The sequence below is a fragment of the Acidobacteriota bacterium genome, assembly GCA_016712445.1.
Taxonomy (GTDB): Bacteria; Pseudomonadota; Alphaproteobacteria; order Caulobacterales; family Hyphomonadaceae; genus Hyphomonas.
The window spans coordinates 111,996-167,211 of sequence record JADJRB010000003.1 but is presented as its reverse complement, the minus strand read 5'-3'; the positions used below and the strand labels follow the sequence as shown (position 1 = coordinate 167,211).

61 protein-coding genes (2 of these 61 only partly in view) are annotated in these 55,216 nt (G+C 65.7%); 46 read left to right on the top strand and 15 right to left on the bottom strand.

Features of this window, described 5'->3' with window-relative positions; translation table 11 throughout:
• Both IPK75_17100 and IPK75_17095 read left to right on the top strand, forming a co-directional pair.
• Positions 1–1,678 carry the 3' portion of a hypothetical protein gene (locus IPK75_17100; protein MBK8200067.1) on the top strand. It extends 287 nt beyond the left edge of the window, so only the last 1,678 of its 1,965 coding nucleotides appear in the window; its start codon lies beyond the left edge, outside the window; its stop codon occupies positions 1,676–1,678.
• Between the two features lie 56 nt (positions 1,679–1,734).
• Entirely contained in the window at positions 1,735–2,310 is a 576-nt protein-coding gene (locus tag IPK75_17095) for a hypothetical protein (protein MBK8200066.1), read from the top strand.
• Between the two features lie 3 nt (positions 2,311–2,313).
• Here the strand turns inward: IPK75_17095 and IPK75_17090 are convergent, their stop codons facing one another.
• From IPK75_17090 to IPK75_17080, 3 genes are read right to left on the bottom strand one after another with little or no spacing between them, the layout of a single operon-like run.
• On the bottom strand, positions 2,314–2,877 hold the full coding sequence (locus tag IPK75_17090; GenBank protein ID MBK8200065.1) for an AAA family ATPase: 564 nt from the start codon (positions 2,875–2,877) through the stop codon (positions 2,314–2,316).
• A gap of 20 nt (positions 2,878–2,897) precedes the next feature.
• A complete protein-coding gene (locus tag IPK75_17085; protein MBK8200064.1) occupies positions 2,898–3,422 on the bottom strand; it encodes a hypothetical protein in 525 nt (174 codons plus the stop codon).
• Positions 3,419–4,303: an AAA family ATPase gene (locus tag IPK75_17080; GenBank protein MBK8200063.1), complete on the bottom strand. Its 885-nt coding sequence runs from the start codon at positions 4,301–4,303 to the stop codon at positions 3,419–3,421. The genes IPK75_17085 and IPK75_17080 overlap by 4 nt, the downstream gene beginning before the upstream one ends.
• Positions 4,304–4,533: 230 nt before the next feature.
• On the opposite strand from IPK75_17080, the gene IPK75_17075 reads away from it, so the two are divergent.
• The 24 genes from IPK75_17075 (at position 4,534) to IPK75_16960 (ending at position 24,126) form a co-directional block, all read left to right on the top strand.
• Positions 4,534–5,661 (top strand): phage portal protein, encoded by a 1,128-nt coding sequence (locus IPK75_17075; protein ID MBK8200062.1) that lies wholly within the window; start codon positions 4,534–4,536, stop codon positions 5,659–5,661.
• Positions 5,658–5,891 (top strand): hypothetical protein, encoded by a 234-nt coding sequence (locus tag IPK75_17070; GenBank protein ID MBK8200061.1) that lies wholly within the window; start codon positions 5,658–5,660, stop codon positions 5,889–5,891. The genes IPK75_17075 and IPK75_17070 overlap by 4 nt, the downstream gene beginning before the upstream one ends.
• A complete protein-coding gene (locus IPK75_17065) occupies positions 5,881–6,297 on the top strand; it encodes an HK97 family phage prohead protease (protein ID MBK8200060.1) in 417 nt (138 codons plus the stop codon). Before IPK75_17070 ends, IPK75_17065 begins: the two co-directional genes overlap by 11 nt.
• Positions 6,298–6,320: 23 nt before the next feature.
• Positions 6,321–7,487: a phage major capsid protein gene (locus tag IPK75_17060; protein ID MBK8200059.1), complete on the top strand. Its 1,167-nt coding sequence runs from the start codon at positions 6,321–6,323 to the stop codon at positions 7,485–7,487.
• A 33-nt stretch (positions 7,488–7,520) separates the two neighbouring features.
• Complete coding sequence (locus IPK75_17055; protein MBK8200058.1) at positions 7,521–7,724, top strand: hypothetical protein; 204 nt, start codon at positions 7,521–7,523, stop codon at positions 7,722–7,724.
• A 70-nt stretch (positions 7,725–7,794) separates the two neighbouring features.
• The gene (locus IPK75_17050; GenBank protein MBK8200057.1) at positions 7,795–8,349 is read left to right on the top strand and encodes a hypothetical protein; all 555 of its coding nucleotides are present in this window, start codon (positions 7,795–7,797) and stop codon (positions 8,347–8,349) included.
• Positions 8,346–8,750 (top strand): DUF3168 domain-containing protein, encoded by a 405-nt coding sequence (locus IPK75_17045; protein ID MBK8200056.1) that lies wholly within the window; start codon positions 8,346–8,348, stop codon positions 8,748–8,750. Before IPK75_17050 ends, IPK75_17045 begins: the two co-directional genes overlap by 4 nt.
• Positions 8,750–9,163, top strand: coding sequence for a phage major tail protein, TP901-1 family (locus IPK75_17040; protein MBK8200055.1), 414 nt, complete (start codon positions 8,750–8,752; stop codon positions 9,161–9,163). Before IPK75_17045 ends, IPK75_17040 begins: the two co-directional genes overlap by 1 nt.
• Positions 9,160–9,453, top strand: a complete 294-nt coding sequence (locus tag IPK75_17035) for a gene transfer agent family protein (GenBank protein ID MBK8200054.1) — start codon at positions 9,160–9,162, stop codon at positions 9,451–9,453. The genes IPK75_17040 and IPK75_17035 overlap by 4 nt, the downstream gene beginning before the upstream one ends.
• Positions 9,453–9,632: a phage tail assembly chaperone gene (locus tag IPK75_17030; protein ID MBK8200053.1), complete on the top strand. Its 180-nt coding sequence runs from the start codon at positions 9,453–9,455 to the stop codon at positions 9,630–9,632. Before IPK75_17035 ends, IPK75_17030 begins: the two co-directional genes overlap by 1 nt.
• Positions 9,629–9,997: a hypothetical protein gene (locus IPK75_17025; protein ID MBK8200052.1), complete on the top strand. Its 369-nt coding sequence runs from the start codon at positions 9,629–9,631 to the stop codon at positions 9,995–9,997. The genes IPK75_17030 and IPK75_17025 overlap by 4 nt, the downstream gene beginning before the upstream one ends.
• A 2-nt stretch (positions 9,998–9,999) precedes the next feature.
• Positions 10,000–10,611, top strand: a complete 612-nt coding sequence (locus tag IPK75_17020; GenBank protein MBK8200051.1) for a DUF2460 domain-containing protein — start codon at positions 10,000–10,002, stop codon at positions 10,609–10,611.
• 4 nt (positions 10,612–10,615) lie between these two features.
• Entirely contained in the window at positions 10,616–11,263 is a 648-nt protein-coding gene (locus IPK75_17015) for a DUF2163 domain-containing protein (protein ID MBK8200050.1), read from the top strand.
• On the top strand, positions 11,260–11,691 hold the full coding sequence (locus tag IPK75_17010) for a C40 family peptidase (GenBank protein MBK8200049.1): 432 nt from the start codon (positions 11,260–11,262) through the stop codon (positions 11,689–11,691). Before IPK75_17015 ends, IPK75_17010 begins: the two co-directional genes overlap by 4 nt.
• A gap of 3 nt (positions 11,692–11,694) precedes the next feature.
• Complete coding sequence (locus IPK75_17005; GenBank protein ID MBK8200048.1) at positions 11,695–15,321, top strand: glycoside hydrolase/phage tail family protein; 3,627 nt, start codon at positions 11,695–11,697, stop codon at positions 15,319–15,321.
• 34 nt (positions 15,322–15,355) lie between these two features.
• A complete protein-coding gene (locus IPK75_17000) occupies positions 15,356–16,216 on the top strand; it encodes a J domain-containing protein (GenBank protein ID MBK8200047.1) in 861 nt (286 codons plus the stop codon).
• 107 nt (positions 16,217–16,323) lie between these two features.
• Positions 16,324–18,006 (top strand): hypothetical protein, encoded by a 1,683-nt coding sequence (locus IPK75_16995; GenBank protein ID MBK8200046.1) that lies wholly within the window; start codon positions 16,324–16,326, stop codon positions 18,004–18,006.
• Between the two features lie 69 nt (positions 18,007–18,075).
• Complete coding sequence (locus IPK75_16990) at positions 18,076–18,495, top strand: DUF1761 domain-containing protein (protein MBK8200045.1); 420 nt, start codon at positions 18,076–18,078, stop codon at positions 18,493–18,495.
• A gap of 64 nt (positions 18,496–18,559) precedes the next feature.
• Entirely contained in the window at positions 18,560–18,958 is a 399-nt protein-coding gene (locus IPK75_16985) for a PepSY domain-containing protein (GenBank protein MBK8200044.1), read from the top strand.
• A 35-nt stretch (positions 18,959–18,993) separates the two neighbouring features.
• A complete protein-coding gene (locus tag IPK75_16980; GenBank protein ID MBK8200043.1) occupies positions 18,994–19,677 on the top strand; it encodes a response regulator transcription factor in 684 nt (227 codons plus the stop codon).
• A 25-nt stretch (positions 19,678–19,702) separates the two neighbouring features.
• Positions 19,703–21,133, top strand: coding sequence for an ATP-binding protein (locus IPK75_16975; GenBank protein MBK8200042.1), 1,431 nt, complete (start codon positions 19,703–19,705; stop codon positions 21,131–21,133).
• Positions 21,130–21,744 carry a hypothetical protein gene (locus tag IPK75_16970; GenBank protein MBK8200041.1) on the top strand — a complete coding sequence of 205 codons (615 nt, stop codon included), beginning with the start codon at positions 21,130–21,132 and terminating at the stop codon, positions 21,742–21,744. Before IPK75_16975 ends, IPK75_16970 begins: the two co-directional genes overlap by 4 nt.
• 61 nt (positions 21,745–21,805) lie before the next feature.
• Positions 21,806–22,231, top strand: coding sequence for a cytochrome c maturation protein CcmE (locus IPK75_16965; GenBank protein MBK8200040.1), 426 nt, complete (start codon positions 21,806–21,808; stop codon positions 22,229–22,231).
• Positions 22,228–24,126 carry a heme lyase CcmF/NrfE family subunit gene (locus tag IPK75_16960; GenBank protein MBK8200039.1) on the top strand — a complete coding sequence of 633 codons (1,899 nt, stop codon included), beginning with the start codon at positions 22,228–22,230 and terminating at the stop codon, positions 24,124–24,126. Before IPK75_16965 ends, IPK75_16960 begins: the two co-directional genes overlap by 4 nt.
• Here the strand turns inward: IPK75_16960 and IPK75_16955 are convergent.
• The 5 genes from IPK75_16955 to IPK75_16935 all read right to left on the bottom strand — a co-directional run bounded on the left by IPK75_16955 (position 24,107) and on the right by IPK75_16935 (position 30,312).
• The gene (locus IPK75_16955) at positions 24,107–25,630 is read right to left on the bottom strand and encodes a HAMP domain-containing protein (GenBank protein ID MBK8200038.1); all 1,524 of its coding nucleotides are present in this window, start codon (positions 25,628–25,630) and stop codon (positions 24,107–24,109) included. The two genes, IPK75_16960 and IPK75_16955, sit on opposite strands and share 20 nt — an antisense overlap.
• Before the next feature lie 33 nt (positions 25,631–25,663).
• Complete coding sequence (locus IPK75_16950; protein MBK8200037.1) at positions 25,664–26,362, bottom strand: response regulator transcription factor; 699 nt, start codon at positions 26,360–26,362, stop codon at positions 25,664–25,666.
• A 22-nt stretch (positions 26,363–26,384) separates the two neighbouring features.
• Positions 26,385–27,929: a trypsin-like peptidase domain-containing protein gene (locus IPK75_16945; protein ID MBK8200036.1), complete on the bottom strand. Its 1,545-nt coding sequence runs from the start codon at positions 27,927–27,929 to the stop codon at positions 26,385–26,387.
• Between the two features lie 144 nt (positions 27,930–28,073).
• Positions 28,074–28,472 (bottom strand): cytochrome c-type biogenesis protein CcmH, encoded by a 399-nt coding sequence (locus IPK75_16940; protein ID MBK8200035.1) that lies wholly within the window; start codon positions 28,470–28,472, stop codon positions 28,074–28,076.
• A gap of 49 nt (positions 28,473–28,521) precedes the next feature.
• Entirely contained in the window at positions 28,522–30,312 is a 1,791-nt protein-coding gene (locus tag IPK75_16935; GenBank protein ID MBK8200034.1) for a M48 family metalloprotease, read from the bottom strand.
• 157 nt (positions 30,313–30,469) lie between these two features.
• Between IPK75_16935 and IPK75_16930 the strand changes: the two genes are divergently transcribed.
• The 5 genes from IPK75_16930 to IPK75_16910 all read left to right on the top strand — a co-directional run bounded on the left by IPK75_16930 (position 30,470) and on the right by IPK75_16910 (position 35,392).
• Complete coding sequence (locus IPK75_16930; GenBank protein MBK8200033.1) at positions 30,470–33,160, top strand: bifunctional [glutamine synthetase] adenylyltransferase/[glutamine synthetase]-adenylyl-L-tyrosine phosphorylase; 2,691 nt, start codon at positions 30,470–30,472, stop codon at positions 33,158–33,160.
• A gap of 46 nt (positions 33,161–33,206) precedes the next feature.
• Positions 33,207–33,788: a hypothetical protein gene (locus tag IPK75_16925; GenBank protein ID MBK8200032.1), complete on the top strand. Its 582-nt coding sequence runs from the start codon at positions 33,207–33,209 to the stop codon at positions 33,786–33,788.
• A gap of 97 nt (positions 33,789–33,885) precedes the next feature.
• Entirely contained in the window at positions 33,886–34,431 is a 546-nt protein-coding gene (locus IPK75_16920) for an RNA polymerase sigma factor (GenBank protein ID MBK8200031.1), read from the top strand.
• Complete coding sequence (locus IPK75_16915) at positions 34,428–34,862, top strand: hypothetical protein (protein ID MBK8200030.1); 435 nt, start codon at positions 34,428–34,430, stop codon at positions 34,860–34,862. Before IPK75_16920 ends, IPK75_16915 begins: the two co-directional genes overlap by 4 nt.
• The gene (locus IPK75_16910) at positions 34,859–35,392 is read left to right on the top strand and encodes a periplasmic heavy metal sensor (protein ID MBK8200029.1); all 534 of its coding nucleotides are present in this window, start codon (positions 34,859–34,861) and stop codon (positions 35,390–35,392) included. The genes IPK75_16915 and IPK75_16910 overlap by 4 nt, the downstream gene beginning before the upstream one ends.
• Here IPK75_16910 and IPK75_16905 read toward each other — a convergent pair.
• Entirely contained in the window at positions 35,389–35,790 is a 402-nt protein-coding gene (locus IPK75_16905) for a GFA family protein (GenBank protein MBK8200028.1), read from the bottom strand. The two genes, IPK75_16910 and IPK75_16905, sit on opposite strands and share 4 nt — an antisense overlap.
• Positions 35,787–37,238 (bottom strand): amidase, encoded by a 1,452-nt coding sequence (locus tag IPK75_16900; protein ID MBK8200027.1) that lies wholly within the window; start codon positions 37,236–37,238, stop codon positions 35,787–35,789. The genes IPK75_16905 and IPK75_16900 overlap by 4 nt, the downstream gene beginning before the upstream one ends.
• Before the next feature lie 243 nt (positions 37,239–37,481).
• On the opposite strand from IPK75_16900, the gene IPK75_16895 reads away from it, so the two are divergent.
• On the top strand, positions 37,482–38,855 hold the full coding sequence (locus IPK75_16895; GenBank protein ID MBK8200026.1) for a potassium transporter KtrB: 1,374 nt from the start codon (positions 37,482–37,484) through the stop codon (positions 38,853–38,855).
• Between the two features lie 21 nt (positions 38,856–38,876).
• Here IPK75_16895 and IPK75_16890 read toward each other — a convergent pair whose 3' ends face one another.
• Genes IPK75_16890 through IPK75_16870 form a run of 5 tightly spaced genes read right to left on the bottom strand, consistent with a single transcriptional unit; the run spans position 38,877 to position 44,198 of the window.
• Positions 38,877–39,245: a metallopeptidase family protein gene (locus IPK75_16890; GenBank protein MBK8200025.1), complete on the bottom strand. Its 369-nt coding sequence runs from the start codon at positions 39,243–39,245 to the stop codon at positions 38,877–38,879.
• 35 nt (positions 39,246–39,280) lie between these two features.
• Positions 39,281–39,601 (bottom strand): YbjQ family protein, encoded by a 321-nt coding sequence (locus IPK75_16885; GenBank protein ID MBK8200024.1) that lies wholly within the window; start codon positions 39,599–39,601, stop codon positions 39,281–39,283.
• A gap of 12 nt (positions 39,602–39,613) precedes the next feature.
• Positions 39,614–41,770, bottom strand: coding sequence for a methylmalonyl-CoA mutase (gene scpA, locus IPK75_16880; protein MBK8200023.1), 2,157 nt, complete (start codon positions 41,768–41,770; stop codon positions 39,614–39,616).
• Positions 41,767–42,270 carry a hypothetical protein gene (locus tag IPK75_16875; GenBank protein ID MBK8200022.1) on the bottom strand — a complete coding sequence of 168 codons (504 nt, stop codon included), beginning with the start codon at positions 42,268–42,270 and terminating at the stop codon, positions 41,767–41,769. The genes scpA and IPK75_16875 overlap by 4 nt, the downstream gene beginning before the upstream one ends.
• A 20-nt stretch (positions 42,271–42,290) precedes the next feature.
• Positions 42,291–44,198, bottom strand: coding sequence for a methylmalonyl-CoA mutase (locus tag IPK75_16870; GenBank protein MBK8200021.1), 1,908 nt, complete (start codon positions 44,196–44,198; stop codon positions 42,291–42,293).
• A 134-nt stretch (positions 44,199–44,332) separates the two neighbouring features.
• Between IPK75_16870 and IPK75_16865 the strand changes: the two genes are divergently transcribed.
• The 14 genes from IPK75_16865 to rfbF all read left to right on the top strand — a co-directional run.
• On the top strand, positions 44,333–44,635 hold the full coding sequence (locus IPK75_16865; GenBank protein ID MBK8200020.1) for a hypothetical protein: 303 nt from the start codon (positions 44,333–44,335) through the stop codon (positions 44,633–44,635).
• A gap of 102 nt (positions 44,636–44,737) precedes the next feature.
• Positions 44,738–45,067 carry a DUF883 family protein gene (locus IPK75_16860; GenBank protein MBK8200019.1) on the top strand — a complete coding sequence of 110 codons (330 nt, stop codon included), beginning with the start codon at positions 44,738–44,740 and terminating at the stop codon, positions 45,065–45,067.
• A 9-nt stretch (positions 45,068–45,076) separates the two neighbouring features.
• Entirely contained in the window at positions 45,077–45,487 is a 411-nt protein-coding gene (locus IPK75_16855; GenBank protein ID MBK8200018.1) for a hypothetical protein, read from the top strand.
• Positions 45,488–45,542: 55 nt separating this feature from the next.
• Positions 45,543–46,565, top strand: coding sequence for a peptidoglycan-binding protein (locus IPK75_16850; GenBank protein MBK8200017.1), 1,023 nt, complete (start codon positions 45,543–45,545; stop codon positions 46,563–46,565).
• 72 nt (positions 46,566–46,637) lie between these two features.
• Positions 46,638–47,201 (top strand): carboxymuconolactone decarboxylase family protein, encoded by a 564-nt coding sequence (locus tag IPK75_16845; GenBank protein MBK8200016.1) that lies wholly within the window; start codon positions 46,638–46,640, stop codon positions 47,199–47,201.
• A complete protein-coding gene (locus IPK75_16840) occupies positions 47,198–48,013 on the top strand; it encodes an SDR family oxidoreductase (protein MBK8200015.1) in 816 nt (271 codons plus the stop codon). The genes IPK75_16845 and IPK75_16840 overlap by 4 nt, the downstream gene beginning before the upstream one ends.
• Before the next feature lie 106 nt (positions 48,014–48,119).
• Entirely contained in the window at positions 48,120–49,115 is a 996-nt protein-coding gene (locus IPK75_16835) for a nitronate monooxygenase (GenBank protein MBK8200014.1), read from the top strand.
• 319 nt (positions 49,116–49,434) lie between these two features.
• Positions 49,435–49,854: a hypothetical protein gene (locus IPK75_16830; protein ID MBK8200013.1), complete on the top strand. Its 420-nt coding sequence runs from the start codon at positions 49,435–49,437 to the stop codon at positions 49,852–49,854.
• A complete protein-coding gene (locus tag IPK75_16825; protein MBK8200012.1) occupies positions 49,842–50,309 on the top strand; it encodes a hypothetical protein in 468 nt (155 codons plus the stop codon). Before IPK75_16830 ends, IPK75_16825 begins: the two co-directional genes overlap by 13 nt.
• 104 nt (positions 50,310–50,413) lie before the next feature.
• On the top strand, positions 50,414–51,775 hold the full coding sequence (locus IPK75_16820; GenBank protein ID MBK8200011.1) for an amidase: 1,362 nt from the start codon (positions 50,414–50,416) through the stop codon (positions 51,773–51,775).
• A 6-nt stretch (positions 51,776–51,781) separates the two neighbouring features.
• Positions 51,782–52,147 (top strand): nuclear transport factor 2 family protein, encoded by a 366-nt coding sequence (locus tag IPK75_16815; GenBank protein ID MBK8200010.1) that lies wholly within the window; start codon positions 51,782–51,784, stop codon positions 52,145–52,147.
• Positions 52,148–52,154: 7 nt separating this feature from the next.
• Positions 52,155–53,639, top strand: a complete 1,485-nt coding sequence (gene glpK, locus IPK75_16810) for a glycerol kinase GlpK (protein ID MBK8200009.1) — start codon at positions 52,155–52,157, stop codon at positions 53,637–53,639.
• A gap of 226 nt (positions 53,640–53,865) precedes the next feature.
• On the top strand, positions 53,866–54,843 hold the full coding sequence (locus tag IPK75_16805; GenBank protein MBK8200008.1) for a glycosyltransferase family 2 protein: 978 nt from the start codon (positions 53,866–53,868) through the stop codon (positions 54,841–54,843).
• Between the two features lie 17 nt (positions 54,844–54,860).
• Positions 54,861–55,216: the start of a glucose-1-phosphate cytidylyltransferase gene (gene rfbF, locus IPK75_16800; GenBank protein MBK8200007.1), read on the top strand. 412 nt of this gene lie beyond the right edge of the window; the window shows 356 of its 768 coding nt (coding positions 1–356); its start codon is at positions 54,861–54,863; its stop codon lies beyond the right edge, outside the window.

The following is a 55,216-nucleotide window of genomic DNA, read 5'->3' as shown; positions in this document are numbered from 1 at the left end:
CTTCGCCACGACGGTGATCATGGCGTATTCGGTCAGCGAGATGTTCCGGTCGGGCCGGAACTTCTGGCCGCGCATGTCGCTGGTGGCGACGTATGTGGTGACGCTGTTGATCTCGGTGAGCTTCGGCTTCGCTTTCTACTGGACGCAGCTGGAGGCGCGCTCGCAGGCGGTGGGCGATGCGGAGCGTTACCTGACTGTGTTCGACCGCGAGATCACGGTGGCGGATTCGCAGCTGGCGGGTACGCTGTCGACGCTGACCGCGCTCAACACGAACTTCAATGAACTCTCGGCGCAGGAGCGCGCGAGCGGCAACCAGTGCGGCGAGCTGTCGGGCGGCGGCGATGGGCCGCGTACGCGCCACCTCGCGTCGCGGGCAGGCGAGATCAATGCGCTGGTGTCGGTTCTGACGCCGCAGATTGCCAGTGTGCGGACAGAAGCCGAAACGGTGCGCAAGTCGATCGAGGATGTGCGCGCGATGGGCGCGAAGCCTGCGAGCGAAGTGACGCCGGAAGAACGCGAGCAGGTGTTCCGCGGCGCGGCGGCCTCGGCCAACAAGGCGGGCGCGACGCTGGAGGCGCTGGCGACGAGCCAGAGCGTGACCAACTATGTGGCGGATCTGCGCACCTGGGCGGGGGAGTATGCCAACCCGTCGCTGACGCGGGTGGAGTCCGGCAGCGGGGCGCGGTTCAAGTGTTACAACCCTTCGATTGCCAGCCAGATGAACGGCGTGGCGGCGGACCTGGCTGCGCTGCCGGTGCTGCCGATTTCGCAGCTGGACAGCTATGCCGGCGCAGCGGCGACGCGTGAGGCGCTGGACCGGTTCTGGTTCACGTTGACCGCGCCGGTGCGCGGGATTGTCGACGGTCCGCAGACGCAGACCGAGACCGAGCGCGAGGAAGCGGTGCGGCGCGAGGCGATTGCCGAGGCGCTGGGCAACCGGGCGGGCGAGGTGGCAGGCGCGGAGATGTCGAGTTCCGACGTGAAGGAGCTGGTGGAGGCGCAGGAAGGCCTGCGGCGCGACGATGCCTTGCCGCTGGGGCTCGCCATCGTGATCGACTCGCTGCTATTCCTGTCGGCGCTGTGGAGCCAGCCGACCGAGAAGTTCGCCGCGTTCGCGCGGATGATGCGCGACCTGCGCGGCGAGAAGGAGCGGCCGCTGGCGCTGGTGACCGGCGCGCATGACATTCAGGAGAACCCGGATTTCGCGTTCCTGCGGCCGTATGTGTTTACGCACTATGACGAGGTTTACCTTGCGCTGCCGGTGGCCGGGCCGCTGGCCAAGGAGCAGGCGACGCAGATCCTGAATACGCTGCGGATCGCCTGGCAGGCCGGCAAGATCATCAAGCGGGCGAGCGTGTCGTCATCGGCGATTCAGCGTCAGCTTGAAGCGGCGGGCAGCGACCTTTTAGAGCGAATGAAAACGCCGGATGCGGACAATGATGACCGCGCGGGCGACGACGAGGACGACCTGTTCGATCGCAAGCGCGAGACGAAGGCCGCGTCGCTCGTTCCTCCAAGGTGGCCGGTTTCCAACACGACCTTCGTGGCCTACCGGTTCCTGCCGGGGGCGTTCGAGCAGATGGTGCTGCAGGCGATGGTGCCGGACATGCCGGGGGCCGGGCAGGACGATGAAGACGAGGACACAGAGGCCGGCGAGGGGCCCTACCGCGAGGCCTGAAAGGGTCCGTTAACGAAATCTCCCGATGGTCGGCGGTGAATGCTGGCGGGCTTTGCATGAGGCTGAGGCTGCCGGCTGCGACCGAGGCAGACCCGATGACCCCGCCCAAGACCGCCTTCAGCGAAACAGCCCATTCGGTGCCGGACGTGATCGACCGGATCGGCCGGACGGTGGGCCATTCGCAGCACCCAGACGCGCTGAAAGTGCAGCTGATTGCGCGCAGCCCGGACACGAAAGTGGCCCGCGAGATGCTGGCGCGGTTGCCGGAATTCGAGGCGCGGGGCGTTGGTTTTGAAGCGATTTTCACGAAACTGACCGGCACGGATGTGGTCGGCGCGGTGGCGCGCGTGTACGGCGCAGACGCGGCGCGCGCGACTGTGCGCGTGGTCAACGTGCCCGAGCAGGGCGACATTACCGAGCAGGTGAATTTCGGCCGCGTTGCGGTCTGGACCGGCAAGAAACTGAAGGCCTGGAGCTCGGCCCCGTTCGAGGACGGACAGCTGGCGATGACGGGCGAAGGCAGCGAAGCGGCGAATCTGGCGAACCTGGCGTTCCGGGCCTTGTGGAGCGTGTCGGAGCCGCCGGCGAACGATGCGGGCCCGGCAGATACGCTGCGGATTGCCGGCCGCTGAGGCTCAGGCCGCGCCGGTCATCTCCACCAAGCGGTTCATTTCATCGCGGGAACGCAACGTCAGCACCGGGACACCGGCGCCGTAGCGGGCGAACGCCTGTTCGATGCGCGGCGTCTGGAGCGTTTCGAAGTTCCAGATGTAGTGCAGGAACTCGAGGTCGATTTTCTCCGGGCAGTCCGGCGCCATTTCGGGCCGTGTGCGGCCGGCATAGCGCAGCCAGCGGCCGACGGCGCCGCGCAGGGAGGTCCAGCGCGGCGGGCGCATCCAGATGACGAGATCGGTGCGCGGCAGGCGCCGATACATCGTGCCGGGGCTGGTGCCGTCCATGACCCAGCGGTCTTCCTGCACGAGCGCCTCGACGCGCGCGTAGGCTTCGTCTTTCGGCCGCTCGGTCCAGCCTGGGAGCCAGAACACGTCGCGGTCCATCGAGATGTGGCGGAGGTCGTAGCGGGCCGCAAGGGCGCGGGCGAGTGTGCTCTTGCCGCTGCCTGAGCAGCCGATCACGAGGATGCGGGACGCCGCCGAGAGCCGCGCCGGTGCATCTTGAAGGGCAATCGGCGTGACCATGGTCGAGCTGTGCTTCGGGCCTAGCCGGTGCGGAAGGACTTGCGGCCGAAATAGGGGTTCGGCGTGGTGGGCGGAGACGGCGGCTGGTCGTCGCCGGGCGTGGTGGTCACTGTTTCCGGGTTGTCCGTGGCCGGATCGGCGGCGGGCTCTGCGCCGGCGTCAGGTTCGGGTGCTTCGCCGGCCGGCTGCTCCGTAGCCGGAGCTTCGGCTTCGGGGGGCGGCGCAAGCACGGCGCGCACGAATGCAGCCGCAGCGCGGGCGGTGGAGACTTCGAGGTCCGGCACGTCCTTGTCGAGGCGGCGGGCGAGCTGGCGCGCGTGATGGTGCGACAGCGACTTCAGCTGCGACTCGAAGATGTCGTCGCCGCAAGCCGCGCGCAGCGCGAGCAGGCTTTCGCGTGTCTGGCCGGCGGACACCAGTACTTTCTTGACGATCAGGCTGGCGGCGGCGGCCCAATCCTTGTCGGCGACGCCGGACAGGTCCGGCGCCGCGGCGAGCAGCGCCGTGATCGCCTTGAAACCGGGTGCGCCGCCGCCGAAGCTCATGCAAGCTTCTCCCGGACTTCGCCGAGCAGCTGCTCAATGATGCCCAGAGCTTCGCCCGGCCATTTGGCCTGCAGGGTCGGATCCGGGCCGAGTTCGATCGGGTTCGTTGCGAAGCCGGATTTCAGCGGGATGACGGTCTTGAACATCGCAAACTCGGTTTCCTTCGCGCTGGCCGCATCGCGCATGGCGCCGAGGACGACCTGCTGGTGGGCCGTATTGTCGAAGCGCGTGGCGAGCACGACCGGAAGCGTCTCGATATCCCGGTTACGCAGATTCTTCATGATGTCACCTGTGAACAGGTCGAGACCGAGGGTCGACATGAAATCCGGAATGGTGGGAACGACGATCATGTGGCTGGCCGCGAGGACGGATTCGGTCATCACCGAGATGCCGGGCGGGCAGTCGAACAGGATGACGTCGTATTCCGACTTGAGGAGGTTCAGGTCATCGCGCAGGCGCTTGCCGACCTGGTTCTGAAGGGCCTCCATGGCGTAGCCCTTGGCGGTGAGTTCGAAGATCAGCTCCCGCTCGGTCTTGCGCAGGCGCGGTGAGGAGGGGATCAGGTCCAGCGGCAGGGGTTTGCCCTTGAAGGTGACGTCGCTGGCATTGGTGACGATGAATTCCGACAGCCGGCGCTGCTCGCCCGCGAAGAAGTTCTCGAGCAGCCAGTCCGAGATGGTGGCGTAGTCGTTGATCGCCTGAAAGAGGTGCTCGTCGCCGGCATGGCCGAAGATCAGCAGCGAGGCGTTCGCCTGGGTGTCGAGGTCGATCACCAGCGTGCGCATTCCGGCAGCGGCGAAGGCCTCGGCGAGGCTGACACAGGTGGTGGTCTTGCCGACCCCCCCCTTGGAGTTGGCAATTGAAATAACGCGGGCCGACATGGAGTTTCTCTCTTTCGGTCTAGTCCGATCTTGCCCTCGGGTGATGGCAGATTTGGTTGCGCAAGAAAACACTTATGCCGACAAAATATCGGCAGGCCGAAATAAAAAACTCCTAACGATTCAGGGCATCGCAAAATAGTCGCAGTAAATCAGGCCGTTCCAATCCGGCAGGGTATCCAGCGGGGTTAGCTTCACGGCCGTTGAGACAGCCGAAGCGAGCGAACCCCGAGATGAAATGGACCTGGCCTTTTGGAAATCCGCCGCGCGATGCGAAAGCCGCGTGGCCGGTGGCGCTACTGAGCGAGCCGCGCGCGGCCAGCTGGGGCGCACGGGATTCGGGGGCGCTGATCCGGGACGGCTACCTGCGCAATGCGGTGGCGTATCGCTGTGTACGGATGGTGGCGGAGGCGGCGGCTTCGATCCCGCTGAAGACCGCGCATGAGGGAGCGGGCGCGCTGCTGCGCCGGCCCGGCCCCGAGATGGCGCCGGCGGGATTCCTGGAGGCGGTGTTCTCGGAATTGCTGCTGAGCGGCAACGCCTTTGTCGAGGCGGTGCGCCTGCCGGGAGAGGACGCGGTTGCGGCCCTGTTCCCGCTGCGCAGCGGGGCGGTGCGACCGGTGACGGATGCGCGCGGCTGGGTGGAAGCCTGGGCCGTCCGAGGGCGGAAGGGCGAAGAGAGAATTGTGAGGCGCGATGCCGAGGGATGGAACCCGGTATTGCAGGTGAAGCTCTTTCATCCGGCCGATGATGTGATGGGCCTGCCGCCGCTGGCGGCGGCGCGCCGGGCGCTGGACCTGCACAATGCGAGCGCCGATTGGGCGAAGTCGCTGATCGACAACGCCGCGAAGCCCTCCGGCGCGCTGGTGTATGGCGGGGGCGGGCGGATGCCGCCGGACCAGTTCGACCGGCTGAAGGAAGAACTCGAGGCCAGCTTTTCAGGCGCGTCGAATGCCGGGCGGCCGCTGCTGCTGGAAGGCGGGCTGGAATGGCAGGCGCTGTCACTGTCGCCGGCGGAGATGGACTTCCAGGCTACACGCGCCGCGGCAGCGCGCGAGATTGCGCTGGCGATTGGCGTGCCGCCGATGCTGCTGGGGATTCCCGGAGACAATACGTATGCGAACTACCGGGAGGCGAACCTTGCTTTCTGGAGGATGACCGTGTTGCCGCTCGCGGGGCGAGTGGCAGAGGCGCTGTCGCGCTGGCTGGACGGTGCTTTCCAGACAGATGTGGACGTGGCGCTCGATCTTGACCGTGTGCCAGCGCTGGCGACCGAGCGCGAGGCGCTGTGGAGCCGGCTGGAGGACGCGACTTTCCTGACGCGCGAAGAGAAGCGCAGGCTGGCGGGGCTGGAGCCATGAGTTTCGACCGCAGGCTGACGATTGGCGTGGTGGTGGCGGTGCTGGTGCAGACGGCAGGTGTGCTGCTGTGGGCAGGCGCCGCGGCGGAGCGCGTGGCGACGCTGGAAGAACGGATGCGCGAACAGCGGCCGGTGGCCGAACGGCTGGCGCGGGTGGAGACCGAACTCGGCGCCATGCGAGCGCAGCTCGACCGGATCGAGCGAAAGCTGGAGGTGCGCGATGCGCGCTGAGCCAGTCTTGATCGAAGGATACGCGAGTGTGTTCGGACGGCCGGACATGAGCGGCGACGTGGTGCGGGCGGGTGCTTTTGCGCGCAGCCTGGCGCGGCGGCGCGAGGTGCCCCTGTTGCTCGCGCACCGCGAGACCGCGAGGGCCGGGCGATGGGTGCGCGCGGCAGAAGATGGATACGGCCTGTTCGTACGCGGACTGGTCGAGGGCGAGGCCGGCATCGGCCTCGTGAAGGGGGGCGCGCGGGGATTATCCATCGGATTTTTCCCGCGCGTCTGGACGCCGCGAGCGACGGGAGGCCGCGACCTGATCGAGGTCGACCTCGTGGAGATATCGCTGGTTAGCGAGCCGATGCAGCGCATGGCGCTGTTTCAGGTGATGGGAGCCGGCGCCGTGCGCGCGGCGTGAAACGGGTCAGTGAAGGAGACAGGATGACCAAGGAAACCAAGGCCGTGAAGGCCGATACGGCCGAGATGATGGCGGTATTCGAAAGCTACCGACAGGCGAATGATACGCGCCTCGCCGAAATCGAGAAGAAGGGCTCCAGCGATCCGTTGACGGATGAGCGGCTGGCGCGCATCGACCGGCGCCTTGAGGCGCTGAGCCTCAAGATGGCGCGGCCGGAGGCTTCGGCCGTCGCCGATGTGGAGACGGACGAACGCCGCGAAGCGTGGATGCGCTACCTGCGCACGGGCGACGAGAGCGGCGTGGCGCGGCTGGACGTGAAGTCGCTGAACACCGGCACGGGCAGCGAAGGCGGGCATGTTGCGCCGCCGGAGCTTGACCGGCTGATTGAGGCGCGGCTGCTGGCGGCGAGCCCAATGCGGCAGATCGCAACCGTGCGGCAGACGTCGGTGGGGATCTACAAGAAACCGGTCGGGCTTGGCGCGGCGGCGGCCTGGGTGGACGAGGAAGCAGAGCGGACGGAGACGGCCGTTACCGGGCTCGATCTCCTGACCTTCCCGGCGGGCGAGCTTTACGCCATGCCTGCGGCAACGCAGACGCTGCTTGAAGACGCGTATGCGGATATCGATGCCTGGCTTGCAGACGAGGTGGAAACGGCGTTCGCGGCACAGGAATCGGCGGCTTTCGTGACGGGCAATGGCACGGCGAAGCCGAGAGGCTTCCTGGACTATGAACTGGTGGCGGATGCCTCGCACGTGTGGGGAAAGGTCGGGTTCGTTGCGGGTGATTTCACGGCGGATGATGCGGCTGACCAGCTGATCGATCTTGTGTACGCGCCGAAGAGCCAGTTCCGCACCGGCGCACGGTTTGTGATGAACCGGCGCACCGTGTCGGCCGTCCGCAAGCTGAAGGATGCGGATGGACGCTATGTCTGGCAGCCCGGCGTGAGCGGGGAAGCGGCGACGCTGCTCGGCTATCCCGTTACCGAGATCGAGGACATGCCGGACATCGGGACAGGCAATGCGGCGATCGCGTTCGGCGATTTCCGCCGCTTCTACCTGATCACCGACCGGCAGGGCGCGCGTGTGCTGCGCGATCCGTTCTCGGCCAAACCCTACGTGCTGTTCTACACGACCAAACGTGTGGGCGGCGGCGTGCAGAACTTCGATGCCGTGAAGGTGATGAAGTTCTGATTTTCTCCCAGGAACCACAAAGGAAACAACGACATGATTGAGAGTGTGATCATCGCGATCATCAAGCAGGCGGCGGCGCTGACGCAGCCGCAGCAGGATGAGTTCACGACGAAGGTGGCCGAAGCGGTGGCGTCGCTGCTGCGCGGTACCGAGACGGGCATCGACAACGAACTCGTGCGGACGGTCGGCCTGCCGATCGGCGGCGACATCATCGTGAAGCTCCGGGACATGATCTGATCCCGGACGGACCGCCCCGGTGTTTCACCCACCGGGGCGGCCCAACCCCTCCCTGTAAGGACAATCCAGAATGACAGACCTGACGGTTATCACGCCGCCAGCGGAAGAGCCTTTGACGCTTGCGGCGGCGAAAGACTTCCTGCGCCTTGGCACCAATGCCGAAGATGCGCTGGTGGGCGAACTCATCAAGGCCGGGCGGGCGCAGGTCGAGGCATCGACCGGACTGGCGCTCGTGGAGCGCACGCTGAAACGGCGCTGGGCGGCCTGGCCGCATGGCCTGCTGCGGGGCGGCGTGAAGCTGCGGCCGGGGCCGGCGAAGGCGCTGGTGTCGGTGGTGCGTGTCGACGCAGAGGGGGGCGAGGAGCTGCTGACCGGGCGGTTCACGCTGCTTGGCGGCCGGCTGCGTTTGCGGCCGTTTGCGGGCCTGCCGGTGGTGCCGCTGGGCGGCGCAATCGAGGTGACGTTTGTGGCCGGGTATGGCGCGGCGGCAGATGTGCCGGAGGATCTGGTGCACGCCGTGAAGCTGTGGGGGCAGGCGGCCTACCTGGCGGGCGGCGACCGGCGAGGCGGCGTGCCGGACGAGCTAGCGGCGGTGCTGGCGGGGCGCCGGGAGGTGCGGTTGTGAGCGCGGAAGCGGGCGTGCACGCGGCGCTGATGACGGCGCTGCGGGCGGATGCCGGTGTCTCTGAAATTTTCGAGGGCCGCATCTATGATGACGAGAGCGAGGCGCCGGCCTTTCCGTTCGCGCGGATCGAGCGGCATGAATGCAGGCCGGTCGGCGCCTCAGGCGGCGAGGCAAGCGAGCATGTGGTGACGGTAGCGGTGTCGTCGCGCCATGGCGGGGTGCGCGAGGCGCGTGAAGCGCTGGCCGCGCTGCGGGCGGCGGTGGACGGGGCCGACTGGACCCTTCCGCAGGGCCGCGTCGTGCTGGCGCATGTGACTTACAGCGATGCGATGCGTCAGGCGGACCGCCGCGCCTTTCGCGGTGTGCTCCGGGTCCGGATCATTTCAGAGGAGGCAGCCTGATGGGCGCTCAACGCGGGCGGGACATCCTGCTCAAGATTTCAGACGGCGACGGCGGCTTCGTGACCGTGGCGGGCATACGCGCCAGCCGGATCGAGCTGCGTGCCGGGCAGGTGGATGCGACTGGCGCCGACAGCCCGGATGCCGGGCGCGAGTTGCTGGGCGGGGCGGGCACCAAGGCGGCCAGGGTGAGCGGGCGCGGCGTGTTCAGGGACGCGGCTTCGGATGCGCGCATGCGCAGCGCGTTCTTCGGCGGCGAAGCGCCGGTGTGGCAGATGATCCTGCCGGACTTCGGTGTGCTGGAGGGCAGTTTCGTCATCGCCGAGCTGAGCTGGAGCGGGGCGCACGACGGCGAAGCGGAGTTTGCCGTGACGCTGGAGAGCGCGGGTGCGCTCAGCTTCGAGGCGCTGTCATGAACGGCGCGCGGGGCGAAGTGGCGTTGCGGATGGACGGCGCCGATCGGCGGCTGTGCCTGACGCTCGGGGCGTTGGCCGAGATCGAGACTGCGCTCGGCTGTACACGGATCAGTGAGCTGGAGATCCGGCTGCGGGCGCTGAGCGCGGCGGACCTGTTGCTTGTGCTGGCAGCCTTGCTGCGCGGCGGTGGGGAGACGGAGGCGGCATCGAGGCTGGCGAACGCTGAGGTGAGCGCGGGGGAGGCTGCGCAGGCCGTGGCGCAGGCGTTCCGGCTGGGGCTGGCGGGCTGATGTTGCCATGGGGCGAAATGTTGCGCGCGGCGCTGGCGGCTGGGGTGGCACCCGGCGCGTTCTGGCGCCTCAGCGTGCGCGAATGGCGCTGGCTGGCGGGCGATAGCGCCGGCGCGGCCCGGCGCGACCTTGAAGGTTTGATGAGGCGGTACCCGGACAGGGAGGAGCAGGACGGATGACGGATATGGATGGTGGGTTGCAGGGCGCCGGACGCGCGCTGGCGGAGCTGGCGGATGGCCCCGGGCGGCAGGCGGCGGACGCGCTGGCGGATGCTTTCGGGCAGGCGGGCGAACGGATCAGCGTGTCGCTGGGCGAAGCCGCACGGTCGGGCGAGCTCGATTTCCGCAAGATGGCGGACGCCGTTCTGCGTGACATCGCGCGGGTAGCGGCGGAGGCGCTGATCCTGCGGAGCGCGCCGGGAAGTTCGGTATCAGCGAGCTTCAACTTTGCGCCGGGCACGGATGAACGCGGCGCGCTCGGCAACAGCGGCGCGATTGCTGCGCTGCTGGCCCGCATGGTTCAGGGCGGAGGCCGCTTCCTGTGAGTCTGGCGCAATTTCACGAAGTGAGCTTGCCGATGGCGCTGGCACTGTCGGCGAGCGGCGGACCGGAGCGGCGCGTCGAAGTTGTGCCGCTGGCAGGCGGCGGCGAGGCGCGCAATGCTGTCTGGGCGGGGTCTCGCCGGCGGTGGGAAATTGGCAGCGCGGCGACGCGGCTGGACGCGCTGCAGGCGATGACGGCGTTCTTCGAGGCGCGGGGCGGGCGGCTGCACGGGTTCCGGTTCCGGGACCGGCTGGATGATCGTTCCTGCGCGCCTGGCGCCGAGCCGGCCCCGCTTGACCAGGTGATCGGCGACGGCGATGGCGAAACGGTCTCGTTCGCGCTGGTGAAGGCTTATGGCGACTGGCGGCGGCGGATCTGGAAGCCGGTTGCGGGATCGGTGCGCGTGGCGGTGGATGGCGTTGAAGTGGCGGCCAGCACAGACCTCACGACCGGCATCGTGACGCTGGTCGATGCGCCGGAAGCGGGCGCCGTGGTGTCAGCCGGATACGTGTTCGATTGTCCCGTGCGCTTCGACACGGACCGGCTGGATGTGAACCTGGAAGGATTCGGCGCGGGCCGCGTGATCCGTGTACCTCTGATTGAGCTGATCGGGTGACCGGATGAAACCTGTCGATACAGATTTCGCTATTGATCTGGCGAGCGGCGTGACGACCACTTGCCTCTGCTGGACGCTGACCCGGCGGGATGGAACGGTTCTGGCCGTAACCGAGCATGACCAGCCACTGACGGTGGCAGGCCGCACGCATGAGCCTGGCGGTTCGCTGGACGGGGTGCGGTTTGCAGCGACCGTTTCGCTGGCGCCCGGTCAGGCGGAGGCGCGCGGCGCGCTGGTGCATGACGGGATCACGGAAGGCGATCTCGATGCGGGCTTGTGGGATGAGGCGAAGATTGACGTCTTGCGCGTGGACTGGATGACGCCGGCGCATCACGTGCATGTCTGGAGCGGGCAGCTGACGCGGCTGCGGCGGGGCACAGCCGGCTTCGAAGCGGAGCTCGTTTCGCTGAAGGCGGATCTGGAGCGGCCGGTGGGGCGCGTCTATGCGCGCCGGTGTGATGCGAGCCTTGGCGATGCGCGGTGCGGCGTCGATCTCACTGCCTTTCCGGGAGCGGTATGTGACCACAGGTTCGAGACCTGCCGGGATATGTTCGCGAACACGGGAAACTTCCGGGGATTCCCGCACCTTCCGGGTACGGAGGCGCTGGTTTCCGGACCACCTGCGACCGGCAACACCGGGGGGCGGCGATGATGCGGAGCGAGATTGTGCGTGCCGCCCGTGCCTGGATCGGCACGCCTTATTGCCATCAGGCAAGCCTGAAAGGCGCAGGCTGCGATTGTCTCGGGCTGGTGCGTGGCATCTGGCGCGAACTCGTCGGCGCGGAGCCGGAGCGGGCGCCGCCCTATACGCCGAATTGGGCGGAGGCGCTGGGCGAAGAGACGTTGCTGGACGCCGCCCGGCGGCATCTTGTGGAGATTGCGCCCGGCGGCGCTTCGGCGGGCGATGTGCTGGTGTTCCGTATGGGGATGGGGGTGCCGGCGAAACATTGCGGCGTGGCGAGCGGGGCAGGTGCGCTGGTCCACGCGTATTGGGGGCGGTGCGTGACCGAAACGCGGCTGTCGCCCTGGTGGGCGCGGCGCGTGGTGGCGGCCTTCGCATTTCCGGGATTGGAGGACTGAAGCATGGCCCAGATCATTCTTTCGCAGGCGGGCGCAGCGATCGGCCAGCGCCTGTTGCCTCAGGGCGTTGCATTGCTGGGTCGCACAATCACCGGCGCCGCCATCGGGCGGGCAGTGGGCTCGCTCGCCGGACAGGCGATCGATGGCTATTTCGCAGCGCCGGTCGAAGGGCCGCGCGTGAAAGCCCTGCACGTGATGGGCGCGGCGGAGGGAGAAGGGATTGCGTCCGTGTACGGCCGGATGCGCGTGGGCGGCCAGCTCATCTGGGCGTCGCGCTTCACCGAGCATCGCACGACACGAAGAACCGGCGGGAAGGGCGGCCAGCGGGTCGAGACCGCGCGCTATACGGTCAGCCTTGCGGTTGCGCTTGGCGAAGGACCGGTGCAACGGGTTTCGAGAGCGTGGGCCAATGGCGAGCCGTTCGATCTGTCGGGTGTGCAGTACCGGTTTTATCCGGGCACGGAGATGCAGGAAGCCGACCCCCTGATCGAGATGATCGAGGGCGACGCGCCGGCCTATCGCGGGGTCGCTTATCTCGTGTTCGAGGATTTGCCGCTCGACACGTTTGGAGACCGGATTCCGCAGCTGTCGTTCGAGGTCTTAAGATCGCCGGGCGAGGGCGAGACCGCCAACCTGGCGCAGTGTGTGACCGGCGTGAACATCATTCCGGCCACGGGCGAGTTCGTCTACGCGACGGAAATCGTGCGCGAGCTGGCCGCACCCGGCGAGGAGCGACCGCTCAATGTCCATACCGGGGAAGCGCGGGCGGACTTTCTCGTCTCGCTCGACCAGCTGCGTGAAGACCTGCCGCGTGCGGAGCATGTGGCATTGACGGCCGGCTGGTTCGCGTCGGGGCTGGAAGCGGGCACATGCGAGATCCGGCCGGGCGTGGAAACGCCGGCGCGTGTGACGCGGCCACACGACTGGTCCGTCGCCGGCGAAAGCCGAGCGGCGGCATATGTCGTGTCGCAGGATGAGCAAGGCCGTGTGAACTATGGCGGAACGCCGTCAGATCACAGCGTGCGCGATGCAATTGCGGAGCTGCGCACGCGTGGCTACCAGGTGACGCTGACGCCGTTCCTGCTTGTGGATGCGCCGGGTTTTCCGTGGCGGGGCCGGATCACGGTAGAGGCGAATAGGACCGCAGGCGCGCGGACAGAGATCGATGCCTTCATGCTAGGCGCCAACGGCTATCGCCGGTTCATCCTGCACTATGCACAGCTGGCCGCAGACGCGGGCGGCGTGGATGCTTTCCTTGTTGGCAGCGAAATGCGCGGCCTGACGCGCGTGAGGGACGAGGCGGGCGCCTTCCCGTTTGTAGAAGCTCTTTGTGCGTTGGCGGACGAGGTGAAGGCGATCCTTCCGGAAGCGGACGTTTCCTACGCGGCCGACTGGACTGAATACGGCACCTATGTGCCGGAAGACGCCAGCGGGGATGTGCTGTTCCCGCTGGACGCATTCTGGGCGCATGACGCTGTCGGATTTGTGGGGATCGACTGGTATCCACCGATGGGCGACTGGCGGGACGGTGAGAATCACCTCGACCGGGTGGCGGGATTCCAGGCGGCGGACGATGCGGACTATCTCGCCGCCCAGCTGCAGGGCGGAGAGGCGTATGACTGGTATTATGCCAGCGACGAACACCGCGCGGCGCAGGTGCGTACGCCGATCATCGACACGGCGCATGGCGAGGATTGGGTGTTTCGCGCCAAAGACCTCGCGGGATGGGCCGGCGCGCTTCACTATCCGCGGCCGGGCGGCGTGCGCGCGGCGGTGCCGACCGCGTGGGAGCCGGGCGTCAAGCCACTACGGTTCTCCGAGATCGGCTTCGCAGCGGTCGACAAGGCGGGAAATGCGCCGAACCTGTTCTTCGATCCGAAGAGCACGGAAAGCGGCTTGCCCCCTTTCTCCACCGGCGCGCGGGATGACGTCATGCAGGCGCGCCTCCTTGCGGCGGCGCTGGGGCATTTCGAGGCGGGGGGGCATGTCGAGTCGGCGCATGTGTGGGCATGGGACGCGCGGCCGTTTCCGGCCTGGCCGTTGCGCGCGGATGTCTGGGGCGACGGCGCAAACTGGGCGCGCGGGCACTGGCTGAACGGGCGGTCGGGGCTCGCGCCGCTCGCGGAAGTCGTCGCGGCGATCTGCGCAGCGGGCGGCGTGGAGGGCGCCGACACGCGTGCGCTCGACGGCCTGGTGGAGGGCTATGTGCTGGACGGTGTTTCGTCCGTGCGGGCGGCGCTGGAACCACTGCAGGCAGCGTTCAATTTTGAAGTCGTCGAACGGCCGGGCGGTCTGGCATTCCGCATGGCAGACGACGCTGTTGCGACTGGCGTGGCGAGCGGCCTGATCAGCGACGCGCCGCTGCGCACGCGCCAGTTGATGGACAAGTCGCCCGCACGCCTGCGGCTGACCTGCATTGATCCGGACAAGGATCATGAACCTATGGTGGCTGAGGCGCGCCGCAGCAATGGCGATGCGCGCCTCGTGGCCGACCTAGTCTTGCCGCTTGCGCTGTCGCAGACGCGCGCCGAGGCTGTCGCTGCGCAATTGCTGGCCCGCTCCGCGCGGACCGTTTCTGCAGAGATTGTTGGCGGTCCCGCGCTGGCGATGCTCGAGCCGGGGGACCTCCTGCGCCTCGATGATGAGACCGTCTGGAGGATCGAAGCAGCCGTGGATGCCGGAACGACGCGCACCTTCACGCTGGCCGAAGCGCTGCCGCTTCTGGCGCGGACACGGTCGGTGAGTCCAGGCGCAGCGCCTGGTCCGGCACCGGTCTTTCCCGAGCCGGATCTCGTCGTGATCGACGCGCCGGCGGGCACCGGGATCGCGGGCGATGGTCCGCTGGTGGCGGCGTTTTCCGATCCCTGGCCCGGCGCGTTGAATGTGCTGGCCGGGCCGGAATTGGATGACCTGCGCGCGCGCGCATGGATCGAGGTGCCGGCCATCATCGGGCGTCTACGCGCACCGGTCGGAGCGGGGGTGGAAGGTCGCTGGGACAAGGCCGGCGTGCTCGAGGTCACCGGACCGGTGGAGGCCTGGTCGAGCCTTCCGGCGGCGTCGGTGCTGGCGGGCGGCAATGCTGCCTTGCTGGAGACCGTGGAGGGCTGGGAGCTGGTTCAGTTCCGAGAGGCTGAGTTGACCGGGCCGGATTGCTGGCGGCTCACAGGGCTGCTCAGGGGACAGGGCGGCAGCGTCAATGCGGCGGCGGACGTCGGCGCGCGGCTGGTGCGGCTCGACACGGCGGTCGTGCGAGCGGACGTCTCGGCGCTGGAGCGAGGCGCAGAGCTGATATGGACCACGCCGGGGGCGGGGAGCAGCCAGACGGCCGTGTTCGAGGACCGGGCGCAGCTGCCATGGCGCCCGTGCCACCTGCGCGTAAAGGCGGGAATGGCGACATGGATTCGCCGGGGCAGCGATGTGGCCGACAGCTGGACCTTTCCGGAGGCGCTCAGTGACGGGCGGTTCGCGCTGGAGTTTGACTTCGGCAGCGGCTTTGAAGGACGTGTCGAAACGCCCTCTGCGGCCTGCGCCGTGCCGCCCGGTACACTGGCGCTGAGGGTTGCCGGACTCGCGCCGGATGGCCGCACAGGTCCATGGCTTTCAATCGGGCCCGGATCACCTTACCTGTAACCGCAGCAAGTGGAATCGCGGTGAGGAGCCCGTCGTGGCGCTCGATCCTTATTCAGTTCTGGGCGTGCCCAAGTCAGCCAGCGAAGCTGACATCAAGAAGGCTTACCGGACCAAGGTAAAAGCCTTGCACCCTGACCAGCACCCGAATGACGAAAAGAAGGCGGACGAATTCAAGCGCGTCTCGGCCGCCTATGACATCCTGGGCGATCCCGAGAAGAAGGCAAAGTTCGACCGCGGCGAGATAGACGGCGAGGGCAATCCGCGCGGCTTTGCAGGTGGCTACCCGGGCGGCGGGGGTGGCCGCTGGGAAAGCGGCGGCAGCCCGTTCGGCGCGCAGGGCGATCCATTCGAGGACATCCTGTCCGGCATGTTCGGCGGCGGCGCCCGCCGGCGCAATCCCGGACCGCAAAAGGGGCGCGACGTGCGATACCGCGTCGAGATTGCGTTCGAGGATGCCGTCACCGGCGCGCGGCGGCGCATGTCGATGGCCGATGGCAGCGCGCTGGACGTGAACATTCCCGCCGGGATTACCAGCGGCCAGGTCCTGCGCCTGAAGAGCCAGGGTCAGCCGTCGCCCTCGGGCGGCGCCCCGGGTGACGCCCTGCTGGAAGTCGACGTGCTGGCGAGCCCGGTGTGGACGCGCGACGGCAAAGACCTCCGCATGGCGCTCAGTGTCGACCTTCGCACGGCGGTGCTCGGCGGCACGGTCGAGGCGCGCACGCCGTCCGGGCCGGTTTCGTTGAAGGTCCCTGCCGGCACCAATACCGGCGCCCAGCTGCGGCTGAAGGGCAAGGGTGTGCAACTCACGCCGCCCGGCGATCTCTACGTGCGTGTGGAGATCGTGCTGAGCGATCCGAAGGATGACGGCCTTCGCAAATGGGCTGAGGGGCGCTGACGCTCGCCGGTATTCCTCCCCACTGGCGCGGAAACGTGATACGATAATGCCATCGGAATATTGAGGGCCGTCCGCCAACGGATCGCCCGCTGATGGGGACGCATCACATGAAAACCAGATACCTTTTTGCTGCCGCCAGCCTGATTGCGCTGTCCGGTTGCCAATCCATCCAGAACTGGACCGGCACGGCGCCTGAACCGTCGCTTGCCGAACGCGCCGGCGCGCCGCTGTTTGAAGGCATGGGCACTTTCCACCGCGAGATCACGACGGCGAACCCGGATGCGCAGAAGTATTTCGACCAGGGCATGGTGCTCGCGTTCGGGTTCAACCATGCCGAAAGCATCCGGTCATTCCGCGCGGCGCAGAAACTCGATCCCTCCTGCGCCATGTGCTTCTGGGGCGAGGCGCTCGCGACCGGACCGAACATCAACGTGACAAGCAAGGGCCGGGCCGTGATGTCTCCCGCCGACCGGGAAGCGGCCTACAAGGCGGTCAAGCGCGCGGCGGCGCTGAAAGCCAACGCCACGCCCGCCGAGCAGGCGCTGATCGAGGCGCTGGAGACACGCTACAGCGCTGATTTCGAGGCCGCCCGCGAGCCGCAGGACATCGCGTATGCAGAAGCTATGGGCGCCTATGTGGCGGCGCATCCACTGGATGACGATGCCGCGGCGATGTACGCCGAAGCCTGGATGAACACCATGCCGTGGGACTATTGGTCCGCAGACGGAGAACCGAAGCCTGAGACGGTGAAGGTGATCGATGCGCTGGAGACGATCCTCGCGCGTTCGCCGGATCATCCGTTGGCGTTGCATCTCTACCTGCATGCGGTCGAGGCTTCATCTGATGCAGGACGAGCCGAGGACGAGGCCGACCGGCTCTACACGCTGGTGCCGGGCTCCGGCCACCTCGTTCACATGCCGGCGCACATTTTCTGGCGGGTCGGCCGGTATGAGGACGCGGCGCAGGCCAATATCCAGGCGGCGAAGGTGGATGAAGCCTATATTGCGCAATGCAACGCGCAGGGTTTCTATCCGGCGCTCTACTATCCGCACAATGTCCACTTCCTCTGGGCGGCGGCGAGCATGTCGGGGCAGAGCGCGCTTGCGCTGGAAACGGCGCAGAAGCTGGCGGACAATGTGCGTATCGAACAGATCAAGGAATTTCCGACGATCGAGTTCTTCAAGACCGTGCCGATGCTGGCGCATGTGCAGTTCGGCAAGTGGAACGAAATCCTCGCGATGGACGCGCCGCCGGCTGACCTCGATTATTCCAACGCCATCTGGCATTACGCGCGCGGCGTGGCGTTCGCGCGGTCAGGCCAGCCCGATCTCGCGAAGGGCGAACAGGTCGAACTGGCGAAGGTGAAGGACACTGTCCAGATCCAGTTCATGGACACCAACGACTACCCCGCGAGCCTCCTGCTGAACATCGCCGACAAGCTCCTTCTCGGAGAGATCGCCTCGGCCGACGGGAAAGCAGACGAGTCCATCGCACTCTTCGGCGAAGCCGTCGCGCTGCAGGATTCACTGCCCTATACCGAGCCGCCTTTCTGGTATTACCCGACCCGGCAATCGCTCGGCGAGGCGCTGATGAGAGCGCAGAAGTACGAGGAGGCCGAAGCGGTCTACCGCAAGGACCTTGCCGACTATCCGCACAATGGCTGGTCGATGGCGGGATTGTCGCTGGCGCTTGAGGCGCAGGGCGAGACCGAGGAAGCGATGCACTTGCGCCATCACTTCGAGGAGGTATGGGCCTATGCCGATGTGGAGCTGAAGGCTTCGCGTCTCTAGGGAGCCGCCTCGACAGCCTTCCGCCGCAGGCGTAGCTTCCCTCCCTGAGGCAGGACCGGGGAGGGAAACATGCCGCCAACGGATATTGTGTACACGGCAGGTGACAACTGGCTGGCGGTGCTTGCGGCGGCAGCTGCCATTTACGCCGTCGGCTTCCTGATCTACGGAGCGCTGTTCTCAGGCCTGTGGCTGCGGCTGTCCGGATATTCCAGGGAGCAGCTGAAGCCGCACATGTGGAAGATGGCCATCTCGCCGGTCATGCCGATTCTCACGGCGATCGGGCTGGCACTGGTATTCAAGGCGGCACGGGTCGACAGCCTGATGGACGGGGTGCTCTGGGCCTTCCAGATCTGGTTCTTCATCGTGATGGCGACGCGGCTCTACTCGTTCGTCTACAGCCCTGAAAAGAAAGGGCTATTGATGATGGACGCGATCCACCTCCTGCTTGGCTACCTGGTGGCCGGCGCGATCCTCGGGGGCTGGCGCTAAGCTGACTGAACCTGAACTGCACCATTCACTTAACGTTCAGAGCCTTCCCAGCATATGGGGGCTCATGAAACGTACCCTTGTCCTCCTTGCAGCCATCAGCCTGATGCTCACGCCCGCCGCGTTCGCGGACGGCAAGGGTAAAGGCAGGGACCGCGACCAGCGAGCCGAACAGGCCGAGTGGACCGGCGGACCGGTCGCGCAGGTGCAGGATCCGGGCTGGGGCAACCAGTTCTCGCCGGGCCAGGCCCGCGACGCGGTCAAGGAAGGCCGCACGGTTCCGCTGAGCCGGATTTTCCAGAACCTGAAGCGCGAATATGGTGGTTACCAGCTTGGCGCAGACCTTTACTCGCAGGAAGCAGGCGGTGCAGTCTATGAAATTGACTGGCTGACGGAAGACGGTCGCAAGGTGCACGTGACCGTGGATGCACAGACCGGCGCGGTCATCGACCGTCGCGGCGGCTGACGCAGACCCCTGAACGATTGAAGAGGTAAGGTGAGATGAGAATCCTTGTTGTCGAAGACGATGCAGACCTGCGCCGCCAGCTGGCGGATGCGCTGTCACAGGCCGGCTATGCCGTCGACCTCGCCGCAGACGGCGAAGACGGCCAGTTCCTCGGCGAGACCGAACCCTATGACGCCGTGATCCTCGACCTCGGCCTGCCAAAGATTGACGGCGTGAGCGTGCTCAAGAGCTGGCGCAAGGAGGGCAAAGCTTTCCCGGTGCTGATCCTGACTGCCCGCGACCAGTGGAGCGAGAAGGTGGCGGGCTTTGATGCCGGGGCCGACGATTACCTCACCAAGCCCTTCATCACCGAGGAGCTGCTGGCCCGCCTGCGCGCCCTGCTGCGCCGGGCGACCGGCCACTCTGCGGCGACGCTGGAGTGCGGCAAGCTGATGGTCGATACCCGGGCCGCGCGGGCGACCGTGAACGGCGAGCCGATCAAGCTGACGGCGCACGAGTACCGCGTGCTTTCCTACCTGATGCACCATCAGGGCCGAGTCGTGCCGCGTACCGAGTTGGTCGAGCATATCTACGATCAGGACTTCGACCGCGACTCCAACACGATCGAAGTCTTCATCGGCCGTCTGCGCCGCAAGATCGGCCAGGACCGCATCCAGACCGAGAGCGGATTGGGATACCGCCTGATCGTGCCGCAGGACGAAGCGCGCGTTGCGGGCTGAGGCAAATGCAGGCTAGACCGCCTCCATGAGCGAGGCCGCTGAACCTGCCCGAAAGAGCCTGATCGACCGTTGGTCGAGCGTATCGCTCGCGCGGCGGATCACCATCGCAGCGGCGATATGGGGCGTTTTCGTGCTTATCGGCGGCGCGCTCGCCCTGTCGGCTGTCTACCGCGCGCAGACGCTTTCGCTGGTCGAGCAGGACCTGCAGGAAACGCTCATCACCCTTTCGCGCGAGCTGATCCGCGAAGATGCTTTCCTCGCCGACGGCCGGATCACCAATACTGACCGGGACTTCTTCCCGAGCGATGCGCGCTTCCAGACGCAGTATTCGGGACAATACTGGGCGGTGGTGGGGCTCAATCCCGACATGTCGATCGCCGGCGACTTCCGCTCGAAGAGCCTTTGGGATGAAGACGTGCCGGTTACGCCGGAGCTTGTTGCGCGCGCGGCGGCCGCGCCGGGCGTCACACAGTTCGGCAACTATGCCGGGCCGGCCGACCAGCGCTCGCGCGTGGCGGTGCAGGCGATCGTGATCGAGAACCGGCCGACGCCGTTGATCCTGCTCGCAGCTGCAGACCGAACACCCAGCGACAACGCCGCGCGGCAGTTCCGCAACCTGCTGTTCGGCACGATGATCGCCCTTTTCGGCGGCGTATTTGCGGCCATGGTGCTCGGTATCCGGTATTCCCTCAATCCGCTGACGCGCCTCCAGTCGGATATCGCGAAGGTGCGCGAGGGAGAGGCGCAAAAGCTCGTCGGCGACTATCCAGCAGAGGTTCGTCCGTTGACGGAAGAGCTCAACATGTTGATTGAGCACAACCGCGAAGTGGTCGAGCGTGCCCGCACACATGTCGGCAATCTCGCGCACGCGCTGAAAACGCCGCTCGCGGTGCTCAAGAACGAAGCGGCCGGTCAGACACAGCTGGACGATGTCGTGCGCCGCCAGGCGGAAGCCATGCAGACCAATGTCGAACACTATCTGAAGCGCGCACGCATGGCCGCGCGGGCGGAAACGATCGGTGCGCGCACGGACGTCCGGCCGGTGATCGACGGGCTTGCCCGGCTGCTCAACCGGTTGTTTGATGCCAAGGGGATCGATGTCACCGTGGAGGGCGGCGCGTCTGCGGTGTTCCGGGGCGAGAAGCAGGACTTCGAGGAGATGATCGGAAACCTGATGGAGAACGCCTGCAAATGGGCGGCAACCGAAGTCAAGGTGACGATCAGCGACCGGCCACAGGAACTGTCCATTGCGGTGGAGGATGATGGCAAGGGCTTGTCCAAGAGCGAACGCGCCGCTGCCTTGAAGCGCGGCGTGCGCCTCGACGAGACGACGCCCGGTACCGGGCTGGGTCTGTCGATTGTCAAGGAACTCGCCGAATTGCATAAGGGCCAGCTTGAACTCGGCGAGGCCGCATCGGGCGGCCTGCGCGCAACATTGCGGTTCCCGCGCCCATGATGGCTGGCATCCTCTCGCGTTCGAATACCATTGTCCTGGCGGTGTGCCTGGCGCTTGGTGTGGCGGGCTATGTCGTCGTGGGAAAGCCCGGCATGGAAGACGCGCCCATGGAGGCGCGGCAGGCGGCACTGGCGGCGAAAATCGCCAGCGATCCGGAATCGCTTACGCAGGCAGAGGTGCTGTCGCGGCTGGAACAAGCTGTCCGCGACCAGCCGGAAGCGCCGGAGCCGCACTTCTTCATCGGTGAGATGCTGCGCGCCCAGGGCCGTCCTGAGGACGCGCTTCGGGCCTACCAGTCCGCCTTGCGGCGCAATGAGGATTATGTGCCGGCCTTGCTGGCGCTCGCCGACGTGCTGGTTGAACTGAGCGGCGGCGCGGTCGGGGCGGATGCGACGCGCCTGTATGCACGAGCCTACCAGCTCGACGAAACGCAGGTGCGTGCGGGCATGTGGGCTGCCATGGGCGCGGCTCAGGCGGGCGACCAGGAAAAGGCGGAACAAGCCATGCGCTATATCTACGCACGGCTCCCGGAAGATGACCCCCGCCGCGAGCGATTCCGGGGCATGATCGAGGCAATCGGGCAGGGCGGCGAGGTCTCACCGCCGCAATAGGCGGCGCGCCGCTGCATCTGCCGCACTCCCCAAACCGGCCGGTGGGCCGTATACAAGCCGGATGCGCGCCCGGACCCGCCGACTCTACACCTTTCTCCTGACCGCTGCCTTTCTAGTGGCGTCGATGTCTTTGACCTTTTATGCGTGTCGCGCGAACGTAAACCTTTTCTACACGCCGCAGATCTTGGCTGAGAACGGCCTTCCCAAGGCTGGCCGGGTGGTCAAGGTGGGCGGTTGGGTCGAGCCCGGCACCCTGACCTATGAGGATGGCGGCGCGACGATGCAATTCACGGTCATCGACAACAGCCCGAACACGATCACCGTTCGCTTTACCGGTGTTGCGCCTGACCTTTTCCGTGAAGGGCAAGGGGTGGTGGCCACCGGCGCATTCAATCCCGACGGCAGCTTCACCGCACGTCAGTTGCTGGCGAAGCATGACGAGAATTACCAGCCGCGCGAATTGAAACCGCTCGAGGCGGGCGGATGATCGAGGCCGGCCATTTCGCCGCCTTCCTTGCGCTCGCCCTGTCGCTCGCACAGGGCGTCTTCGGCTTCAGGGGCGCTCGCCGTGCGGCGGGGCTCGCCGCGATTTCCGCGTTCGGCCTGATGGCCCTTTCATTCCTGACGATCATACACGCCTTCGTCACGTCTGACTTTTCAGTGGCACTGGTCGCCAACAATTCGCACACGCTGAAGCCGCTCGCCTACAAGATTGCTGGCGCATGGGGCAACCATGAGGGCTCAATGGCGCTCTGGTGCCTTGTCACGCTCGGCTTCGGGGCGGCTGCGGCGGCGCTGATGTCGACCGGCCGCGAGACGTTCGAAGCGCGCGCGCTGGGGATCCAGGGCCTGCTCGCGAGCGGCGCACTGGCCTACCTGCTGTTCGCGTCCTCGCCCTACCTTCGGCTTGACCCCGCGCCTTTCCAGGGCGCCGGCCTCAATCCGCTGCTGCAGGACCCGGCGCTCGCGATCCACCCGCCGATGCTCTATCTCGGATATGTCGGCTATTCGTTCGTCTTTGCGCTTGCCGCTGCCGGGCTGCTCGAAGGGCGTATCGACCGGATCTGGGCGAAGGAGGCTCGCATCTGGTCGCTGGCGGCGTTCGCACCTTTGACCATAGGCATCGCGCTTGGCTCCTACTGGGCCTATTACGAACTCGGCTGGGGTGGCTGGTGGTTCTGGGACCCGGTCGAGAATGCATCCCTCATGCCCTGGCTGATCGGGGCGGCGCTGCTCCACTCGGTAGTCGTGACGGAGAAACGCGAAGGCTTCGCCGCCTGGACTGCGTTGCTTGCCGTCCTGGCATTCCTCTTCTCCATCCTCGGCGCCTTCCTCGTCCGGTCCGGTGTGCTGACATCGGTGCACGCCTTTGCGGTGGACCCCGAGCGCGGGACGCTGCTGCTGACAGGATTGCTGGTCTATGGCGGGTTCGCCCTCGGCCTGTTCGCGTGGCGGGCGCCAAAGCTCGAAGGCGGCAAGGCCTGGACCCTGATCAGCCGCGAAGGCGCGCTGATGGCCAACAACGTCGTGCTGATTGTGGCAGCGTTGACCGTGCTGCTCGGCACGCTGTTCCCGTTGATCGCGGAATCGTTCGGGCGCACCGTCTCGGTGGGAGAGCCCTATTTCAATCTCACCTTCGTGCCCATCCTTGTGCTCATCCTGATCCTTCTCCCGGTCGTGCAGGCCTGGGCGTGGGGCAAGGCAGATGTGAAGGGCTGGCTGCGCTGGGCAGGCGGCGGCGCTGCGCTGGTGCTGGCATTCGTGCTGCTCGGTGTTGGCCCGCTGGATATTCCCGCCGGGGCCGCGTTCGGACTGGCGATTGGCGCATGGCTGGTATTCGGCGCGGTCTGGGAACTGAAGCGCCGCGCGATCGCGCCGGGCCGTGTGTTCAAGCTGCCGCGCCGTGTCTGGTCGATGACCCTGGCGCATATCGGCCTCGGGCTGTTCGTGATCGGCGCGGTCGTCGAGACCACGGGACGCTACGAGGCGACACTTGCCCTGCCAGCCGGCGGCTCGGGCACCGTTGCCGGCTGGACCATAACGCTCGACGACGTACGCTCGGTCGAAGGACCAAACTGGTATGCAGACCGCGCTGTACTGAACGCCCGCAAAGGCAGCGCAAGTGCCATCCTCGAGCCGATGAAGCGCTACTATCCCGCAGCAAGAATGCCGACGACCGAAACGGCGATCCACAAGACTGGCACAGGCGACCTCTACGCCGCGCTGGGAGATGCGCGCGAAGTGGATGGCGAGCCGCGCTGGGTGTTCCGCGTTTACTTCAACCCGCTGATCGACTTCATCTATCTGGGCGTCGTGCTGATCGGTTTTGGCGCGCTGCTCGGCCTATGGCCGGTGCGCCGGGTCAGGCCCGCGGAAGCCTGAGCGTTGCTTTGAGACCGGGCGTCTCTTTCGGGCCTGTGCCGTCGGCAAGTACCAGTTCGCCGCCGTGAAGATCGGCCACCGACTGCACCAGCGACAGGCCTAACCCCGATCCCGGCTGGGTGCGCGCCGAGTCCATGCGGTGGAACCGCTCGATCACCTTGCTCCGTTCGCCGTCCGGAATGCCAGGGCCGGTGTCCAGAACGGTCAGGTCGATCATGGCCTCCGGGCCGCGTGTCACGCTGAGCGAGATCGAGCCGCCAGCCGGCGTGTATTTGATGGCGTTGTCGATCAGGTTTGAAATTGCCTGTCCGATCAGCTCGCGGTCACCCAGTACCAGCTGGTTGCGCGTGATCTGGCTCCTGAAGGTGAGGCCGGCTTCCTCGCAGGCGGGGTCGAACAGCTCGGCGAGCTCCTCGGCCACTTCGCTGAGGTCCATGCGCACACGCAGACCTTCCGTACCCGCATCAAGGCGCGCGAGACGCAGGATGGCATTGAACGTGTCCAGCACGCGGTCGACTTCTTCCACGGTTTCGCCGAGCGTGTTGTTGGCGTCTTCTTCCGTCATCGGCTTTGTCAGCGCAATCTCGAGCCGGTTGCGCAGGCGGGTGAGCGGCGAGCGCAGGTCGTGTGCGATGGCATTGCCGGTGTTCTGTGATGCTTCGACGAGCTTGCCGATCTGGTCGAGCATCGCATTGATCCGCTGCGCGAGGCGGTCGAATTCGTCACCGGTTCCGCGCACCGGCACACGCCGGCTGAGCTCGCCGCCGATTACCGCCTCCGCGGTCTTGGCAAGTTCCTCCGCGCGCCGCGCCGCGCCGCGCGTGATCAGAACGCCGCCGAACAAGGAGAGGATCAGGGCCACCGGCGCCGCGACGAGGATGGCGCTCTGGATGCGGTCAACGATAACGGTTTGCTGCGCCGTGTCGAAGGCCACCATCAGGGCGCCGCCGTTGTCGCGCAGTCGCACGATACGGCCCGCTGCCGGTCGGAGCACCTTCGAGCCATCGGGCTGTGGCAGTTCGAAATCGAAATAGACCGTCTTCATACCCGACTCTGGCGGGTCATCCGGAAGGCGGGGGAAGTGGCCGGCGATCTTTCGGCCGGACGTGTCTTCCAGGTAGTAGTAAAAGGGCGAGCCTGACAGCGTCATCCGTTCGAACACGGACTGGCTGAGGCGCTGCATGCCGCCGGTATAGTAGGCGTTGGCAAGCTGCTCGAACTCGACCGTGATCCGCCGTTCGGACTCGACCCGGATGTAGTAGACGGTCGAATAGTAGAGATAGGCCAGCAAGGCGCCCGAAAAGGCGGCGATCATCAAGCTGTAGAGCAGCGCCAGCTTGAAGGTCGTCGTGCGCACGAAGACCGGCATCGCCTTGCGCACACGGTCGGGGATCGGGAAGCGGATATCCTCAGGCAGCACCGGAAGCCGCCCGGCGATCTTCGCGGGCAGCTTGGCGATACGCTCAAGGGAAAGCCAGGCCGGCCAGGCAGAAGGCAGCTTCATGGGCGACTAGGTGCCAGCCCCCATGATCGCAGTCTAGCCCTGCAGGCGGTAGCCGGCGCCGCGCACGGTCTGGAGCAGGGGCTCAGGAAAGTCCTTGTCGATCTTGGCGCGCAGCCGGGAGACGTGCACATCGATGACGTTGGTCTGGGGATCGAAATTGTAGTCCCAGACTTTCTCCAGCAGCATCGTGCGCGTCACAACCTGGCCAGCATGACGCATCAGGTATTCCAGCAGGCGGAATTCGCGGGGCTGAAGATCGATCTTCTTGCCGGACCGCGTGACCTTGCGGGTCAGCAGGTTCATTTCAAGATCTGCGGCCTTCAGCACCGTCACCTGCGGTTCTGCGCCCTGGCGCCGGCCGAGGGCCTCGACACGGGCGGCCAGCTCTGCCGGGACGAATGGCTTGCCGAGATAGTCCTCGGCACCCGCCTTCAGGCCCTGGACCTTGTTCTGCACATCGCCCAACGCCGAGAGGAACAGGGCCGGCGTGGTGCCGCCGGCATCCCGGAATTCGCGGATCAGCGTGAGGCCGTCCTTCTCGGGGAGCATGCGGTCGACGACCAGGGCGTCGAACTCGGCCGCGCGGGCCCGGGCAAGCCCGGCTGCCCCGTCGCGGGCGCATTCGACGTCATGGCCGGCATCCTCGAGAACCTTCTCGATGAAGTTCGCCATCTCGTTGTCGTCTTCGATCACAAGGACCTTGAGAGAACGATTGTGCAGCGTATCCGCCATCTGAGGCTCCGTAAGCATAGGGTTACTTGGGTATGTCGATGGTGCGGTAGTTGGTCACCTGACCGACCCGCAGGGCCAGCAGCACCTTCGACCGGTTAGCGGCCTTGGCTTCCGAGATGGCCCGCTCGAATGCTTCGACCGAAGGCACCGACCGGCCATTGGCTTCGAGGATAACGATCCCCGGCTCAAAGCCCGCTTTCTCGAATACGCCGTCTTTTGTCACTTCCGTGATCGCAAGGCCTGTGTCGCCGACGCGCAGGCCGAGGGCTGTGCGGGTCGCTTCGTCGAGCGGCTCAAGCCGCACGCCGAAGTCCGGCAGCAGTTTGCCCGGAACGGCTGACGGCGCGCCCGGATCTGCCGGGCCACCATTGCGGCCGCCAGGTGTTGCCACGGCGCTGGCATCGGCTGGGCGCTCACCGACGGTGACGTTGATCGATTTCGGTTTGCCGTCGCGCAGGATGTCGAATTCGTTCTGCGTGTTGGCGATCAGCTTGCCGACAAGGCGGGTGGTCGACGTGGAGTCGGTCACCTTGGTGCCATTGACCGACAGGATGATGTCATTGCGCTTCAGGCCGGCCCGCTCGGCGGGGCTGCCTGTGGTCACGTCTGCGATCAGCGCACCCTTGACGTCGTCGAGGCCGAGGGCCTCGGCAAACTCGGGCGTCAGGTCGCCGATCTGCACGCCGAGCCAGCCGCGCGAGACGCGGCCCTTCTCGATCAGCACGTCGGTGACTTCTTTCGCGAGTTCAGCCGGGATGGCGAAGCCGATGCCGACCGAGCCGCCGGTGGGAGACAGGATCTGCGAGTTCACGCCGATCACATTGCCCTTCAGGTCGAAGGTCGGGCCGCCGGAGTTGCCGCGGTTGATCGGGGCGTCGATCTGCAGGAAGTCGGTGTACGGGCTGCCGGCGCCGAGTTCGCGGCCATCGGCCGACAGGATACCGGCGGTAGCCGTTCCGCCAAGGCCGAACGGGTTGCCGAGCGCGACCACCCAGTCACCCTTGCGGATTTCGTGCGAGGTGCCGAACTTCACATACGGGTAGGGGCCGGGCTGCTTGACGCGCACGACCGCAAGATCGGTCAGCGGATCCGTGCCAACGAGTTCGGCGTCGAGCTCACGGCCGTCGCTCATCACGACCTGGATCTGGGTGGCGCGGTCGATCACGTGGTTGTTGGTCACCACCAGGCCGTCCTGCGAAATGAAGAAGCCGGAGCCGAGCGAGCGCGATTCGCGCGTGCGGGGGCTTTCCTGTTCCTGCTGCTGCTTACGCTGTTCGAAGAAGTCTTCGAGCCCGGGCATGCCGCGGAACTGTTCGAAGAACTCGTCCATGTCGCCGAGGCTGCTCAGTTCCTGCGTGGAGACGACGTTGACCGACACGACGGCCGGCTCGACCTTCTCGATCAGGTCCGCGAAGCTGAGCGGCGCGCCCGGCGGCGCCTGGATTGCGATGGGTTGGGCGCCAGCTTCCGGCGCGAACAATTTTGGAACGGCAACCGCTGAACCCATGATCATTGCGCCAAACGCGGCGGCCATCAGCGTCTGGGCCGAAACCCCAATTTTGCTCATCAAGCACTCCAAAGAATTGAATTTGCCGCTTTTTCCGGCGACGAGACAGAACATAAACATGCCACAGGCAATGTGGTCATTAAAAGACAGTTAGGTGAATTCGGCAGGATTGGAACGCATTTCTGCGTCGGCAGCCGTCCGGTTTCAGACCTCTTCCGCCTCGATTTGAGGCGCTGCACGGCCACCCTTCCGGGCGAGGAATATGCCCGTAGCCGCCCCGACTGCCAGCAGGCCGAATGGCAGGCCCCAAAGCAGCCAGCCCGAAACATCGCGCGCCGGCGGGCGGAAAAGCACGAATTCACCATACCGGCTGACAAACCAGTCGCGCACTTCGGTGTCGCTCGCGCCGGCGTCCACCATCTCGCGGATACGCACGCGCATGTCTTCCGCGATGGCGGCCGAGGATTGGGACACCGGTTCGTTCTCGCAGGCGACGCAGCGGATTTCCCGCATCAGCGACTGCGCGCGCGCTTCGGCGTCCGGGTCGGCAAGCGGGGCTTCAGCGAGCATGGCGATGAACGCGGCGGCGAGGATCGTTTTCATGCGGCCTGCCTAGCAAATCACCGGCCTGCGCGATACGGCCCAAGTCGCCTCAGGCAGCGTCCGGCGGCTCGGATACCAGCGATGCCTCAAGGAGGGCGAGCAAGCGCGCTTCGGCATCCTGCACCACGCCGTCGGCATTGGCGATGCGCTGCAGGACGGTCTTGAGGTTCTCGATGCCGGTCTCGGTCAGCAGCTTGTTGGCGAACGAGATCATCTTGTCGAGCGAGGGAATCTGGTCCGGCGCGCGGCAACGCTCGCGGAACGCCTCGCGGTCGAAATTGCCGAACAGTTCGATCGCGCGGGCTTCAGCCTCGTGGATTTCCCGGTCGTCGACGCTGCCGTCGATCGTGACCATCAGGGCCAGGAAATCGACCAGCAGCATGAGAAAGATGTCGTCGATTGACCGCTCGCTGTCGTCATCCTTGGGCCAGAGCTCGGCGTACAGATGGTATTGCAGGGCCGTGAGGTCTTCTTCGAGGGCGATCATGTTGTCGAGGCCGTCGGTGACCTTCGGGGCCTCGAAGAAGCGGTGCAGGAGCACGTCTTCCGAGCATATCTCCCCGAGGCTCAGCCCGAACGCCTCGATCCGGTCTTCGGTCGCCGGGTGCGTGTCGACGGGGTGAGGCACGCTGTCGCCCAGCGCGAACTGCAGCAGGGGTGCGATCCGGGCGCGGTCAACATCCAGCCGAACGCTTTCAGCGAAATTGCGCACCACATTGCGCGAGAACCGTCCTTTCATGCCGCGTTCCACAAGGCTCTGCATCTGCTCGTTCCAGATTGATCCGAGCAGGGACGATTTCAGCAGCGAATAAGCGATGTCTTCCGGCGAAGACACTTTGGCGCCACTCTGGTCAGCCCGGTGCTCGCGTGCCCGGCCGATCCGGCGCTCAACGATCGAAAAGGCGTAGATCAGGTCGTCGATCAGCAGTTTCGCCGGCATCGAGAGGAGCCGCGTCAGGGGCCGGTCCTTGGCGGAGAATACCTCGCTCGCCGTGGTCAGCCCCATGTAGACCGGCGCAAACCGCATCGTGTAGGTCGTGTCACCGCCCGAGAAATGCCCCAGCTCATGTCCGATGACGGCCTTCAGTTCACCTTCGGTGAAATGGCACATCAGGGGCAGCGATAGGTGCAGGGTCTGCCCTTTCAGCGGCGCCTTGCCATACGGCGTGAACACCGGCGACGAGGTGGCGAAGAACGTAGGCTGCAGTCCGATCACGACATTGTCGGGCATCCGGGCACTGAGCTTCTTGGCGATGTCGCGCACCACGAGCCCCAGCCGCGGGTATTCGTAAAACGTCACCGGCCGCGCTGCGATGTACGACTTCGGGCGCGTGAAGAAGACCGCCAGCCCCCGCACGATCGCATACATGGCGCCGACGAGAACCATGCCGATGGCGATCAGCAGCAGGTTGCTTTCAATGCCGAACCAGAATTGCAGCGTCATGTAGGCCGCAGCGCCAAAGATGCCGGCGTGAACGAGCGAAACGAAGCCGACGAGTATCGTGGTCAGAAGCGCGTACGGCCAGAAGCCGATCGACAGCAGGCTGCGGTGCACGCCGAGCAGCATCGCTACGAGGCGCGACAAGGGCACGAGCCCGAACGAAAGGATCAGGACTCCGACCGAGGCAATGCCCAGCCAACCGAACCCGGTTGCGTCTCCGCAGGCAGTCTCTGCGGGCGCGCCAAGAATTGCCGTAATGCAGGCCGACAATTGGCTACCAGCAGGTTGCAGGCTGGCCAGGTCGACCGGCGCGTCGCCCCAGAAACGGGCGATGGCGACCCCGATCCCGACGAGGGGTATCACTGTCAGCACGGCGATCAGCCGAAGTATCCGCAGCATGACTGTCCCCCTGACTATCCCGCCTGCTTGACTGAACGAACCGCCGAATGTCACGGCTGTCAACGCCCGTCTCGGCGGAGTGTCCGGGCCGGCGGCGCCCAGCGCCTTGAGCCGGTTGGGATTTGTCGTGCGCAGCGGCGTCGGCTAAGCGTGGACGATGCTGACCATCCGCCCGCTTGCACCTGAGTGTGCCGCTGCCCTGCAAGCGGCTGAGCCCCACGCGCCTTACCTCAGGCGTCTGCGTGAACGGGGCATCTCTGGCTCGTTCGATGAGGCGCTGGCCAGGGTGCGGACCATGCCCGCCGACACGCCGATCGCCGACGCGATGAGCGCGCTGCGCGCTGCCAAGCTGACGGCGCACCTCGCCCTTGCCGGTGACGACCTGAGCGGCGCACGCGGCGTGATGCGCGTCACGCACGCGCTGACAGAGTTCGCGAACGAGAGCCTGGAGGCGGCCCTTCGTGTCTCGCTCGCGGCGCGCGGTCTACAGCCGGACGGGATCTTCGCGGTGGCCCTCGGCAAGATGGGCGCCTTCGAACTCAACTATTCCAGCGACATCGACATAGCCGCCTTTTACGACCGGGACCGGTTCGATGGCGGAGAACGCGACCCCGGCGACGCGGCGCAGCGCGTGATCCGTGATGTAGTGCGCATCATGGATGAGATCACCGCGGACGGCTACGTCTTCCGCACCGACCTTCGCCTGCGCCCGGACCCGTCCTCTACACCGCTTGCCGTGTCGACCGAGATGGCAGAACTCTACTACGAAAGCGTCGGCCAGAACTGGGAGCGCATGGTCTGGATCAAGGGCCGCCCCGCCGCCGGCGACCTTGCGTCTGCCAAGCGGTTCCTCGCGCGCATGGAGCCTTATGTCTGGCGCCGAAACCTCGACTATTGGGCGATCGGCGATATCCAGGCAATCAAGCGCATGATCAACAACAAGATCAGCGCCGACGAACAAGGTGCCCTGTCGCCGGACGTGAAACTGGCGCCCGGCGGCATTCGCGAGATCGAGTTCTTCGTGCAGACCCAGCAGCTCATCCTCGGCGGCCGCGACACGGCGCTGCGCGACAACACCACTCTGGGCGCGCTGGCAGCGCTTGCCGATGCCGGCGTCGTGGCGCGCTCAACCGCCCACCAGCTCGAGACGGCCTACAAGGCGCTGCGCAATGTCGAGCATCGCATCCAGATGCGTCAGGACGAGCAGACCCACACGGTACCTGCCGACCCGGCCGAACGCGAGAGCCTGGCCTACCTCTGCGGATGCGGCGCGCTGGAAGACTTCGACCGCGACCTGCTCGACACCCGAAAGCAGGTGCAGGCGGCCTATGACGGCCTGTTCGCGCAGGAAGACCGGGCCGCGACCACGCATGCGCTTGGCAACCTGGTCTTCACCGGCGTGGACGATGATCCGGGTACGGTCAAAACGCTGGCGGGTCTCGGTTTTTCGGACGCCTCCTCAGCCATTGACACGATCCGCAACTGGCACCGCGGCCGGGTGCCGGCGACACGCACGGCGCGCGGGCGCGAACTGTTGACTGCGATCCTGCCAGGCATGCTGGAGGCGATGGGCGAGACCGGCGAACCGGACACCGCTTTTCTATGGTTCTCGCGCTTCTTCGAAGGGCTGTCGTCGGGCGTGCAGACGCTTTCCATGCTGCTCGCCAAGCCTGAGCTGCTGGCTGACCTCGTCGCCACGCTCGCCCTTGCGCCGCGTCTCGCCCGTATCCTCGCCCGCCGGCCAGACTTGCTGGAAGCGCTGGTGGCGAACACCATCCCGAAGGCGCCAGAGCCCGGCACGTCGACCTTCGATGCCGCGCTGGACGACTGGCGGCGCTATCACCGCGAGCAAAGCTTCCTCACCGGTCACAGGCTGCTGCACGGATTGATCGCGTCGGATGTCGCCGCGCAGGTCTGGACGCTGCTGGCCGATGACACGATCCGCTTCATGGCAGAAGTCGCCGTCAGGGAGACTACTCGCCGCTATGGCAAGCCGCCGGGTCGCTGGGCGGTGTTTGGCATGGGCAAGCTTGGCGGCGAGGAAATGACAGCCGGCTCGGACCTCGACCTGATCGTGATCTACGAAGCGGACGCGGACGGCGCGCAGACTTGGTTCACGCGATTGACCCAGCGCCTGATCACGGGCCTCACCGCGCCGACGGCAGAAGGCGAACTCTACGAAGTCGACATGCGCTTGAGGCCGTCGGGCCGGGCAGGACCGGTGGCCGTGAGTCTTGACGCGTTTCGCCACTATCAGAATGAAGAGGCGTGGACCTGGGAGCATATGGCGCTCACCCGCCTCAGGTTTGCGGCGGGCGACGCCGAACTCGGCGCGGCCGTTCACCAGATCGCCGCAGACGCCATAAGTGCCCGCGCGCGCAGTCCCCGGCGCAAGGCGATCCCCACTGACATCACGGCCATGCGCCAGACACTCTACCGCGAAAAGCCAAGCGAAGGACTTTGGGACCTGAAGACAGCGGAAGGCGGCCTGATCGACATCGAGTTCATGGCGCAGCAGGAAATGTTGCTGCGCGCCCGGCCGGACCTCGTTCGTCCGAATACGGCGCATGCACTGTCCGGTCTCGCAGACGCCGACGGCGCTGAAAGCGAGGACTGGTGCTTCCTGCGCGCCGCTTTGAATCTCCTGTCCTCGATGCAACAGCTGCAGCGCCTGGCGCTTGGCAGTGGCCCGGTCGAGGGCGACATGCCTGCCGGCCTGAAGGCGCGATTCTGCCGCGCAGCCGGCGAAACCGAGTTTGAGGCGCTTGAAAGCCGCCTGTCCGGCGTCAAGGCACGGGTCCACCAGCTCGCCTGCGAAAAACTGCACCTGACGGCGACGGAATCCTGACGGCCCCCCCGTTTTACGAGCGCTGGGATCATCAAGGAGATCACTCATGAAAAAACTCACGCTCGCGGCGGCCTCTGCGCTGACCCTCGCGCTGGCAATGCCGATGGCGGCCTTCGCTCACGGCCACAAGGGCGGCGGCGGCCATCTGGAGAAGCTCGACACGAACGCTGATGGTGTCATCACCCAGGGCGAAGCCGAAGCCTCGGCGATCGCGCAGTTCGCCAAGATCGACGGCAATGCCGACGGTTTCCTGACCCAGGAGGAACTCAAGGCCAGCCATGAAGCGCACCGCGCCGAAATGAAGGCCAAATGGGCCGAGAGGGCGGAAGGCAAGGAGCCGCGCAAGCCGCGCGCCGATGCTGATCCGGAAAAAGCTGCGGCCTGGGAAGCCAAGCGCGAAGCCCGCAAGGCGTCGATGCAGGCCAAGGGCGCTGAACACTTCGCAGCCGTCGACACCAATGGCGACGGACGCTGGAGCCAGACTGAGTTCACGGCCAGCCATCTCGAACGCTTCGGCAAGCTCGATACGGACGGTGACGGCAACGTCTCGAAAGCCGAGATGGACGCCGCCAAGGCCAAGATGAAGGAGCACCGCGGCAAATGGCGGGACAAGCCGGCCGAACAGTAAGAACCCCTGAACCGGGCCGGAGCCATGCGATGGCGATTGCATCCCCCCTGCGATTGCCTCTCGGGTCTCCGGCCCGGAATCGGATAGGGTTTGCCGCGTGGCCTTCACGTCTGACCTCGACCAGATCACACGGGCCGCAGCGGGGGATCCCGCTGCGGTTCGCGCGCTTGTCCATCGCTACAGTGCCGGCGTGCTCGGCCTTGCCACCCGCATGCTCGGCGACCGCACGGAGGCCGAAGACGTGACACAGGAAACGTTCCTCCGGGCCTGGAAGGCTCTGCCCAACTGGGAGCCGCGCGCAAAGTTCTCGACCTGGCTGCACCGCGTAGCCCTGAATCTCTGCTACGACCGTCTGCGCAAGCGCAAGGAGTCGCTGCCGGGCGATCTGCCCGACATCTCCGACACCCGCCTCGCGCCGCACGATGCGCTTGACCAGACACAACGTGTCTCGGCCATCGAAGCGGCGATCGGCGCGCTGCCCGAACGCCAGGGCGCCGCGCTGACCCTCTGCGCCCTTCAGGGCCATTCACAGGCCGAAGCGGCGGAAATCCTCGACGTGAGCGTTGAAGCGCTCGAAAGCCTGCTCGCCCGCGCGCGGCGCACCTTGCGCGCACAGTTGCTGGAAGGGAGAACCAGCGCATGACCGAAGACCGTCTGATTGAACTCATCGAAGCCTGGGGCGCTGACCCCGCTGCGTTTCCCGAGCAGGAGCGCGCCGAGGCGCGTGCCTTGCTCGCCGCGCACCCGGCCCGTTTCGCCGCAGCGCTGGCTGAAGCCCGTGTGCTGGACGCCGCGATCGCCCGCCTGCCGGAGATCACGCCGTCGCCAGCGCTGACCGAAGCCCTTATCGCGTCTGCGCCGAAGCCGCGGGCTGCGGGTGGCCGCTTCCGTTTTCCGGGCTTCAAGCCTTGGGCTCCTGCCAGCGGCTTCGCTGCGCTCGCTGCGGGCCTGATGATGGGCGTCATGGTGGCGCCTGCCGCCAGCGCCGCTAACGAAACGGACGAAGCAGCCACCGTGCTCGAGCACGCGCTCGGCTTCGACCCTGCCGCCTATGCCGAGGAGCTCGCAGAATGAGCGACCCACAACCCCGCCGCTTCCCGTTCCTGCTGACGCTGTCCGTTCTGGGCAACCTCGTGTTGTTGGGACTGATCGCAGGCATCTTCCTGAAAGCCCCGCCGAAAGGCGGCCCCGACCGTGATCCCGGCCGCGACCGGCCGGGCATCGAGTTGAGCGCCGCAGACCGCGCGGCGGTGCGCACCCTCATGCACGAAAGCTTCGAAGCTGGCCGCGAGGCGCTTGAGGCGCGGCGCGGATACGAGCGCCGGCTCGCCGAGGTGTTGAAGGCCGAACCCTATGATGAGACGGCCGCCCGCGCCGCACTCGCTGATCTGCGCGAGGCCGACAAGGTCGCACGAGATATAGTCGCCGACCGCATGTTCGAAGGGCTCGGTGACCTGTCGCCCGATCAGCGTGAACTCGTGGCCAAGCTCATCGGAGGAAATCTCGAGAAGCGCGGCAAGCGGCACGATCGGCTGGAGAAATTCCGTGAGCGCCGGGAAGGCAGTCCGCCCCCTCCGCCGGGCGCCGAAGAGGAAATGCCCTAGTCCTTCGACTTGTGGGCCAGCCGCCCGGCATTCGCTTCCCAGTTCTGTCCATCAAACGGCGCGACCGTCACTTCGAATGTCTCCCATTCGTCGAGGCAGCGCCATGTTACGGCGATCCCGTCCGGATTTGACCGGGGGATGTAAAAGCTCTTGATGCCGCAGGTCTTGCAGAACAGGTGCTTCGCGCGCCCGGTGTTGAACGTGTAGGTGCCGAGATTGTCAGCCCCCTGAACAATCCGGAACCGGTTCGCCGGCACGATCACATGAATGTTGCCACTCATCGCGCACATCGAACAATTGCAGTCTTCAGCTTCGAAGGCGTTTGGCAGCTCGACCTCGAAGCGTACGGCGCCGCAATGGCAGCCGCCCTTGTGCCAGTCGCGCGCGGCGCCTGTCATCCGCCCACCCATTCCGGCGGCCGGCGGTGCGCCCAGGGTGCCGCCCGCTCCAGCTGGCCGGCAAGGCTCAGCAGCAGGCCTTCCTGTCCGTGGCGCGCGCCGAACATCATGCCGATCGGCAGGCCGCCCGGCGCGGTCGGTGTCGGCGCCGTCCAGTGCAGCGGCACTGACATTGCTGGCGCGCCCATCTGGTTGAACACGGCGCAGTGCGGCGCAAATCCTGCTACCGCATCGGCCATCCGGTTCGGATCGGCCGTCAACGCCATCGTGCCGAGCAGGTCCGGCGCCCGGTGCAAGGTCGGCGACAGTGTCAGATCGAATCCACCAGCATCCAGGAAATGCTCATACTGGATAGCGGCCGTGATGAACGCATTGTTGGCCTTCGCCAATTCAACCATCGGAACCGTCCGGCCGAGGCGCACCATGCCGGCGGTGATCGGCTCGATCTCGTCATCGCCGACTGGCCGCCCGCGCGCGGCGCCGTGCTCGTCCAGCTGCGCCGCGATATTCGCGCCGATGGTGAAGAGCGCGGCCTTGCCGAGCGCTTCGCCGTTGAGGATCGGGCCGGCCTCGACCACAACATGCCCAAGGCTTTCGAGCAGTTTCGCCGTTGCCGCGAGGCCAGCGGAGGCGTCCGCGTCCGGCACGGTTCCGTTCGGCGCCGTGCGCCAGAGCGCGATCCGCAAGCGTTTCGGGTCGCGCTCCAGCTCTGACAGGTAAGGCCGCGCGGGCGGCGGCGCGACATAGCGGCTGCCGGTTTCCGGGCCGTGTGTCAGGTCCAGCATCGCCGCGCTGTCGCGCACGGTGCGGCTCACGACAAGTACCGTAGACAGACCATTCCAGCCCTCGGTGCGCGCCGGGCCCATCGGCATGCGCCCGCGTGATGGCTTCAGCCCGAACACGCCGCAGCACGCTGCCGGGATGCGAATCGACCCGCCGCCATCGCTGGCGTGCGCAACTGGAATCGCACCCGCCGCAACCGCCGCCGCCGCGCCGCCGGACGAACCGCCGGCGATGCGCGTGCGATCCCAGGGATTGCGTGTCTGTCCGAACAGCGTGGATTCAGTCGTCAGCGTCAGGCCGAATTCCGGTGTCGTGGTGGATCCGAAAAACACTAGCCCCGCTTCGCGGAACCGCCGGGTCAGGGTGGAGTCCTCTGTCGCCACGACATCTTTGTAGGCGCGGCTTCCGCCCGTCAGCGGCGCGCCTTTGACAGCGACACCCAGATCCTTCGTGGCGAACGGAACGCCCGCATAGGCGCCTTGCAATCCGCCCTTCGCAATCTGCTCGCGCGCGAGTTCAGGGTAGAGCGCTGCGAAGCAGTTGATTCTCTCCTGCGCCGACTCGGCCCGCGCCACGGCTGCTTCCAGAAGTTCTGCGGGCGTGACCTGCCGGGTCCGGACGAGTTCGGCGAGGCCAAGGCCATCGGTGTCTGCGGTAAACGTCATCTGTCTGCGATCCCTGATTCCATCGGCGCGCCGGACAGCGCTGATCGTTCTTACGTAAGCTGCCGCGAGACGCAATCGGCGGGAAGGGTGGATTCCGTCTCCGGCATGTGATATTGCGCTGCAACATGAAGCGCTGGCCGGCTTTGACCATTGCGCATCGCAAGGATTGGTTACGATAAGTCAGGCGCTCCCCGCGCCGCACTCTTCACCCGACACCCCCCCCTCACAACGAGAAGGATTCCCATGCGCCCGCAGCGTATGATCGGAGCTGCCCGCAAGTCCCTTGCGGTCGTCTCATTGCACACCCACCGCCTGATGCGGCGGGTCCACCCCACCAAGCTGATCCTGGCGGGCTACGGCCTGTACATGTTTCTCGGCTGGTGCATGCTTTGCCTGCCTATCGCGCGCAACGTGCCGGTTACCCCGCTCGACAACCTGTTCACTGCCGTCTCCGCCGTGTCCACCACCGGACTGGTCACGGTTGATCCGGGTACGACCTATACCCTGTTCGGGCAGGTCATCATCCTGATGCTGATCCAGGCGGGCGGCATCGGTTACATGACGCTCGGCTCATTCATCATGCTGGCAACGGTGAAGCACCTGTCGCCGCTGCGCGAGCGGCTGGCGCGCACGGCGTTCACGCTGCCCGAAAACATCATCACGGTGCATTTTATCCGGACGGTCGTGATCTTCACGCTCGTCATCGAAGCGCTCGGCGCCGTTGCCCTTTATTTCGCTTTTGCCGCCGCCGGCGTTCGCGACGCCCCGTGGAGCGCCATCTTCCACTCAGTCTCAGCCTTTTGCACAGCCGGATTCAGCCTCAACCCCAACAGCCTTGAGGACTTCCGCGGAAACTTCGCGGTCAACGCTGCGGTATCTGTCCTCTCGCTGCTCGGCGCGATGGGTTTCCTGATCGTGTTTGACGTCTGGCGCAGTCTGACCAACCGGTCTGTGCAGGTCAGCTTTACCAGCCAGGTGATCGTGCGCCTCACCTTCGCCTTCCTTGCCATCGGCACGGTCATCCTGTTTCTCGCCGATCCCGGCATCGCAGCCTTGCCGTCAACCGACCGGCTGCTCGCTGCCTTCTTCCAGGCGATGACCGCCATGACCACGGTGGGCTTCAATACGGTGCCGATCGGCGCCCTCGCGCCTGCGGCCATCGTGATCCTGTATTTCTTCATGGCCATCGGCGCGGCGCCTTCGGGCACCGGCGGGGGTCTCAAGATCACCACCTTCGCGGCCATGGTCGGCCTCGTGCGCTCGACCGTTCGCCGTCAACCGGATGTCTCCTTCTTCGGACGCGTCATCCCGGAAAACCGCGTCCGTCTCGCCGCGGCCTCGTCGGCCTATTTCGTGATGCTGATGACCCCCGCCGTCTTCGTGCTCTGCCTGACGGAAGCCGGCGCCGATTTCGAAGCGCTGTTGTTCGAGGCTTTCTCGGCCATCGGCACCGTCGGACTCAGCATGGGACTCACGGGCGGACTCTCGGAAATCGGCAAGGCCGTCATCATCCTGCTGATGTTCGCTGGCCGCGTCGGCATCCTCACATTCGGCATCGCGCTGGCGTCGTCTGCCAACAAGGAACCGCCCCGCCGCACGGGTGACCTCCTCGTATGACGCCGCAAAGGGCAGGGCGGCTCAGTCGCCGTCCTCGTCCAGCGCGATGTGCATCTCCTCGTCAGACCAGCCGAAATGGTGGCCGAGTTCGTGGATGAAGACGTGGGTGACCAGCTCCTCGAGCGTCACGTCGCCGCGCTGCGCCCATTCGAACAGGATGGGCAGGCGGTAGAGGTGGATCAGGGGTCGCTCAAACGAAGGTTGCGTGATGCTCTCGATGGTCAGCGGCACGCCGGTATAGAGTCCGGTCAGCTCCAGCGGGTCGTCGATCTCCATCTCGTCGAGCAATGAGTCTTCGGCATAGTCAGCGACGAGGATCCGCACGTCGCCGGCGGGCTTGCGCATGAATTCGGGCAACTCGGCAAAGCAGCGCTCGGCCAGCAGGAGCATTTCATCCGCGGACGGTGCAACGCTGGTCAGCGCGCTCACGCGAGCACGACCGCCGTGCCGGATACGGCGACCATCATCATCGAGCCCTGTTGTCCGACCACGCCATAGTCGAACTTGATCCCGACGATGGCATTCGCGCCCAGCTTCTCGGCCTCTTCCACCATCTCGCGCAGCGCATCATCGCGCGTCTCGCGAATTGTGCTCTCGTACGACTCGGACCGCCCGCCCACGAGGTTCGTGAAGCTCGCCAGGATGTCCTTGCCGATATGCGCGCCGATAATCACTTCGCCGCAAACGATGCCCTTGTAGGCCGAAATGCTGCGGCCTTCGATGGATGAGGTGGTGGAAAGGATCATGCGCAATCTTCCTTATTCGGCCGCTGTCAGTGCCGGGTCGCCCGAAAGCAATTCCAGCATGCGGATCGCGCTGTCGGCAATGACCGTACCCGGAGGAAAGATCGCCGCCGCACCTGCTGTGCGCAGCGCGTCGAAATCCTGCGGCGGGATCACCCCGCCGACAATGATCCGCGCGTTCGCTGCGCCTTCGTTGCCCAGCGCGCGCTTCAATTCCGGCACCAGCGTCAAGTGACCTGCCGCGAGCGACGAGGCGGCCACGATATCCACGCCTGCCTTGCGCGCGTCCGCCGCCGCTTCTTCCGGCGTCTGGAACAGCGGGCCGATCTCGACTTCCCAGCCAAGGTCCATGAGTGCTGAAGCAACGACCTTCTGGCCCCTGTCATGCCCGTCCTGACCCATCTTGGCGATGTAGATCTTCGGCTTTCGGCCGTTGGCTTTCACGTAGGCGGCCGCCAGCGCCTTGGCCTGCTCGGCCTTGTCATTGCCTTTCACGCCGCCGCCATAGACACCCTTGATCGAGCGGATGACCGCGCTGTGCCGTCCCTGGCTGCGCTCAACGGCTTCCGAAATTTCTCCCACCGTCGCCTTGGCGCGCGCCGCATCGACGGCGAGTGCAAGCAGGTTGCCTTTCCCGCTCGCCGCCGCTTCCGCAATCGCATTGAGCTTCGCTTCAACTTCGGCGCCATCGCGTTCCTTCTTCAGGCGCGCGAGCTTGTCGAGCTGCATCCGGCGCACGGCCGCATTGTCGACCTTCAGCACAGGGACATCTTCGTCCTCGTCGAGCAGGAACTTGTTGACGCCCACCACGGTCTGCGTGCCGCTGTCGATGCGCGCCTGCGTGTTCGCGGCGGCTTCCTCAATGCGCAGCTTCGGCAGGCCCTGTTCGATGGCTTTCGCCATGCCGCCCATCGCTTCGACTTCGGCAATGTGCTTCAGTGCCTTTTCGGCAAGATCGTGCGTCAGGCGCTCGACATAATAGCTGCCGCCGAACAGGTCGATCGACTGGCAGGCGCCCGCTTCCTGTTGCAGCAGGATCTGCGTGTTGCGCGCGATGCGGGCCGAGAAGTCCGTCGGCAGGGCGAGCGCTTCATCGAAGCTGTTGGTGTGCAGCGACTGCGTCTGTCCGCCCGCCGCCGCAATCGCCTCAAGACAGGTGCGGATGACGTTGTTGTAAACGTCCTGCGCCGTGAGGCTCCAGCCCGAAGTCTGCGAGTGTGTCCGCAGGCTGAGCGATTTGGTCGACTTTGGCGCGAAGTTCTCCTGCACCAGTTTCGCCCAGATCAGGCGCGCGGCGCGCATCTTGGCGACTTCCATGAACGTGTTCATGCCGATCGCCCAGAAGAAGGACAGGCGCGGGGCAAACGCGTCGACATCGAGCCCGGCGGCAACACCCGCGCGGATATACTCGATACCGTCCGCCAGCGTGTAGGCGAGCTCAAGGTCTGCCGTCGCGCCCGCTTCCTGCATGTGATAGCCGGAAATCGAGATCGAGTTGAACTTCGGCATCTTCTGCGACGTGTAGGCGAAGATATCCGAAATGATCCGCATGCTGGGTTTCGGCGGATAGATATAGGTGTTGCGCACCATGAACTCTTTCAGAATGTCGTTCTGAATCGTTCCGGCAAGCTTCTCCGGCGGCACGCCCTGTTCCTCAGCCGCCACAATATAGAGCGCGAGGATCGGCAGCACGGCGCCGTTCATCGTCATCGACACCGACATCTGGTCGAGCGGAATGCCCGAGAACAGCGTGCGCATGTCGAGGATCGAGTCGATGGCGACGCCCGCCATGCCGACATCACCCGAGACGCGCACGTGATCGGAATCATAACCGCGGTGGGTCGCGAGGTCGAAGGCCACCGACAGGCCTTTCTGCCCAGCCGCCAGGTTGCGACGGTAGAACGCGTTGGAATCCTCAGCCGTCGAAAAGCCCGCATACTGACGGATCGTCCAGGGCTGGTTGGTATACATGGTGGGGTAGGGGCCGCGGCCGAACGGCGTCAGGCCCGGATAGTCATCGACGAAGTCCAGCCCGGCGCGGTCAGCGGCCGTGTAGGCGGTCTTCACCGCGATGCCTTCCGGCGTCTCCCAGGCTTCGCCCAGCTTCGGCTTGGCTGCCTTGGCGGTGGGGGCGTCGAGATCAACTTTCGTGAAATCGGGGAACTTGGTCATTGGGCGCCCTCAATTGATTTATGGCAGTTTTGAATGTGGCCTTCTTCAGCTTCGGTCGTCATTTGATGCTGATCATGTTGGAGCACTTGTACCGAGTAGTCGAAATCGGTGCCTCCAAGTGGCCCAACGATAGTTTCCACCATCTCCGCAACATCTTCGTTGACCATGTGTGTGAAGCCTACGACGGGAAGCGCCGACATCTTCGCCGATTTTATGGTGTGAAGAATTTCACCTTCCACAACAGCAAATGTGCCCGTTGCTATGAACATCCACCGAATTTGGTCGCCGATGTCGTCGAACACGACAACAGCCGTCCCAATCGACTCATAGGAGCCAGAGGTCGAATAGTAATCATGTTCAGTGACAATAAGACGGGTGCCGTCGCGTGCCACATGCTCCATGTTGCAAATCCACAGCCCTTCAACATCTGCATTGCTCAGAGCCGCGTTTGCCGGCGCGGAACAAGATACCGACGCGACAATGGTTGCGGCTACAGTCACACCGGATAGATTTAACCGCGTCATACGAGCTCGGCCTGCGCAAGTTTCAGCAGGTGTACCACATCTGCGCCCATGAAGATGTTCGCATCAATGCCGGCGCCTTCGTGCTTGCCAGCGAGCCAGACGCGCTGCGCCCCCGCTTTCTTCAATGCCTCCGCCGCCTCTGCCGCGCCCGCTTCGTAGCCTTTGTCATTCCCGCACAGCACCGCGATCCGGCAACCCGACGCCTTGAACGCTGCCGCCAGCTCAGCTGGCGATTTCGGCGGCACCGGCGGTTCCTTGGAGACAATCCCGCCGGCCGCGAAGAAGTTGCGCGCAAAGTCCGCACGCGGCGTGAATTCGGCGAGGCTGCCCAGCGTCGCGAGGAACACCGACGGCGTCTTCGCCGCCTTGGCTGCCGCATCGCGCAGGTCCTCGAACGCCGCCGCAAGCCGAACCGGCTTCAGCGCGTCGGCAACCGTGTCGGCGCCCGGCGCCGGAACGCTCTTCACGAAATGCGCGATTGCATCGTCCGACACAGCGCGCGCCTTTGTCGGCGCCACATCCGCGACCGGCGCGCCGATCTCTTCGAGCAGCGGATACTCGCTGACGCCCGTCACCGGGATCTTGCGCTTCGCAATGTCCTTCGCCCGCGCCTCGCGCACGGCCGCCACGCGCGCCTGGAACGCGCCGGAAACCAGCGAGGCGCCATAGCCGCCTTCGCCTTCGATCTTCTGGAACTCGGCCCAAGCCGCTTGCGCGAGATCCTCCGCCAGTGTCTCCGTAAACCAGGCGCCACCCGTCGGGTCCGCCACGCGGCCGAGCTGGCTCTCTTCCATCGCGATGACCTGCGTGTTGCGCGCGATCCGGCGGCCCAGCTCTTCGGGCAGTCCCAGCGCCTCGTTGAAGGCCCGCACCGTCAGGATGTCCGCCCCGCCAACTGCGCCCGCAAAAGCAGCCGCCGTGCCGCGCAGCATGTTCGTCCACGGATCATACTTCGTCAGCATCCGCGCCGACGAGATTCCCTGCAGCACCATCGGCGCGGCCGGCAATCCGAGCGCCTCAAGGCAGCGCGCCCAGAGCCGCCGCGCCGCGCGCAGCTTCGCGATGCCCATGCCGTAATTCGCGTCCAGCGCCACCGCAAACGTCATGCGGCCTGCGGCCGTCTTCGCGTCCATCACGCCGTCGAGCCGGCGCAGCGTGTCGATCGCCGACGCGACCAGCGCCGCCAGTTCCTGCGCCTCCGATCCGCCCGCTTCATGCACCAGCGCCCCGTCCATCCGGAACAGGTTCGCCGCCGGGAACTTGGCGGCCAGCGCCGCGCCGAGCGCGCCCGCCTTGGCCACGGCCGCATCGAGCCCGCCGCCCAGCTTGCCGGTCTTCGCCAGCGCGCCCAACGGGTTCATGTTGAAGTCGAGCTTCAGCTTTTTCGCGTCGCCCTGATCCTCGGCCCACTGGCCGAGCAGCGCAGCGGTCCGCGCGCCCATGCCGCCCACAGAGTCGAGCGCAATCGTCGCGATGGACGCATCGATGCCGAACAGCGCCGTCTTGAAATCATCGAGCGTGCAGATCTGGACCCCGTCCGCGCCGGTGCCATCCACGCGAAGCTCGATAGACGAGACGCCGCGCTCCAGGTCACGCAGGATCTCTGCATGGGTTTCGGAGGGGGAGGGGTGCGCGAAGGCTTGCCGGATGTCCCATGGCAGCCACTTGTCTGGCGCCGCCGTTTTGCCGCGCAGGTAGGGCGCTGCACCGGGCGCGCCGAGCGGGTCGGATGCACCGCCGAAGTCGCTCTCGCGATAAAGCGCCTTGATGCCGATCCCGTCGGCTGTCTTCCGGGTCAGCGTCTCCACGCCTTTGCCCTTCAGGGCCTTCTCGACCTCTTTCAGCCAGTCGGCTTCGGTTGCTTCGGGAAATGCGGAACTGAAGGGGAGGATGTCGTCTGCCATGCGCCGGGATTTAGGGCATTCGGCAGGGTGTTGTGAACCGTTTCCTTTGGGACATCGTGACACTTCGCCTGACGCCTTGACTTCCTCTGACCGATTTGCGATTGAGAATTATTCGCAAAACTGGAGACCAAGCCATGCGCCCGTCCCGACGCGTCGATGCCCCGCCCGCCCGGATGCCTCAATCCGGCGGCAGTACCGCAGCCGAAACGCCGGGCAATTGCCACACCTGTCCTTTCGCACCCCACCCGCCGCCGCAAGCTGTTTCCTCCCCGGCTGAACCGGCAGGCCCCCTCGGCGACTGGATCGATTCGCAGGCGAATGTGCTTGGTCTCTGGCTTGATCGGCTGATCGAGGCCGGAGACCCCGGTGACCTGATCTCGATGGTCCACCGCCAGCAGGCGTGGTTGCAATTGATGAGGGAACAACTGCCCCGTTAGTGAGTTGTAAAGACAAGCTAACAGTGGCGTAGGTCTTGCCTGCAACAGGGCAGGGGCCAAATATGACTGCTATTGGCACAGCTCCAGAAGGGAATCCGCGCCATGTCGGACAATGAAACCAGCGCCTCCAAACACGCCAAGCAAGCCGCCGAAGATCTTCGCGCCGAGTTTGCCGCCCTCCGTGACGACGTGAATGCCATCCTCAAGACCCTCAAGACCGCCTCGACTGAAGTGGCTGGCGACGCAAAGAGCGCCGCCGGCCACGCCGCGCAGGGCATCAAGCGCGCCGCATCGGACAAGTTCGAGGACGTGCGCGACCGGGCAGAAACGCTTGAGGAAGACCTCGTTCGCAACGTCAAGGAAAGCCCGATCCAGTCGCTCGCCATCGCATTCGGGGTCGGCTTCGCCCTTTCCCTGCTGATGCGGCGCTAGGCCGGATTCATGAACCTCGCAGGACTCGTCGCGAGCTTCGCCTCACTGGCCGCCGTCGATGCGGGCTCGGCCGTGTTGCGCAAGGTGCGCAGCCTTGGGTGGTATGTGGTTGCCGGTTTGCTGCTCCTGACAGCCTACATCGCCGCAACTGCTGCGCTCGTCACATGGCTGGCCACGCAAATTGCCCTTTGGGCGGCCTTCGCCGTCGCAGCCGGCGCGTTCGCCATTCTGGCGGGCGCCGTCCTGCTGGTCGCCGCCAGGGCCGAGAACGCGCGCGAACGCCACCAGCGGGAAGTGGACGCGGCGCGCCATGAGGCCTTGCTCTCCGCCGTCGCGGCGTTCGGCGGCGACGCCTCCACCAAGGCGCTGATCTCGGCGGTGATGCTCGGCATGGCTTCGGGCGCCATTTTCCGCAAGTAAGCCGTTCAGTCCGGCCCGCCATCTGTGTTAGCTCTCTGCGTGTGGAGGGTCACGCATGGCCAGAATCGTCACCATCAACGGCGTCGGTGAAATCGATCTCGACAAGATCGCCCGCCTGCTGCCGGGCCGCAAAGGCTGGGATATCCTCTCCCTCACGACCCAGGGCCGCTATATCAAGGCGATCGTCGACTCCTGGCCGGTGCTGGAAAGCTACGACATCAACACGCCCCTCCGGCTCGGTCATTTCTTCGGCCAGGGTCTCGTCGAAACCGGCTGGCTGAAATACACCGAGGAAGGCTTCAATTATTCCGCCGATGCGCTGATCGCCACCTTCCGCCTCTATCGACGCAATCCGGAACTCGCGCGCCAGCATGCGCGCCGCCCGGAGCTGATCGCCAACACCGTCTATGGTGGCCGCGCCGATCTCGGCAACACCGAACCCGGCGATGGCTGGAAATTCCGCGGCCGCGGCTTCATCCAGCTGACCGGGCGCTACAATTACACGAAGTATGGCGAGGCATCCGGCGTCGACCTCGTCAACGATCCCGACATCATCAAGCGCGACCTGCGCAAGTCGGTCGAAGTCGCCGCCGCCTTCTGGAAGACCAACGGCCTCAATGCCTATGCCGACCAGAACGACGCGGTGAAAGTCTCGCGCGGTGTGAACCGGGGCAATCCGAACGACACGGCGCCCGCCAATCACGAGGATCTCCGCATCCTGTGGACCGAGACCGCGCTGTCCGTCACGCAGTCTCCCCAGAATGTCGCGCCGGAGCCGCAGCCTGCCGCGCCGTCGCTCAAGCCGCTCAGCGTCGGCAGCCGGGGCGAGCGGGTACGCGAACTGCAAGCCGATCTCGAAACCCTCGGCATCGCCACCGGCGGCGCGGATGGCATCTTCGGCCAGGGCACCCGTCGGGCGGTTACCGCGTTCCAGCAGGAAAACGGATTGCCGGTCACCGGCATCGCCGACCAGGCGACCATCGAGGCCGTGGACCGGGCCGCCGACGATCCGACCCGCACCCGCGCCGGCGCGCTCGACCGCAACACCGAAAGCCTGTTCGGCCCACCGGTCAGCTGAGCCGGGGCTTGCCCGTCCTCGCAGAGCAGCCTTTAGTCTCCGGCAACCAGACAAGCCGGAGGAAACAGGGCCATGAGACTGAAGAAACCGCGCATCGCGCCGCTCGCCGATGCCGACATGAACGCCAATCACCGCGAAGCCCTCGCCGCTCAGTTCGGCCGGGGTAATGTCTACAACATCTTCCGCACGCTCGCCCGCGCGCCGGACGCCTACCGCGCGTTCATGAAATGGGGCGGCTACATCCTGTCGGACAAGAACAGCCTCGCCCCGCGTGAACGCGAAATCGTCATCCTGCGCACCGGCTTCAACTGGAAATCCGGCTACGAGTGGGCGCAGCACGTCCGCATCGGCAAGCAGTGCGGCCTCACCGATGTCGAGATCGAAGCCATCAAGGAAGGCCCGCTCTCACCCGACTGGTCGGCCATCGACAGCGCCATGATCCGCGCAACCGACGAACTCACCAGCGACGGTTTCATCACGGATCGCACCTGGGCCGAGCTCGCCCCGCTCACCGAGAAGCAGCGCATGGATCTCGTGATGACCGTTGGGCAATACACGCAGGTCTCGATGATGCTGAACTCGTTCGGCATCCAGCTCGACGACGACCTCACCCTCGACCCGGACCTCGCGAAGTGAGCGCGGCGCCTGTCACCGGGCGCCTTGCCGGCAAGGTCGCGGTCGTCAGCGGGGCGGGGCAGACGCCCGGCGATACGATCGGCAACGGCAAGGCGATCGCCCTCCTGTTCGCGCGCGCCGGCGCCCGCGTCCTCTGCGTCGACCGCGACGAAGCGCGCGGCCAGCTGACGGTCGACGACATCACGGCAGAAGGCGGTGCGGCCCGCCTCTGCGTCGCCGATGTCGCCTCGGCCGAAGGCGCCGACGCGATTGCGGCGGCCTGCACCGACGCGTTCGGCCCGCCGGACATCCTCGTCAACAATGTCGGCATTGGCGACGCGGGCGACGGCCCGCCCCACAAGCTGACCGAAGAGGCATTTGACCGGACGCTGCGCATCAACCTGAAAGGCGCCTGGCTGCTCACCAAGGCGCTGCTGCCCGGCATGCTCGAACGCCGTCAGGGCGCCATCGTCAACATCTCGTCACTCGCCTCCATCGCGGGCGGCTTCCAGATGGCCTACGAAGTCTCCAAGGCGGGCATGAACCGGATGACGCTCAGCATCGCCATGTCCGGCGCCTCGCGCGGCGTGCGTTGCAATGCCATCACGCCCGGCCTGATGGACACGCCGATGGCGATCCGCGGCATCTCCCAGATGCGCGGCATCCCGGAGGACGAGCTGCGTGCGCAGCGCGCCGCCCGCGTGCCGATGAAGCGCATGGGCACCGGTTGGGACACCGCCCACGCCGCGCTGTTCCTCGCCAGCGACGAAGCGGCCTACATCACCGGTGCTATCCTGCCGGTCGACGGCGGCGGCAGCGCGCTGATCGGATAGGCGCGCGCCGCGCTGCTTCCCTTCACGTCATGGGTTGCCGTCGCAGCGCGGCCCGCTACATTCATCCACAATGTAAACACTGTTCACTTCGACGCGAGGAAACTTCATGTCCGTGCCGCCCATCCTGCAGAACCTGCGCATTCCGGTTATTGCCTCGCCGCTGTTCATCATCTCGAACCCGGATCTCGTGATCGCCCAGTGCAAGGCCGGCGTGGTCGGCAGTTTCCCGGCGCTGAACGCGCGCCCCGGCCCGGTGCTTCACGACTGGCTCGACCGGATCAGCACCGAACTCGCCGACTACAATGCGAAGAACCCGGACCGTCCTGCCGCGCCCTATGCGGTCAACCAGATCGTCCACAAGACCAACAACCGCCTCGACCACGACATCGAAGCTTGCGTGAAGTTCAAGGTGCCGGTCGTGATCACCTCGCTCGGCGCCCGCAAGGACGTGAACGACGCGATCCATTCGTATGGCGGCATCGTGCTGCATGATGTCATCGACACCTTCTTCGCGAAGAAGGCGCTCGAGAAAGGCGCAGACGGCCTGATCGCCGTCGCCACCGGCGCGGGCGGCCATGCAGGCGTGCTGTCGCCCATCGCGCTGATCCAGGAGATCCGCGAATTCTTTGACGGCCCGCTCGCCCTCTCGGGCTCGATCGCCACTGGCGGCGCCGTCGCCGCCGCGCTCGCGATGGGCGCAGACTTCGGCTATATCGGCTCGGCCTTCATCTCCTGCGACGAGGCCAATGCCGTCGAAGGCTACAAGGACGCGATCGTCAAATACGGCGCCGAAGACATCCTCTATTCCAACCTCTTCACCGGCGTGCACGGAAACTACCTGCGCCCGTCGGTCATCGCCGCCGGCCTCGATCCGGACAACCTGCCGGTCAGCGATCCGTCGAAGATGAACTTCGGCTCGGGCGGCAATACCGAAGCGAAAGCCTGGAAGGACATCTGGGGCTGCGGGCAGGGCATCGGCGTGATCAAGTCGCGCATGCCGACGCAGGTCTATGTCGACCAGCTCGTGAAGGAGTACGACGACGCCCGCGCGGCCCTCGCCAAGGGCCTCGCCTTCAGCCGGAAGCAAACTGTCAGCGCTTGAACCGCGCCCGACCCGTGCCCGCTCATCCCGGCGAAAGCCGGGAACCAGTTTCCGCCGCAACTCTGGTTCCCGGCTTTCGCCGGGATAAGCGAAGTGGGAGGGCGAGGGGCACCAAAACTGTTGCACAAGTTTTGCCTTGTGCAACAAAATCGGGGCTCCGCAGCCGTTTCGCGTAAAAAATCTTCACCTCTGCCGCGGTTGAAATTCCGCTATTTTGCAGGGGGTTGCCAGCGGCGCATGCCCGTGGCCGCGCGCATCCTCCCACTTTTTCACAGCTTACGAATCCGGCGGGGTCTGCAGCGGGGGCATACTCACGCTCATGCTGATTGCTTCGTACAAGGACTTTTCATTGGCCGGTTGGGCCTGGCCGCATTTTTGGCCGGCGGAGCTGGCCTGTAAATGCCAGGGCAAAGGCTGCCGGGGAGAATACTGGCATGACCCAGCCTTCCTTGATGCGCTCGAAGCGCTGCGCGCCGCGATGCGCCGGCCGATCAGGATCAATTCAGGTCATCGCTGCGCGGTGCGCAACGCCCTCGTCCGAGGCGCGGCCCGGTCGTTTCACCGGCGCATCGCGGTCGACGTGTCGCTCGAGAACCACGACCGCTACGCCTTGAGGAAAGCGGCCATCGCGTGCGGCTTCACGGGAATAGGCCTCGCCCGCAGCTTCATTCATCTCGACCGGCGGGCAATTCCTGCCGAATGGACATACGACGGAGCCGAGACATCATGGCGGATATGATCGGACTGGCCGCAAGCGCGGCAGGCGGCGGCGTGTTCGGCCTTCTGGGCACCGTGATCGGGCGGATCGCGGGACTGGTAGAGCGCCGGCAGGACAACGTGCAGGAGCGGGCACGCTGGACGCATGAGGCGGCAATGGTTGAACTTCAGATGAAGGCGCGGGCATCTGAACTCGCGGGGGCGGCGGACCTCGCGAATACGTCGGGAGCCTGGCAAGGGCTCTCGGCCTCCTTGGCGGCGGAAGCCTCCATCGGCGAGAGCAATCAGTGGGTGAATGCGGTGCGGGCCCTGACAAGGCCGTTGCTGACCTTGCTGCTCTGGCTCATCACGGGGCTTGTCTATCTCGGCGCGGCGGCCGAGGCGCGGGCAAGCATCGTCGAGACCACCACCTTCGCAGCGACAGCGGCGACGCTCTGGTGGTTCGGCGACCGGGGCAACCGGCGGGAGGTGCGTTGAGGTTTGCCTGAGGCCCATCGCGGCGTTCCGAAAAGTGGAATGCGGTTTTCGGTGAAACGCCGCGAATATTGATGTAGGCTTCCTTCCAGCTAAGGGAGGAAGCCATGAGTGCTTCGGCAAAATCAGACCTGTCAAAACTCGGCGCGCTGGACACCGCTGATGCGGTGCGCAGCGGGCAGGTTTCAGCTTTGGAAGCGTGCGATGCAGCCATCGCGCGCATAGAGGCGCTGGACAAAACGCTGAACGCCGTCGTCGTGCGCGATTTCGAGCGGGCGCGGGCCACCGCGAAACGCCTTGACCAGACGAAAGCGAAGAACGACCCCCGACGCCTGTTCGGTGTGCCGATGACGGTGAAGGAGTCCAATGATGTTGACGGCCTGCCGTCGACCTGGGGCTTCGAGATGTTCGCCAAGGTGAAGGCCGACCGGGATGCCGTCGTCGTCCAGCGGCTGAAAGCGGAAGGCGCCGTGATCCTCGGCAAGACCAACGTTCCGGTCGCGCTGGGCGACTGGCAGTCCGAAAACCCGGTCTACGGTCGCACGCTGAACCCCTTCGACCATACCCGCTCACCCGGCGGCTCGTCCGGCGGGGCAGCCGCCGCGCTGGCGTCCGGCATGGTGCCGCTCGAAATCGGCTCCGACATCGGCGGCTCGATCCGCGCGCCGTCGCACATGTGCGGCGTGTTCGGACACAAGCCCAGCTACGGAATCGTGCCCCTGCGCGGCCATGGCTTTCCCGGCACCGACGGACTCGATGTGCCGCTTGCGGTCGTCGGTCCGATGGCCCGCAACGTGGCCGACCTTGCGGCGACGCTCGACATCATCGCCGGTCCCGAGGGCCCGGGCTACCGGCTTGACCTGCCGCCGGCGCGCCAGCGCGAACTCCGGGAGTTTCGCATCCGGGTCATCGGCGAAATGCCGGGCGTGCCAGTCGATTCCGACACGGCGGCGGCACTCAAAGGCTTCACCTCTGCGCTCGACGATGCAGGTGTGGATGTGTCTTCCTCAAACGAAGGTTATCCCGATCTGGTCCGGATGATGGAAGCCTATATCCGTATGCTGAACACGGTGATCTCGCGCGGCTCGCCGGATGCGCGCCCGATTGATGCCCATGAATGGATGGCGCTGCAGGACGAACAACTCGCCGTCACCCGCCAGTGGCGCCGCGTCTTCGACGATACCGACATCGTCGTGTCGCCGATCTTTTCGACGCCGGCTTTCATCTACCAGACTGAACCGGACTGGACGAAACGCCAGATCCTGATCGACGGCAAGCCGTTCAACTATGGCAGCCAGCTCAGCTGGGCAGGCATCGCGACCTATGCCGGACTGCCGGCAACCGCGATTCCGGTCGCGCGCACCGAGGGCGGCCTGCCGATCGGGTTGCAGCTGATCGGCGCGCCGTTCGAAGACCGCACGACCTTGCGCTTCGCCGAGCTCTGCGAAGCGACCGGCCTGACGGTCTGACCCCGGATGCCGACTTCTGAAACGGTAGCCCGCTTCACGGCGCAGGTCCTGAGCGGCGATCATGCCGGTGCCATTCGCGACTGGTATACGGACGAAGCAACGATGCAGGAGAACCAGGCGCCGCCTCGCAAAGGGCGGGACGTGCTGGTCTCGCAGGAGCAGGCAACGCTCGACCGGATGTCGCGCGTCGACACGGAGTTGCTGGCGCCGCCGGTGATCGACGGGGATACGGTGGTGATCCGCTGGCGGTTCACTTTTCACCCGAAGGCGGGCGGCCGGCGACAGATGGAAGAAGTGGCGTGGCAGCGATGGGACGGCGACCGCATCGCGGCAGAGACCTTCTTCTACGACCCCGCACAGATGAAGGGATAGCCCGGCTATGGCGTCAGCAGATTTCATTCTCGTGATCGACGAGGGCACGACGTCCACCCGGGCGATCGTCTATGACCGCAACTTCCATGAGGTCGCCCTGGCGCAGGAGGAAGTTGCGCTGCAGTTTCCGGCGGATGGCTGGGTCGAACAGAAGGGTGAGGAAATCTGGTCTCGCACCCTGTCGGTCTGCCGGAGTGTGATCGCGAAAGCTGGCGGCGCCGATCGGATCGCGGCGATCGGCATCACCAATCAGCGCGAGTCCACGCTTGTCTGGGAGCGCGCGACCGGCAAGGCGATCGCGCCTGCCATCATCTGGCAGGACCGTCGCACCGCTTCGGTCTGCGATGCCTTGAAGGGCAGGGGCGTCGAGGCGGCGACGCAGGATGAAACGGGCCTGCTGCTCGACCCGTACTTTTCGGGCACCAAGATCGGCTGGATCCTCGACAACGTGCCGGGCGCGCGGGCGAGAGCTGAAGGCGGCGAGCTGGCATTCGGCACCGTGGACAGCTTCCTCCTCTGGCGCCTGACAGGCGGGAAGGTGCACGCGACCGACGTGACCAACGCCTCGCGCACCTTGCTCTACCGTTTGGGGCTCGGCCCGGACGGCGGATGGAGCCCCGGCATGGCCGAACGGCTGAGTGTGCCGATGGCGCTGCTGCCGGAAGTGAAGTCCAGCGCGGCCGATTTCGGCGTGGCCGATGCGGCGCTGTTCGGCCGGGCCATCCCGATCTGCTCGGTGCTGGGCGACCAGCAGTCGGCGCTGGTCGGGCAAGGCTGTCTGGCGCCGGGCCAGGCCAAGGTGACGTTCGGCACGGGCGCGTTCCTCGTTGCGAATACCGGAAGTGTGCGCCCCGCTTCGCGCAACCGTTTGCTGGGAACCATGGGATATGCGTTGCCGGGGGCTGCCGCGATGGCGCTGGAAGGATCCATCTTCAACGCCGGCACGGTGATCAAATGGCTGCGCGACGACCTTCGGCTTATTCAGAGTGCGGAAGAAAGCCAGAAAATGGCAGCAAGCCTGCCAGATACCGGCGGCGTGTACATGGTGCCGGCGTTCACGGGGCTCGGTGCGCCGCACTGGAATGCCGAGGCACGCGGCTTGATCGCCGGGCTCACCCGCGCGACGACGGCAGCGCACCTGGTTCGAGCCGGGCTTGAGTCCGTGGCCTACCAGACGCGCGACCTGCTGGACGCCTTCGCCGGCGACGGCGCGGCGATCGGCGAACTGCGCGTCGATGGCGGCATGGTCGCGAATGACTGGCTGATGCAGTTCCTGTCGGACGTCTGCGATCTTCCGGTGCTGCGCCCGGACTATCGCGAGATGACGGCGCTCGGCGCGGCGGCGGCGGCGGCCATGAAGATCGGATGGCTGACGCCGGCAGACTGGGCCTCGCGGGCCGTTCCGGGGACGCGGTTTGAACCGAAAATGGCTGACGAAACGCGGGTGGGTCTCATTCGCGGATGGAACGCCGCACTGGGGCGCGCTCTCTGATCAAGCGATGGTTCGCAGACCGAGTAATGTTACGTATTTTACATCGTCACACAATATTCATCCGAGGGGCGCGGGTTTCCGGTAGCATCTGAAGCGTGCACTACAGACAGCGCTCTGCCAGTTCGTCGTGCGATACTGTATTTGTATTGCGCTTTGACGTTTTTGACTTGCTAACCATCATTTCGGAGGCGTAAGGGTAGCCGCGGCACTCGGGTGGGAGGCGCCTATGACGATGCCTCGCGTGAGCTTGGCAATGCCTGTGTACAATGGTGAGAACTTCATTCGCGAAGCGATTGAAGCCATTCTGGTGCAAGACCTTGCCGACTTCGAACTGATCATTACCGATAACGCATCGACCGACGCGACCGAGGAGATCTGCCGCGCCTATGCGGCGCGCGACAAGCGCGTGCGCTATTACCGTAATCCGCAAAATCTGGGCGCTGCACCCAATTACAATCGTGGCTTCGAACTGGCGCGTGGCACATACCTCAAGTGGTGTCCGCACGACGATTACATGAGCCCGAATTTCCTCTCCGCCTGCGTGGCAAAGCTGGAAGAACGACCGGATGCGGCGCTCGCCTTCGGCTTCACACAGTGCGTGGACAAGAACAGCGAGCCCTTCAAATGGCCGGACGGCGAGATGGGCACGATCGATGATCCGGATCCGGCCAATCGGTTTTACCGGTGCATTACCGAAGCGGCGACGAACTTCCCGATCTTCGGGCTCTACCGTGTCGACCTGCTGAAACGCACCACGCTGCACCGGAGCTATTATGGCTCGGACCGCGCCCTCACCGCAGAAGTTGCCTTGCTCGGTCCGTGCCTGATGGTGCCGGAGGCGATCTTCTACAACCGTGAGCATCCAAGCCGGTCGATCAACATCACTGATCTGGCCGTGCGCAGCCGCTGGCAGAACGGCAAGTCGACCCGGCGCGCCGCGATGGAGCACGTCAACCTGCTCACGCACCTGATCGAGATTGCGCGGCGCCATCCGGACGTGATTGCGCCGCATCGCGCGCTGGCGGCGCTGGCGAAGTATGCGCTGACACCCAAACAAGTCGGCCGGTACGGGCTCGACATGATCCGCTTTGTATCGCCCGGCCTGGGCATGCAGTTGAAACGCCTCGTCGTGCGCCCGATAAAACGTGCGCGAGACGAGTCCGAAGAAATGGAAGACGACATCGCGCAGAATGCGCAGGCGTAGATTTTGGATGGGACACCATGAAGGTGGGAATTTTGGCGGGCGGCTATGGCTCGCGGCTGGCCGAAGAGACTGAGATCCGGCCGAAACCGATGGTCGAGATCGGCGGCATGCCGATCCTCTGGCATATCATGAGCATCTACAGCAGCTTCGGCTTCAACGATTTCGCCGTCGCGCTTGGGTACAAGGGCGACTACATCAAGCGCTGGTTCCGCGACTATGGCTCGCTCGGCCGCAGCATGTCGATCAACACGGCGAGCGGCGACTACAAGTTCCACGATGACGACCGGCCGAGCTGGAATGTCGATCTGGTGGAGACCGGCCTCAACACGATGACCGGCGGACGCATCAAGCGGCTGAAGCCGTGGATGGGGGA

Coding starts and splice junctions, on each gene's coding strand:
- IPK75_16805 (MBK8200008.1), top strand. CDS start 53,866: ATGACGATGCCTCGCGTGAGCTTGGCAATGCCTGTGTACAATGGTGAG.
- IPK75_16845 (MBK8200016.1), top strand. CDS start 46,638: ATGAGACTGAAGAAACCGCGCATCGCGCCGCTCGCCGATGCCGACATG.
- IPK75_17070 (MBK8200061.1), top strand. CDS start 5,658: ATGAGTTTCGACCGCAGGCTGACGATTGGCGTGGTGGTGGCGGTGCTG.
- IPK75_17005 (MBK8200048.1), top strand. CDS start 11,695: ATGGCCCAGATCATTCTTTCGCAGGCGGGCGCAGCGATCGGCCAGCGC.
- IPK75_16870 (MBK8200021.1), bottom strand. CDS start 44,198: ATGGCAGACGACATCCTCCCCTTCAGTTCCGCATTTCCCGAAGCAACC.
- IPK75_17095 (MBK8200066.1), top strand. CDS start 1,735: ATGAGGCTGAGGCTGCCGGCTGCGACCGAGGCAGACCCGATGACCCCG.
- IPK75_16955 (MBK8200038.1), bottom strand. CDS start 25,630: ATGAAGCTGCCTTCTGCCTGGCCGGCCTGGCTTTCCCTTGAGCGTATC.
- IPK75_16915 (MBK8200030.1), top strand. CDS start 34,428: ATGACCGAAGACCGTCTGATTGAACTCATCGAAGCCTGGGGCGCTGAC.
- glpK (MBK8200009.1), top strand. CDS start 52,155: ATGGCGTCAGCAGATTTCATTCTCGTGATCGACGAGGGCACGACGTCC.
- IPK75_16945 (MBK8200036.1), bottom strand. CDS start 27,929: ATGAGCAAAATTGGGGTTTCGGCCCAGACGCTGATGGCCGCCGCGTTT.
- IPK75_16825 (MBK8200012.1), top strand. CDS start 49,842: ATGGCGGATATGATCGGACTGGCCGCAAGCGCGGCAGGCGGCGGCGTG.
- IPK75_16975 (MBK8200042.1), top strand. CDS start 19,703: ATGAGCGAGGCCGCTGAACCTGCCCGAAAGAGCCTGATCGACCGTTGG.
- IPK75_16965 (MBK8200040.1), top strand. CDS start 21,806: ATGCGCGCCCGGACCCGCCGACTCTACACCTTTCTCCTGACCGCTGCC.
- IPK75_17015 (MBK8200050.1), top strand. CDS start 10,616: ATGAAACCTGTCGATACAGATTTCGCTATTGATCTGGCGAGCGGCGTG.
- IPK75_17065 (MBK8200060.1), top strand. CDS start 5,881: ATGCGCGCTGAGCCAGTCTTGATCGAAGGATACGCGAGTGTGTTCGGA.
- IPK75_16890 (MBK8200025.1), bottom strand. CDS start 39,245: ATGCTCCTGCTGGCCGAGCGCTGCTTTGCCGAGTTGCCCGAATTCATG.
- IPK75_16925 (MBK8200032.1), top strand. CDS start 33,207: ATGAAAAAACTCACGCTCGCGGCGGCCTCTGCGCTGACCCTCGCGCTG.
- IPK75_16990 (MBK8200045.1), top strand. CDS start 18,076: ATGCCGCCAACGGATATTGTGTACACGGCAGGTGACAACTGGCTGGCG.
- IPK75_16940 (MBK8200035.1), bottom strand. CDS start 28,472: ATGAAAACGATCCTCGCCGCCGCGTTCATCGCCATGCTCGCTGAAGCC.
- IPK75_16865 (MBK8200020.1), top strand. CDS start 44,333: ATGCGCCCGTCCCGACGCGTCGATGCCCCGCCCGCCCGGATGCCTCAA.
- IPK75_16900 (MBK8200027.1), bottom strand. CDS start 37,238: ATGACGTTTACCGCAGACACCGATGGCCTTGGCCTCGCCGAACTCGTC.
- IPK75_17040 (MBK8200055.1), top strand. CDS start 8,750: ATGGGCGCTCAACGCGGGCGGGACATCCTGCTCAAGATTTCAGACGGC.
- IPK75_16885 (MBK8200024.1), bottom strand. CDS start 39,601: ATGATCCTTTCCACCACCTCATCCATCGAAGGCCGCAGCATTTCGGCC.
- IPK75_17035 (MBK8200054.1), top strand. CDS start 9,160: ATGAACGGCGCGCGGGGCGAAGTGGCGTTGCGGATGGACGGCGCCGAT.
- IPK75_17090 (MBK8200065.1), bottom strand. CDS start 2,877: ATGGTCACGCCGATTGCCCTTCAAGATGCACCGGCGCGGCTCTCGGCG.
- IPK75_17085 (MBK8200064.1), bottom strand. CDS start 3,422: ATGAGCTTCGGCGGCGGCGCACCCGGTTTCAAGGCGATCACGGCGCTG.
- IPK75_17060 (MBK8200059.1), top strand. CDS start 6,321: ATGACCAAGGAAACCAAGGCCGTGAAGGCCGATACGGCCGAGATGATG.
- IPK75_16910 (MBK8200029.1), top strand. CDS start 34,859: ATGAGCGACCCACAACCCCGCCGCTTCCCGTTCCTGCTGACGCTGTCC.
- IPK75_16895 (MBK8200026.1), top strand. CDS start 37,482: ATGCGCCCGCAGCGTATGATCGGAGCTGCCCGCAAGTCCCTTGCGGTC.
- IPK75_16835 (MBK8200014.1), top strand. CDS start 48,120: ATGTCCGTGCCGCCCATCCTGCAGAACCTGCGCATTCCGGTTATTGCC.
- IPK75_17075 (MBK8200062.1), top strand. CDS start 4,534: ATGAAATGGACCTGGCCTTTTGGAAATCCGCCGCGCGATGCGAAAGCC.
- IPK75_16950 (MBK8200037.1), bottom strand. CDS start 26,362: ATGGCGGATACGCTGCACAATCGTTCTCTCAAGGTCCTTGTGATCGAA.
- IPK75_16995 (MBK8200046.1), top strand. CDS start 16,324: ATGAAAACCAGATACCTTTTTGCTGCCGCCAGCCTGATTGCGCTGTCC.
- IPK75_17080 (MBK8200063.1), bottom strand. CDS start 4,303: ATGTCGGCCCGCGTTATTTCAATTGCCAACTCCAAGGGGGGGGTCGGC.
- IPK75_17030 (MBK8200053.1), top strand. CDS start 9,453: ATGTTGCCATGGGGCGAAATGTTGCGCGCGGCGCTGGCGGCTGGGGTG.
- IPK75_16850 (MBK8200017.1), top strand. CDS start 45,543: ATGGCCAGAATCGTCACCATCAACGGCGTCGGTGAAATCGATCTCGAC.
- IPK75_16985 (MBK8200044.1), top strand. CDS start 18,560: ATGAAACGTACCCTTGTCCTCCTTGCAGCCATCAGCCTGATGCTCACG.
- IPK75_16980 (MBK8200043.1), top strand. CDS start 18,994: ATGAGAATCCTTGTTGTCGAAGACGATGCAGACCTGCGCCGCCAGCTG.
- IPK75_16930 (MBK8200033.1), top strand. CDS start 30,470: ATGCTGACCATCCGCCCGCTTGCACCTGAGTGTGCCGCTGCCCTGCAA.
- IPK75_16860 (MBK8200019.1), top strand. CDS start 44,738: ATGTCGGACAATGAAACCAGCGCCTCCAAACACGCCAAGCAAGCCGCC.
- IPK75_16855 (MBK8200018.1), top strand. CDS start 45,077: ATGAACCTCGCAGGACTCGTCGCGAGCTTCGCCTCACTGGCCGCCGTC.
- IPK75_16815 (MBK8200010.1), top strand. CDS start 51,782: ATGCCGACTTCTGAAACGGTAGCCCGCTTCACGGCGCAGGTCCTGAGC.
- IPK75_16960 (MBK8200039.1), top strand. CDS start 22,228: ATGATCGAGGCCGGCCATTTCGCCGCCTTCCTTGCGCTCGCCCTGTCG.
- IPK75_17025 (MBK8200052.1), top strand. CDS start 9,629: ATGACGGATATGGATGGTGGGTTGCAGGGCGCCGGACGCGCGCTGGCG.
- IPK75_17010 (MBK8200049.1), top strand. CDS start 11,260: ATGATGCGGAGCGAGATTGTGCGTGCCGCCCGTGCCTGGATCGGCACG.
- IPK75_17055 (MBK8200058.1), top strand. CDS start 7,521: ATGATTGAGAGTGTGATCATCGCGATCATCAAGCAGGCGGCGGCGCTG.
- IPK75_16830 (MBK8200013.1), top strand. CDS start 49,435: ATGCTGATTGCTTCGTACAAGGACTTTTCATTGGCCGGTTGGGCCTGG.
- IPK75_17050 (MBK8200057.1), top strand. CDS start 7,795: ATGACAGACCTGACGGTTATCACGCCGCCAGCGGAAGAGCCTTTGACG.
- IPK75_16970 (MBK8200041.1), top strand. CDS start 21,130: ATGATGGCTGGCATCCTCTCGCGTTCGAATACCATTGTCCTGGCGGTG.
- scpA (MBK8200023.1), bottom strand. CDS start 41,770: ATGACCAAGTTCCCCGATTTCACGAAAGTTGATCTCGACGCCCCCACC.
- IPK75_16935 (MBK8200034.1), bottom strand. CDS start 30,312: ATGCTGCGGATACTTCGGCTGATCGCCGTGCTGACAGTGATACCCCTC.
- IPK75_16905 (MBK8200028.1), bottom strand. CDS start 35,790: ATGACAGGCGCCGCGCGCGACTGGCACAAGGGCGGCTGCCATTGCGGC.
- IPK75_16820 (MBK8200011.1), top strand. CDS start 50,414: ATGAGTGCTTCGGCAAAATCAGACCTGTCAAAACTCGGCGCGCTGGAC.